Annotated in this window: 32 protein-coding genes and 2 pseudogenes (2 of these 34 running past the window's edge); 15 read left to right on the top strand and 19 right to left on the bottom strand. The window is 69.4% G+C overall.

Annotated elements, in window-relative coordinates:
- Window positions 1-1,113, top strand: partial view of a hypothetical protein gene (locus GTY96_RS05660; RefSeq protein WP_235685348.1) — the 3' portion only. 162 nt of this gene lie to the left of the window's left edge; only the last 1,113 of its 1,275 coding nucleotides appear in the window; the start codon falls outside the window, past its left edge; the stop codon is at window positions 1,111-1,113.
- 113 nt (window positions 1,114-1,226) lie between these two features.
- Here GTY96_RS05660 and GTY96_RS05655 read toward each other — a convergent pair whose 3' ends face one another.
- Complete coding sequence (locus GTY96_RS05655) at window positions 1,227-2,012, bottom strand: alpha/beta fold hydrolase (RefSeq protein WP_255441933.1); 786 nt, start codon at window positions 2,010-2,012, stop codon at window positions 1,227-1,229.
- A gap of 106 nt (window positions 2,013-2,118) precedes the next feature.
- The gene (locus GTY96_RS05650) at window positions 2,119-2,619 is read right to left on the bottom strand and encodes a hypothetical protein (protein WP_143898966.1); all 501 of its coding nucleotides are present in this window, start codon (window positions 2,617-2,619) and stop codon (window positions 2,119-2,121) included.
- Window positions 2,620-3,026: 407 nt separating this feature from the next.
- Here GTY96_RS05650 and GTY96_RS05645 point away from each other — a divergent pair, with 407 nt between their 5' ends.
- The gene (locus GTY96_RS05645; protein WP_161664068.1) at window positions 3,027-4,157 is read left to right on the top strand and encodes a helix-turn-helix transcriptional regulator; all 1,131 of its coding nucleotides are present in this window, start codon (window positions 3,027-3,029) and stop codon (window positions 4,155-4,157) included.
- Window positions 4,158-4,262: 105 nt separating this feature from the next.
- Here GTY96_RS05645 and GTY96_RS05640 read toward each other — a convergent pair whose 3' ends face one another.
- Complete coding sequence (locus GTY96_RS05640) at window positions 4,263-5,186, bottom strand: hypothetical protein (protein WP_161664067.1); 924 nt, start codon at window positions 5,184-5,186, stop codon at window positions 4,263-4,265.
- Window positions 5,187-5,370: 184 nt separating this feature from the next.
- Window positions 5,371-8,673: a hypothetical protein gene (locus GTY96_RS05635; RefSeq protein WP_161664066.1), complete on the bottom strand. Its 3,303-nt coding sequence runs from the start codon at window positions 8,671-8,673 to the stop codon at window positions 5,371-5,373.
- A 361-nt stretch (window positions 8,674-9,034) separates the two neighbouring features.
- Here GTY96_RS05635 and GTY96_RS05630 point away from each other — a divergent pair, with 361 nt between their 5' ends.
- Together GTY96_RS05630 and GTY96_RS05625 are read left to right on the top strand one after the other, a co-directional pair.
- Window positions 9,035-9,661 (top strand): NAD(P)-dependent oxidoreductase, encoded by a 627-nt coding sequence (locus GTY96_RS05630; RefSeq protein ID WP_161664065.1) that lies wholly within the window; start codon window positions 9,035-9,037, stop codon window positions 9,659-9,661.
- Between the two features lie 58 nt (window positions 9,662-9,719).
- Window positions 9,720-10,664, top strand: coding sequence for a sigma-70 family RNA polymerase sigma factor (locus GTY96_RS05625; protein WP_161664064.1), 945 nt, complete (start codon window positions 9,720-9,722; stop codon window positions 10,662-10,664).
- A 66-nt stretch (window positions 10,665-10,730) separates the two neighbouring features.
- Here the strand turns inward: GTY96_RS05625 and GTY96_RS05620 are convergent, their stop codons facing one another.
- Window positions 10,731-11,372: a TetR/AcrR family transcriptional regulator gene (locus GTY96_RS05620; protein WP_143898960.1), complete on the bottom strand. Its 642-nt coding sequence runs from the start codon at window positions 11,370-11,372 to the stop codon at window positions 10,731-10,733.
- 75 nt (window positions 11,373-11,447) lie between these two features.
- On the opposite strand from GTY96_RS05620, the gene GTY96_RS05615 reads away from it, so the two are divergent.
- Together GTY96_RS05615 and GTY96_RS05610 are read left to right on the top strand one after the other, a co-directional pair.
- On the top strand, window positions 11,448-13,439 hold the full coding sequence (locus tag GTY96_RS05615; protein WP_161664063.1) for a serine hydrolase: 1,992 nt from the start codon (window positions 11,448-11,450) through the stop codon (window positions 13,437-13,439).
- Window positions 13,440-13,540: 101 nt separating this feature from the next.
- On the top strand, window positions 13,541-14,317 hold the full coding sequence (locus tag GTY96_RS05610) for a polymer-forming cytoskeletal protein (RefSeq protein ID WP_143898958.1): 777 nt from the start codon (window positions 13,541-13,543) through the stop codon (window positions 14,315-14,317).
- A 227-nt stretch (window positions 14,318-14,544) separates the two neighbouring features.
- Here GTY96_RS05610 and GTY96_RS38685 read toward each other — a convergent pair whose 3' ends face one another.
- Window positions 14,545-14,694 carry a transposase domain-containing protein gene (locus GTY96_RS38685; protein WP_161664062.1) on the bottom strand — a complete coding sequence of 50 codons (150 nt, stop codon included), beginning with the start codon at window positions 14,692-14,694 and terminating at the stop codon, window positions 14,545-14,547.
- A 73-nt stretch (window positions 14,695-14,767) separates the two neighbouring features.
- On the opposite strand from GTY96_RS38685, the pseudogene GTY96_RS05600 reads away from it, so the two are divergent.
- From GTY96_RS05600 to GTY96_RS05590, 3 genes and pseudogenes are all read left to right on the top strand, one after another.
- A pseudogene (locus GTY96_RS05600) lies at window positions 14,768-14,956 on the top strand (transposase domain-containing protein); the annotation flags it as partial.
- Window positions 14,957-15,488: 532 nt separating this feature from the next.
- Window positions 15,489-18,104 carry a carboxypeptidase-like regulatory domain-containing protein gene (locus GTY96_RS05595; RefSeq protein ID WP_328700769.1) on the top strand — a complete coding sequence of 872 codons (2,616 nt, stop codon included), beginning with the start codon at window positions 15,489-15,491 and terminating at the stop codon, window positions 18,102-18,104.
- Between the two features lie 36 nt (window positions 18,105-18,140).
- Window positions 18,141-20,849, top strand: a complete 2,709-nt coding sequence (locus tag GTY96_RS05590) for a carboxypeptidase-like regulatory domain-containing protein (protein WP_143898955.1) — start codon at window positions 18,141-18,143, stop codon at window positions 20,847-20,849.
- 97 nt (window positions 20,850-20,946) lie between these two features.
- Here the strand turns inward: GTY96_RS05590 and GTY96_RS05585 are convergent, their stop codons facing one another.
- On the bottom strand, window positions 20,947-22,764 hold the full coding sequence (locus GTY96_RS05585; protein ID WP_143898954.1) for a hypothetical protein: 1,818 nt from the start codon (window positions 22,762-22,764) through the stop codon (window positions 20,947-20,949).
- A gap of 17 nt (window positions 22,765-22,781) precedes the next feature.
- A complete protein-coding gene (locus tag GTY96_RS05580; RefSeq protein ID WP_161664060.1) occupies window positions 22,782-26,864 on the bottom strand; it encodes a M4 family metallopeptidase in 4,083 nt (1,360 codons plus the stop codon).
- Between the two features lie 562 nt (window positions 26,865-27,426).
- On the opposite strand from GTY96_RS05580, the gene GTY96_RS05575 reads away from it, so the two are divergent.
- Window positions 27,427-28,056 (top strand): glutathione S-transferase family protein, encoded by a 630-nt coding sequence (locus GTY96_RS05575; RefSeq protein WP_161664059.1) that lies wholly within the window; start codon window positions 27,427-27,429, stop codon window positions 28,054-28,056.
- A gap of 51 nt (window positions 28,057-28,107) precedes the next feature.
- Here GTY96_RS05575 and GTY96_RS05570 read toward each other — a convergent pair whose 3' ends face one another.
- The 5 genes from GTY96_RS05570 to GTY96_RS05555 all read right to left on the bottom strand — a co-directional run bounded on the left by GTY96_RS05570 (window position 28,108) and on the right by GTY96_RS05555 (window position 35,209).
- Window positions 28,108-29,493: a hypothetical protein gene (locus tag GTY96_RS05570; RefSeq protein ID WP_201755890.1), complete on the bottom strand. Its 1,386-nt coding sequence runs from the start codon at window positions 29,491-29,493 to the stop codon at window positions 28,108-28,110.
- Window positions 29,460-30,116, bottom strand: a complete 657-nt coding sequence (locus GTY96_RS37135) for a hypothetical protein (protein ID WP_201755788.1) — start codon at window positions 30,114-30,116, stop codon at window positions 29,460-29,462. The genes GTY96_RS05570 and GTY96_RS37135 overlap by 34 nt, the downstream gene beginning before the upstream one ends.
- A 153-nt stretch (window positions 30,117-30,269) precedes the next feature.
- Entirely contained in the window at window positions 30,270-32,516 is a 2,247-nt protein-coding gene (locus tag GTY96_RS05565) for a hypothetical protein (RefSeq protein ID WP_161664058.1), read from the bottom strand.
- Window positions 32,517-33,150: 634 nt separating this feature from the next.
- Window positions 33,151-34,245, bottom strand: coding sequence for an ankyrin repeat domain-containing protein (locus GTY96_RS05560; RefSeq protein WP_161664057.1), 1,095 nt, complete (start codon window positions 34,243-34,245; stop codon window positions 33,151-33,153).
- Window positions 34,246-34,669: 424 nt separating this feature from the next.
- On the bottom strand, window positions 34,670-35,209 hold the full coding sequence (locus GTY96_RS05555) for a hypothetical protein (protein WP_143898949.1): 540 nt from the start codon (window positions 35,207-35,209) through the stop codon (window positions 34,670-34,672).
- A 481-nt stretch (window positions 35,210-35,690) separates the two neighbouring features.
- Here GTY96_RS05555 and GTY96_RS05550 point away from each other — a divergent pair, with 481 nt between their 5' ends.
- The gene (locus GTY96_RS05550) at window positions 35,691-36,119 is read left to right on the top strand and encodes a YciI family protein (protein ID WP_161664056.1); all 429 of its coding nucleotides are present in this window, start codon (window positions 35,691-35,693) and stop codon (window positions 36,117-36,119) included.
- Between the two features lie 285 nt (window positions 36,120-36,404).
- On the opposite strand, the gene GTY96_RS05545 is transcribed toward GTY96_RS05550, so the two are convergent.
- From GTY96_RS05545 to GTY96_RS05520, 6 genes are all read right to left on the bottom strand, one after another.
- A complete protein-coding gene (locus GTY96_RS05545; RefSeq protein WP_161664055.1) occupies window positions 36,405-37,610 on the bottom strand; it encodes an aminotransferase class V-fold PLP-dependent enzyme in 1,206 nt (401 codons plus the stop codon).
- Window positions 37,591-38,901 carry a phenylacetate--CoA ligase family protein gene (locus GTY96_RS05540; protein WP_143898946.1) on the bottom strand — a complete coding sequence of 437 codons (1,311 nt, stop codon included), beginning with the start codon at window positions 38,899-38,901 and terminating at the stop codon, window positions 37,591-37,593. Before GTY96_RS05540 ends, GTY96_RS05545 begins: the two co-directional genes overlap by 20 nt.
- Window positions 38,901-40,007, bottom strand: coding sequence for a TauD/TfdA family dioxygenase (locus tag GTY96_RS05535; protein WP_161664054.1), 1,107 nt, complete (start codon window positions 40,005-40,007; stop codon window positions 38,901-38,903). The genes GTY96_RS05540 and GTY96_RS05535 overlap by 1 nt, the downstream gene beginning before the upstream one ends.
- 25 nt (window positions 40,008-40,032) lie before the next feature.
- Window positions 40,033-44,538, bottom strand: coding sequence for a non-ribosomal peptide synthetase (locus tag GTY96_RS05530; RefSeq protein WP_161664053.1), 4,506 nt, complete (start codon window positions 44,536-44,538; stop codon window positions 40,033-40,035).
- Between the two features lie 121 nt (window positions 44,539-44,659).
- Window positions 44,660-45,277 carry a DUF6817 domain-containing protein gene (locus tag GTY96_RS05525; RefSeq protein ID WP_161664052.1) on the bottom strand — a complete coding sequence of 206 codons (618 nt, stop codon included), beginning with the start codon at window positions 45,275-45,277 and terminating at the stop codon, window positions 44,660-44,662.
- A 215-nt stretch (window positions 45,278-45,492) separates the two neighbouring features.
- Entirely contained in the window at window positions 45,493-46,185 is a 693-nt protein-coding gene (locus GTY96_RS05520) for an SDR family oxidoreductase (RefSeq protein WP_143898942.1), read from the bottom strand.
- A 216-nt stretch (window positions 46,186-46,401) separates the two neighbouring features.
- Between GTY96_RS05520 and GTY96_RS05515 the strand changes: the two genes are divergently transcribed.
- From GTY96_RS05515 to GTY96_RS38765, 4 genes and pseudogenes are all read left to right on the top strand, one after another.
- Entirely contained in the window at window positions 46,402-46,836 is a 435-nt protein-coding gene (locus tag GTY96_RS05515) for a nuclear transport factor 2 family protein (RefSeq protein ID WP_161664051.1), read from the top strand.
- A 219-nt stretch (window positions 46,837-47,055) separates the two neighbouring features.
- Window positions 47,056-54,762 (top strand): non-ribosomal peptide synthetase/type I polyketide synthase, encoded by a 7,707-nt coding sequence (locus tag GTY96_RS05510; protein ID WP_161664050.1) that lies wholly within the window; start codon window positions 47,056-47,058, stop codon window positions 54,760-54,762.
- A gap of 1 nt (window position 54,763) precedes the next feature.
- Window positions 54,764-56,125, top strand: coding sequence for an MFS transporter (locus GTY96_RS05505; RefSeq protein ID WP_143898939.1), 1,362 nt, complete (start codon window positions 54,764-54,766; stop codon window positions 56,123-56,125).
- Window positions 56,110-57,671, top strand: a pseudogene (locus GTY96_RS38765) (condensation domain-containing protein); its annotated part runs 1,927 nt beyond the window's last position; the annotation flags it as partial. The gene GTY96_RS05505 and the pseudogene GTY96_RS38765, both read left to right, overlap by 16 nt.

Genomic DNA, 57,671 nt, shown 5'->3' with positions numbered 1-57,671 from the left:
AAGGTCGACATCCAGACGGTCGAAGTCAAGATGAAGAGCATCACCAAGAAGTTCGAGAGGTCGGACTGGAAGAACTCCAATACGCTCGACGAGATCGCGAAGATGCTCGATGACGTCGAGACCCGCATCGCGCGCATCAAGGAGAAGGACAAGGACTGGGACACCTCCAGCTTCGAGACCTTCTTCTCTGAGTCCACGGCGAAGTGGAAGAAGGCGAGCGAGGAGGTGAACGCGGCCCACGGCGAGAGGGATCTCGATCTGGAGCGCCGCGCCCGTTTCACGACCATCGGTGACCGCCACGGCGCCGCCATCCAGGCCGGGCTCATGACCCTCGACGGACAGGTGCGAGGCGCGCTCGGGAATGTCCGGGAGGACATGGAGGCGATCCTCGCGCTCCCCGCCCTCGCCGAGGAGTGCGAAGACCGTCAGTACCTGACGATTCAGAAGTACTACGAGGACGAAGGGCGCGCGAAGCAGCCGAAGGTGGTCTGCGAGCTCGCCGGGAACCACCAGAAGATCGCCGAGACCTACGTGTCGCTCGCGGCGAAGGCGCGCCTTGAAGACCAGCTCAAGGTCGACCAGGAGGCGCTCACCGCGCTCGAGCGGGATGGCGCGCTCTCCAGCGTCTGGCTCGCGCGCTTCAAGGACCCCGCCGCGCACGCCAAGCAGGTCGCCAGCGAGTTCGCCGAGCTCACCGCCTCGGCGGGCGTGACCGTTGGCGCCGAGCACTTCAAGCCGCTCGAGGCCCAGGCGAAGAAGTTCAAGGAGATCCTGGCCGCCGCGGGCCGGGTTGATCGCTTCCCCAAGGCCTGGTCGACGAACGACGCGAAGCTCAATGGCCCGGTCTCCGGGCAGGTCAAGTCCTTCGGCGGTACGCTGGTGAAGCTCCGCACCTCCGGCACGACGATGATCGAGAAGAACGACCTCGGCATCCCGCTCGCGCAGTCCACCCATGGCGCGGCGCTCGTGCGCGTCGCGAGCGACGGCGGGTTCTGCCGGCTCTACGACGACGTGGGCTTCTCGGGGACCTACAAAGGCGCAGGTGCCTATGCCCCGCTCTCCTACTCCTCGGGGCTCGAGGATGAGTTCAAGGTGACGGCCTGCTCGAAGTAGCGAGCACACCGACGCCCGGCGATGCGGTCCGGCCCCATGAACCGGACCGCTCGCTGTCGTCTCGCCACGCCGAAGGAGCGGGCCGCTTCATTCCCACCCTCCCGGAACAGGCGCTAAGCCAGCTCACGCAGGAACGACGCGACCACCGCGCCCAGGCGCTCGGGTTGGTCGAACGGGAGGCCGTGGCCGGCGTCCTGTATCTGTTCAATTCGCACCCGTGAATTGAGGCTCCGCAGCTCCCTGGCCATCTCCAGCGTGACGACAGGGCCGCGGTCCCCAATGACGAGGAGGACGGGGACGTCCATGGCGCTCACCACGTCGCGATACCCGGGGTTGGGCGGCGTGAGAACATCGAGGGCGCCCATGTGGGTCTTCAGTCTCGCCTCGGCAAGAAGCTCGACGATTTCGGGCGAGCGATGCGGGCTGCGGGCTCGGCCCTGTGCAACGAGTTCGGACTTTTGCAAGCCGAGGGCCTGGCGGTGTTGTTCGGCGACGTCGCTGTCGTGCACCTCGCGTTGGCGCTCGGGGCTCAAGAACGTCGGGTCGACCAGGATGACTCCGCGCAGGCCCCCTGCCCGTCGACCCGCCACCACGGCGGCGGTCATTCCGCCCATCGAGTGGCCAAGCAGCACCGGACGCGAGAGCGCCAGACCGCGGATGAGGGCCTCGACGTCGCTCGCGTGAGCGTCGTACCCGTAGCCGTGGTGCGGCGCGCTCGAGCCACCGTGCCCTCTGGCGTCGGGCATGACGACGTCGAAGTCACCTTCGAGCACGCGCGCCACCGGAGTCCAACAGGCGCCACTCCCCATCAATCCATGGAGCAAGACGATGGGAGGGTTGGCGCCTCCGGTTCGGAGGTAGTGGAGGTTGATGCCGTTCGCTCCGCTGACTCCACGCATCCAGGTTGGCATGAAGCGGAAGGAATCAAGGGCACAGGCCCGGGTCAAGGGGCCTGTGCGGTGAGACCTGGAAGCAGGGAACCTGCGAGGACAACGCCGCGAGCAGCTAGCGACTGATCCAGAACGACTTGCTGCTGCAGGTGCCTGCCCGCCCGAAGAACACAACGTCGAGGGCCGCCCCCTTGTCGTCGACCGTGGCAAGCAGGTGCACGGCGTCGCCGAGTTTGTCCGCGGGAATCTTGACGATCGTCCCAGCCTCCACGCCGCCGCTGACTTCATAGACGACATCTTGCTTCGACGGGTCGATGACGACGATTCCTCCCACCCGCCTCGGGATCTCGGCCAAGACGTATCCCTCCGAGCTCTTGATGTCGCCCAGCGTTTCGCCCTGCTCCCTCCCGCTACCGCCCGCGGGCTTGTAGGTCGTCTCGTGCCAGATCCCCCAGACATCGAAGTAGCCGCGCCAGACGGGCTCGTTCTTTTGGTTGTACATGGTGATGGCATTGTTCAGCTCCACCGTGTACCAGCCATTGGGGATGGCCTCGGCCTTGGCGCCAACCAGGATGACACTCACAGCCAGAATACACGCAAACAGTTGATTTCGCATTGACTCTCTCCTTGATTTACAGCGGGGTCATCAACCGTGAGCACCAGCTCACGGGCAAGAGCAGCTCGGTTCTCGTAGACCTCCACCCTGTTCTGCGCGGAGGGGCACCCAGCCCTTCCCATTCCACACCGGGAGGGTGTACTGCTTGGGGGGCGACATGGATGCCACGCACTCCGTGGACGATGAGCGCGCCGGGCTTCGCGACTCCACCGTGACGCTTCCGCTCCATCCCTGTCATTCGAATGAGCTTCCCCCCAGACGCCTTGGCGCGTGGGACCCGGATGCAGCTCACGAACCGTACGGGAACCTGCCGGGGGCGGACATCACCCATAGGGGTGACCCCGCCACGCATGGTAAATTCATCTCAGACGTCGCGCCCATGCTTGGACCCAGACAAGGAGAAGGCCATGCGCGTGAAGAGCCCTTCAGATTCCACGCGGCGAGAGCAGGTGCTCCTGGATGTGATGACCGCGCTGACCAGCTCGCTCGACTTGAAGGAGGTCTTCGCGGAGTCCCACCGGATCCTGTCGCGCGTGCTGGCCGCGGACTTTGGAGCACTTTGCGTATCCAGGCCCGGTGAGCCCGGCCAATACGACTGGCCCATGGTCCAGGACATGCCCCAGGTCTTCTTTGACCGCTACCCGGAGATTTCAGACGAGTGCTTCGTGAGTGCCTCGGTGGTCCAGCATCCCAACACCGTGCTGCGGGACTCCGAGATGCTGTCACGCCAGGCGATGCGGAACAGCGCCATGTACGCGCACTGCCGGGAGATGCACATGCCGGTGGAACGCATCCTGTCTGTGTCACTGGACATGGGGCTTGGCTGGCACAGCGGCTTCACCCTGTACCGGGAGAACCGGAAGGCCTTCTCGGAGCAGGAGCAGTCCTTTCTTCAGCGCCTGACGCCCATCCTCGCCAGGACGGTTCGCAACTGCCTCATGCTGGGGGACCTGGCCCGTCAGGGAGACCTCCTGGACCAGCTCTTCCGTCATACGGGGCTTGAGAGCATCGTACTGAGCCCTCCCGCCACCGAGCTGATGCGCACGCCCCACTCCACCGCGCTGCTCCACCGCTGGTTCCCCGACGCGCCCTGTGGCCGTTTCGGTCTGCCCCAGGTCCTCCTGGATGCACTGGAGCAGCTCAGTCGCTCCGGACAGCGGCTGATCTCCGGGCAGGACGTCCTGACGTTCCGCCGGCCGGGGCGAAGCTTGAAGGTGACCTTCCTCCGGTTGCCAGTCCATCCCGGGAGAACACCCTGGGCGCTGTTGTTCCAGGAGGTGTCTCACAGCGTCCAGGTCCCCACCGAGTGGCGCAAGCGGCTCACCCCTCGTGAGTTGGACGTGGTGGAGCGTGTCTTGAACGGTTGGGACAACCGAACCATCGCGGAAGACATCGGCAGCTCGCTGAACACGTTGAAGACGCACCTGAAGCGAGTCTTCGTCAAGCTGGCCGTGCCCAGCCGGTCCAAGCTGATCCTCCTCGCGCAGGAGCGGAGCACCGAGGTGGCAGGTCAGGTGGTCGGCTCGGAGGCAGGCTGAGTGACCTCGCGCGGGCCCCCTCGTGGTCGAGCCAGACGGGGCCAATCTCGAAAGAGGGGCGCCCGTCCGGACCGCTGCGGCGAGGCGGCGGTCCGGAAGCCCGCCTCAATGACAGTAGTACGTCGGCGCCAGCTCCAGGACGCGCTGCTCGGCGATCGGGGAGAGCGCGCGCAGGCGTGAGAGGAAGAGGGGCGCCTTCATCCCCATCCCGATGAAACCCCAGACATACGAACGCTCCTGGGACTCGGCCAGGTGCTTGTGTTCCTCCGGGGTGAACGTGCGCCCCACCGCCTTCTCCAGTGTCTGGAGATCCAGCGCGAGCTGGGCGTTCAGCGTCCCCCGCAGCGCCTGGAGCAGCTCCCCGTACTCCGTGAGGGCCCCGTCCAACGCATCGGGTTCCCGGGCGAGGATCTTCTGCGCCTCCAGGAAGTCCAGCCGGGTGTGCTGCGCCTCTTCGAGCCAGTGGTGCTTGAGCAGGTTGCAGAACAGCGGATCCAGCGTCTCGGTCTTGTTTCCGCGGACCGTCTCCAGATAGTGCTGCTGCGTCATCAGCTCCAGGTGCAGGTTGAAGATGAGCACCCCCAGGTTCGACTTCGCCATGATGGCCCGTGCCACCTCGACGTGGTTGTCGAGCAGGCCGGGGACAACCTTGAACCCCCGAGCGAACGCGCCGGTGAAGCGCGCGAAGAGCTGCTGGTGCTTCAGCTCTTCCTCCGTGAAGCGCAGGAGCGCGCGCATGTGCGTCGCGTTCCCGTGCAGCTCCAGGCTGGCGCGCTGGGCGGCCAGGGCCACGGCGTACTCCTCCAGGAACAGGAACAGGTGCGCATAGCTGTTGGAGCGGATGTGATTCAGCATCAGCCGCTCCTCGGCGTTCAGGAAGGGAATGGCTTCCGCGCCCGTCAGCGCATCCGAGAGGAACCGGTGGCTGAAGTCCAGGACCGTGTCCCTGGGCAGCAGGTCATCAAGACGCCAGGAGACCTTCTCCGAGCTCTGGATACAGGATTGATACTCTGGAGTTTGATTCAACATTCGAATGAATCCCCCTGTGAAAGTCAAACACTGGCGGCACGGGTGGGCTTGCCCCGATGGGTCGGCCCTACCGAGTTCAAAGCGCCCTCCCCCCACCCGTCAAGGAGGAGGAGCCCATCAATATACCATACGAGACACGACGATTTGCTGGCACGGCTTCTGGACGGAGACCTACAGAGGGTACCTAGCGGCAACTCAGGTCGAGCATGTAGCCGACGTACGTGGAGGTGTTCGCGCTATCCACCACGAAGCCGCGGACCACGCCATTGCCGCCGCATTGGAGGGAGTATGTCTCCTTGCCCTTGGTGCAGGAACCGCTGCCGCCCACCGGGGTCAGCGTGTCGACGGCGCCTGTCTGGAGGTCCCTGCACGACACCTCGATCGTCGAGAGGTTGATTTCACTGCACCAGGACTGGTTCGGCGAGCCCACCGCCCAACCATTGATACCCGTGACCTTGTGGAGGACGGCGCCCGGCCCACAGTCCCGAATGAAGGCAGTGCCGCCCGAGCCGCCAATCGCGGTGGCGCTCGTCGCGGCACCGATGATGGCTCCAGAGTCGAAGCGGGCACAGCGCATCCCCAGCGCGTCCAGCCAGGCGCCCGCCCTTCCGTGGATGCCGACCGCCACCTCGTCCGCCGCGCACGTGAGCAACTGGGCCGTGCTGCTCTCCACGCACCTCGTGCCCGTGGAGTCGCGCCGGTAGCCGGCCTTGCACGTCCAGGGACAGTCGGCCTGGGTCGCCGTCGCGCTCGTATACTCCGCGTTCCCGGGGGCGTTCGTACAGGCATTGCGGGCGTTGGAGCTCGCGGGAGACCAGTAGCCGACTCCCACGTCGGAACAGACGTCATTGGCAAGGTACTTGCCCGCGTCGCAGGTGAACGCCACGCAGCGGTGGGGCGAGGTCGACGCGTCACACGTCAGGCCCACGCCACAGTCGCTCTGCCGGAGACACTTCTTGCCCTGGGCACAAGGCGCGCAAGGCCCCCCACAGTCCACGTCGGACTCGTCCCAGCTCTCCTTTCCGTCATCACACAGCGAGGGGATGCAGAGCGGCCCGAGCGGGGGGGCAAATGCCTGGGAGCAATACAGGTGGGAACCGCCCTTTTGCAGCATGCAGTCAGAGGTCTTCTCGCACTTCTTGCCGCTATCACAGCGCGCGCAGACGGGCCCACCGCAGTCCACGTCGGTCTCGCCCGCGGACTTCCGGCGGTCCTTGCAGGTGCTTGGGACACAGAAGACGCCATCGCTCACGCCCGAAGTGCAGTCGGCGTCCACCGAGCAGCGCGCCTTCAGCTCACACTTGGGGCAGTCCTTCCCACCACAGTCGACGCCGCTCTCGTCCGCGTCCATGACGCCAGTCTTGCAGTGGTTCTGCACGCACGTCCCGAAGTCGATGCCGGAGCTCGTGGACTTCTTGCAGAACCCGGAGACGCAATCCTCGGAGCGGATGCAGCCTTGCTTGTTCGCACAGGGCCCGCATCGCGCGCCGCCGCAGTCGACGCCTGTCTCGTCCCCATCCACGACACCGTTGCCGCAGTGGTTTGCGTCCGAGCATTTCCCCGCGTTGCAGTACCCGAACGCACAGTCCGAGTTGAGCGAACACACCTTGCCCTTGGCGCAGGCTCCGCAAGAGCCACCGCCGCAATCCACGTCCGTCTCGAAGCCATCCTTCTTCTTGTTGCCGCACGTGTCCGCGCAATAGCCCAGGCCATCGTTCAGGGTGAACTTCAGCGGATCCACGAGCGGGAACTGGACGTTGGCCAGCTCGATGGGGCCAATGTCCCATCCAAGCCCCACTCCGGAGGAGCCCGCATAGCTGGTCCCCGGCGGTTGGACCCGCCCACCCGCCTGGACGCCGAGATTGCCGTCGAGCCCCAGGGTGATGTCCGCCTTGGCCTTGTTCCCCACGCAGCGTGACGCATACTTCGCGCTGGCCACCAACGACGCCCGGACACCGGCATTCACCCCGAGCGCGTCGTACACATACACATTCAGGCGGGGGATGAGCCCGCAGACGACCACCAGGCTGCCTTCACCGGTCACGTTCGCCTTGGTGTTCTTCTTCTTCGTCAGCACAGGCTCTTCGGTCGTCAGCTTGCCATTCTTGTAGGTCGCCTTGAATTTGAAGGTCGCGTTCTGCTCATGACTCAAGGTGGCCTTGACGCCTGCCTTCGCCTCGAATCCGCACTCGAGGTCCACCTGGATGGTCTGGGTGAAGACGACTGGCACGGGCCCGACGAGGACGGTCTGCACCGCGGGCTTGGTGACGAGGATGTTGCGCTTCCAGCCCCCCGCGGGCCGCATGTCCGGATGGCCCAGGTACTTCAGCTTCGCCTGGGTGAGGACCTCCTCGGCGAACTTCGTTCGCTCCGCGAGCTTGTCCTGGAGCTCCTTGCCGCTCTTTCCTCCCGCGGACGAAATCGTGGCGTTCACGAGGGCCTCGACATCGAGCTTGAGGCGGGCCTTGCTGTCCACGTTCAGCGTCATGCTGGTCGACTCGGCTCCGCCCACCGCCAGGATGGCGGGCACCTTCACCTCCACCTGCGCGCCTGGGTTGAAGGAATAGGACACGGCCGCCTTGCCGCTCCCCTGGAGTGAGAGCTGGAGCGGCCTCTTTCCCGCCTCGTTGAAGTCCTTCTCGTACTTGAGCGTGAACAAGGTGCTGGAGTAGCTGTTCTTGATCTCGGGTTGGATGTTCACGCCCGTGGTGATTCCATCGACCGTCACGGCCTTCCAGACGTCCACCGCCGCGTGGGCCACCGCCAGCGCCGCGCCGCCCAGCGCCTCTCCCACCGCGGAGATGGCATTCCAGATGGCCCCCAGGAAGAGGGCGTTCACCTGGGCCGGCGCCCTCTCTTCCTCGACCCCGGGCAGGGGCTCATCGTCCGGATTGCCCTCGACGCTGGGGGACATCACGTTCGCGTCGACATACAAATGGCTGGCGGCCCATTCGAGGTCGAGCTTCGAGATGTCCACGGTCTCCATGTTCGCGTAGTCGAACGTGAGCCGCAGCTCCCCCGTGACGATGTCCTCGAGCGCGGCGGCCTCCGTCTCCACGACGAGGGATTCACCCAGCTCGGCGACGGAGACGACCCTGCGGGCGAAGCCCAAGGGATTGGCGCCCGGGCCATCGCTCGGAGCCGACACCACGACCCGCCCGGGCTCCCATTGCCGCACCTCGGGGTTCTCCGCCTTCGGGAAGACGAGCGAGTCGGGCCTCACGACGACGGTGCGAGCCTGCGTCTGCGTGACGACCTCGACCCAGGGCTGGGGCTGAAGGGTGTTGTAGTCGGGCTCGAACCGCGGCTCCCACACGAGGCTCTCGAGGTCCTCGTGCGGGCTCTCCACGGTGTACTCGTCCGGGGTATCGTCCTCGGGGAGCGTCCTCGCGCACGATCCCGTCAACAGGAGGCCGACGAGCATCGGCAGGAGCAGGGGCGGACGGCGATGCATCCAGCGGCCCCGCGGGTCACTTCTCTTGGACATGGGCTCTCAGGGAACAGCTTCATTCACGGTTCAGCAAGACTCGTTCCAAGAGAGGCCACGACGATATCCCTCGAGCTAGGGCGCGTGGATGGAGCCTTGACGCATCAATGACGGCCCCTGACGCGTCAATGACGTCCCCTGACACGGCGTGCCCCCAGTGCGGCTGTCGCTGCGTCAGCTCGCGGTTGTCACCGCCTGGCAGCGCCCCGCTCCGGCTGAGTCGTGGCGCCCGAGGAGGCGCCGGAGCGCTTCGGGCTGACGTCTCGAAGGTATTGCTCCGCGTCGGCGAGCCTCTGGGTCGAGCGAGGAGAAAAGCGGCGCCCCCACGTCACGTTCGAGCGCGCTGTCCGGTCTTCCCGGCATGACCCTTCGACTCCTCGTACTGGGTGCGACAGGCAAGACCGGCACTCACATCCTCGACCTCGCGCTCGCGCGCGGGCACCAGGTGACGGCGTTCGTTCGTTCACCCCAGAAAATCGTGCGGCGCCACCCGGCGCTCTCCATCGTCCAGGGCGACCCGATGCAGGTCGACCCGCTTGCTCAGGCGCTCACCGGTCATCACGCCGTCCTCTCCGCCCTGGGTCCATCAGGGCGCGAGGGCTTTCGACCGAGCACGCTGCTGGCCGAATGCGCGGCCAGCACGGTGGCGGCGATGGAACGGGCCTCCGTCAATCGACTCGCCCTGGTCTCCGCCGCGCTGCTGTTCCCCGGAGGAGGCCTGCGTTTCGCCTTCTTCCGTTGGTTGATCCGACATCACCTCCGAGATCTCACCGCCGCCGAAGCCGTGGTTCGGGCCACGCCCTTCGATTGGACGCTCGCTCGACCGCCGCAGTTGGTCGAGTCCCGGGAGGAGACCTACCGGAGCGAGCGCGAACGACTTCCCCTCGGTGCCTGGTCGATGTCGTTCCGAGCGGTGGGGGCGTTCCTGCTCGATAGCGTCGAGAAGGGAACTCACATGCGAGAGGTCGTCGGGCTCGCCCGGCGATAACATGGCGCGTGGATCCCATGATGCCCAACGGAGCACTCATGCTCGGCAGGCACTTCTGATGGCAGCCCGGCTGTCGTTGGCACGTCGTCTGGAGGCCTTTGAGTCGTGCCGGCACGAACTCGTCGCGCTGTCGTACCGCATGCTCGGTGACCTCGGGCGCGCCGAGGACATGGTCCAGGAGGCCTGGCTGCGGTGGCAGGCCCACGAGGGCGACGTGGAGTCGTCGAGGGCGTTCCTCGTCACGGTCGTCACCCGCCTCTGCTTGAGCGAGCTCGGCTCCGCGCGGGCGCGCCGGGAGGAGACGCGCCCCGACCGGCTGCCCGAGCCCGTTGATCTCGACGAGGGCGGCATCACGCGCGTTGAGCGCCTGGAGCAAGTCTCCATGGCCTTCCTCGTCGCGCTCCAACGCCTGACACCCGCCGAGCGGGCCGTCCTCCTGCTCCACGACGTCTTCGATTTCGAGCATCAGGAGATCGCCGAGCGCCTCGGCAACAGCGCGGTGGCGTGCCGCAAGCTGCTCGAGCGCGCGCGTCGGAGCCTGGCGACCGAGCGGCGAATGCTTTCGGCCTCGCAGGAGGAGCACCGTCGTCTGCTCGCGGCCTTCCTCCGAGCCGCGTCAGGCAATGACCTCCAGGGCGTCGTCGAACTGCTCGCGGAGGACGCGGTGCTGGTGACCGACGGCGGGGCCGAGGGGCGCCGTTTCGCCGGCCAGCGCAACCTCTCACGACCGCTGCAGGGCGCTGCACGCATCGCCGCCTTTGTCATCGCGACCGCGCGGCACACCGTGGGCGTGCTTCGGGTCGAAGAGCACCGGCTGAACGGGCAGCCGGCCGCCGTGTTCTGGGACGGCGCCAGGCCCTTCGCGGCGCTGGTGCTCGCGGTCGGGGATGGAAAGGTCCAGCGGGTCTATTTCCATGCCGACCTGCATCGCCTGAGCCGTCTCGGTCGTCAGGTGGACCTGGATTTGAACCTCTCGCGGTGGTGGTCGTCTTCGCGCGAGTGATGGCCGTCGGAAGCAGGGACGCCCAGGGCCTTCTCCAGGCCCGAGCGCACCTCGCCTCACCTACCGCTACCGCGCGCGGCGGCGTCCGCCCCCTTCGCCCCAGGCCCGCATCGCCAACTCGGCCAGGCCGAGGAGCTCCGCCTCGCTGGCGCCGTCCAGGGCCTGCACCGACATGCCCTGGAGGACGGCGCCGTAGTAGCGGGCCAGCACCCGCGCGTCCGTGTCGGAAGGCAGCTCCCCCTCCTCGATTCCCCGGGCGATGCGCTCGTGGAACCTCCCCACCGCGTTCTCACGGAGGGAGGTCACGAACTCAGCGATGGGCCGGAGCTCGTCCGCGCACCGCAGGACGGCGGTGGAAATCATGCACCCAGGGGGCTGCTTGCGGCGCTTGAAGCTCCTGGCCGAATCCTGGAGGACCCGCGCGATGGCCTCCCGCGCGGTCGGCTCCTCGGCGAGCGCGGCCCACGCCAAGGCTCCAGGCCCGGCCTGATAACGCTCCAATGTCCGTTGGTACAGCTCCGCCTTGGAGCCGAAGGCCGCGTACAGGCTGGGCGGCGTGATGCCCATGGCCTGGGTGAGGTCCGTCAGGGACGCGCCCTCGAAGCCCTGCCGCCAGAACACCTCCAGCGCCGCGTCGAGCGCCTTCGTCTCGTCGAACTCGCGGGGCCTCCCTCGAGGCCGAGGCTTGGGGGCAGGGTCGTTTTTCATAGCATTCACTATTGAATTGGCGCGAGGCGGGGCCTATTTGAATATCGCTCGCTAAATAAACAGGAGTTTCGCCCCATGCATTCCGCAGTCGCAACCTTCCTGGTAGCCGTAGGCATTGGTCTGTCCCCTGCAGCCCTCGCGAAGTCCGCGCCGGGAGGCCTCGCCGAGAGCGTGGACGCGGTCATCGACCGGTCGCTCGCGGACAAGCGCATCGTCGGCGCCGTGGTGGTGGTGGCGAAGGATGGGAAGGTCGTCTACCGGCGCGCAGCGGGCTTCGCGGACCGGGAGGCGCAGCGGCCGATGCGCGAGGATGCCATCTTCCGGCTGGCGTCGATGACCAAGCCGCTGGTCTCCGTCGCCGCCCTGGCGCTGGTGGACCAGGGCACGCTGTCGCTGGAGGACCCCGTCACGAAGTGGCTCCCGGCGTTCCGTCCGAAGCTCGCGGATGGGCGTGAGCCGGTCATCACCGTGAGGAATCTCCTGACGCACACGGCGGGCCTGACGTATGGCTTCAACGAGGCGGAGGGCCAGCGGCGCTATGCGCGGGCCGGCGTCTCGGATGGGCTGGACAATCCTCCCGGGCTCACGCTGGAGGAGAACCTGCGCCGGCTCGCCACGGTGCCGCTGTCGAATGCACCGGGAGAGGGGTGGCGCTACTCCGTGGCGACGGACGTGCTCGGTGCCGTGGTCGCCCGAGCGGGAGGCGCGCCGCTGCCGCAGGTCATCGAGCGGCTCGTCATCCGCCCCCTGGGCATGAAGGATACGGGCTTTCGCGTGACGGACGGCGCTCGGCTCGCGGTGGCCTACGCGGATGGAAGGCCCGAGCCGGTGCGCATGGCGGCGACGCAGGACGTCCCCTTTGGCGTCGGGGCGATCCACTACGCGCCGGGCCGGGCGTTGGATGACCAGGCCTTCCCGTCGGGTGGGGCGGGCATGGTGGGGACGGCGGAGGACTACGTGAAGTTCCTCGAGGCGCTGCGGCGCGGCGGCGCGCCGGTGCTCGCCAAGGCCACGGGAGAGCGGCTGGGTGAGCTCGAGGTGGGAGCGGAGGCACAGACCCAGGGGCCGGGCTGGGGCTGGGGGCTTCTCTCGGCGGTGCTGGTGGACCCGCAGAAGGCCCACAGTCCGCAGGGGGCGGGGACGCTGCAGTGGGGTGGCGCATACGGGCACACCTGGTTCGTGGACTCGCGCAATGGGCTCACGGTGGTGGCGCTGACCAACACCGCGCACGAGGGTATGTCGGGGGCCTTCCCCGGCGCCGTGCGCGAGGCGGTCTACGCGGGTGTCGCCACATCGAAGCCGGCGGTCCGGATCCACGTGCTCGACTGCGGGCGCATCGAGTTGGAGAACCTGGGGCTCTTCTCGGACAGCGGGGAGCACGACGGTGAGCCGGGGACCTTGGTGGCGCCGTGCTTCCTCATCCGTCACCCGCGGGGAGACCTGCTGTGGGACACCGGGGTCGGGGACAAGCATGCCTCGCGGGCCCACGGCGCCTCGGGCACGCCGGGCGTGCGCTTCCTCGTGTCCGTGACGCTCGCGTCCCAGTTGGCGAAGCTCGGGCTGAAGGCGTCCGACATCGACCTCGTGTCCTTTTCCCACCTGCACGCCGACCATGCGGGCAACGCGCCGGACTTCGCGGCGTCCACGTGGCTGGTCAACCGGGCCGATTGGGCCTGGGCGACCGGCGCTCCCACGCCGCTCGGAGTCGATGCGAGCCTCGTCCGAAACCATGCGAAGGAGAAGACGGTGCTGCTCGATGGGGACCACGACGTCTTCGGCGACGGCTCGGTCCGCATCTTGAAGACGCCGGGCCATACGCCGGGCCATCAGGTGTTGCTGGTGAAGCTGCCGAAGACGGGCCCGGTGCTCCTGTCAGGCGACCTCTTTCACTCGCGGGAGAACTTCGAGAAGTCGCTGGTGCCGGGCGCCAACACCAGCCGCGCGGACACGCTCGCGGCCTTCGACCGGGTGGCCAAGGTGATCCGCCACACGGGGGCCCGGCTCATCGTCCAGCACGACGCCGGAGACCTGGGGACGCTGCCGGCCTTCCCGCTCGCCCTGGAGTAGCGGGCGAGTTCCTGTCGCCGCGAAGCAGGTCGGAATCGCCAAGCTGGGCCCAATCCGCGGCTTCCCTGACGCAGGGGGGCCGCGCGCGGTAACGTGGAGCCATGCCCACCACGAAGCATCCCGGCCCGAAGGCCAAGCGCCTCAGCACGGGAACCCTCACGCCGGAGGAAGTCCCGTCACTCCTGAAGCGGACGGTTCGCGGGAGGTTCGCGAAGTCGAGCACGCTCCGCGAAGCCAAGCGCTTCGTCGCGCAACGCCTCGCCGGAGAGTGCGCGGACCGAGACATCATCCACCATGAGGGACGACTCGTCCTCGACGAGCTCTCGACCGGACGGAGACCTCGGATTGGCCTCCTGGTCGTCGAGGGGGACCTCCTCGTGAAGGGACGCTATGAAGACTCGCTCGACCCCGGCTCCGTCGTGGTCGTCACCGGCACCCTGCGCGCGGGAGATGTCATCACGAAGGGGTTTCTCGAGGTTCACGGGGACCTGGTCGCCGAGCGTTCAATCCTTTTCATCGACAACGATGCTTGCTGCGAGGTCTTCGGAGACGTCCGTGCCCCCTTCGTCTACACGAACTACCACGCGGTGAAGGTACATGGAGGCGTGAAGGCACGACTCGTCACGGGAGACGCGAAGCACATCCGGAGCCAGCAGAAGTACGCATTCATCGAGGAGACCACTCGCGAGGTCCGCGAACGCCTCTCGCCCAAGCTGCTGAAGGTCTTCGCGGACGAGATGTTCGAGGACGAGGAAGGCGACGAGGCGGACCCGGATGCGCCGTGGATCGACGCCATCGACCCGGAGAAGCTCGCCGCGTTCGTCCGGCGCGGCCAGTCCGTGCTGGCGCAGGTTCCGCCGAGCCGGCGGCGGAAGTGACGAAGGCAGGCACACGGACATCTTCTCACACGGGCCAATTGCTGTGCCTTGTGCCTCCCCAGATTCGGCCACCGGTGAGCGACAAGGGAGTTGTCGCGTGAGAGGCTTCAGCCGGCGTACCGAGCTTCCCTAACCGACCGACGGGCGACGTCCGATGGATGCACCCTTCCACTCGTGCCGCGTGGTAGCCGCGCACGGAGGTCCTGGTCGACGAGGCTTGCATGGCATCAGGATGAGTCAGGGGCGGAGGTGGAGGACGGTTGCCAGCGGTGCGGCAGCAACTCGTCCAGACGTGATGCGGGGTGGCTGCCAAAGCGCATGAGCACGCCGGCGAGGTACGCCTCGGGATTGACGCCGTTGGCCTCGCACGTGGCCACCAGGGAGCTCAGTCCCGCCAGATTCCGATCTGCCTCGGCATTGCCAACGAAGAGATAGTCCTTCCTGCCCAGGGCCCTGGGCCGCAAGAATTTCCTCTTCGTCCGCCATGCGTCCGCGGGGGAGAACCTCGCGGGCCTCTACGCCCTCGTCGCCACCTGCGAGGCCAACCAGGTCAATCCCGAGGACTACCTCGCGGATGTCCTGCTGCGCGTCCAGACGCATCCCCACTCGCGCATCCGTGAGCTGCTACCCCACGAGTGGAGGCGGCGACGCGCCGCCGATCCGCCCGACTCGCCCTTCCAGCCCAGTCCCTTAACAGCTCGCTCCTTGCGGCGCCCGCCGAGCACGGTCGTGGTCCGTCTTCAATCCTTCCGGCACGTCGTTGGCCGGACGGTTACCTTGTTCCGGACCCTCCGGGAGCCCGCGCAGAAATCCGCCGCGACGGGACCACGACGGCGCTGCGGCTCTGCTGAATCGGGGTTGCGCGGCCGCCCGCGAGCAAGTGCGGCACTTGAACGAGCACCGGCGGGATGGGTCGAAAGGCATAGGTCTCTGCCCAATTCTCGATCGAAGCATGGACTGCTCATTCGCCGTTTCGCAGCCTGCGAATGGGACATCACCTGGCAAAAGGCAGCCTGCTGACCCTCCGGTTGGCTTCGCCACGCCCGGACGCACGCTGCTATCCTGACCGCGCATGCGCTCCAGGATGACATGGTGGTGGGCAGTCTCGCTCCTCTTCGGATTGAGCGTGGCGTGTGTGTCCATTCAGGGCGCGACAGGCCTCGAAGCAAGCGTGCCCCCTGGGGGAACTCACTCCACGCGCCCCCTGCCCTCGCCTCCCCTGGGCTCGCTGCGCATCACCGGCGTGGTGCGCGACGCACGAGGCCCCATCGCAGGGGTGGAGCTGTCCGCGACGCGCGTGGACGCCGACAGCCTGTCGCAACGTCCATGTCCGCACCCGGACCGCGCCCTTCCATTGCAAACACCGCTCGAGCATTGCTTCCTGGAGCTGGCGGATTCCACCGCGCGCCTCGTGGAGGCCGGCGCGGGGGAAGCGCCCCTGTTCGCGCGGACGGTGTCGGCCGCGGATGGCTCCTTCGTGCTCGAGGGACTACCGCCAGGCGCCTTCACGCTCTGGGCGCTGGGCGACACAGGCGCGGCGATGCGGCCGGAGGTGCGGGCCGGCAGCGAGGGCGTGGCCGTCATGCTGGAGGAAGGCTTCTTCCTCTCCGGCGCGGTGGCGGCGGACGACGCGCGCACGCCCATTCCTGGGGCATGGGTGACGGTGGTGCACGAGTCCACGTCCCGCTTCTTCCGCGTGCTCGCGGACGACCAGGGACACTTCCGCATCGGTCCCCTGCCGGCAGGGCGCTACCTGAAGGTCGCGGGTGCGGAGGGCCGTGTCGCCCGCGCCTTCCGCGAGGACGTCTGGCTGAACTCGGCGGTGGAGGTGACGCTCGGTCTCAAGCGGCAGCACCGGCTCGATGGCGTGGTCCTCACACCCGAGGCAAGCCCCGCGAGCGGGCTGACCGTCCACTTGCGGCCCAACTCAGAGTCTGGCGAGACGGTGACCTCCCGGAGCGATGCCCAGGGACGGTTCGCCTTCGACGGTATCCCTGCCGCGGAATACGTGGTCTGGGCCTGGACCGACGGCCAGACCGCGTACGGCGACAGCCGGGTGACACCGCACCGGAGCGCTGTCATCCGGATGCAGCCCTGCACGTTCATCGAGGGCACCGTGAAGAGCACGCAGGGGCGTCCCCTGCGCGATGTGCGCGTGCAGGCCCTCACGGGTGGCACGGGTGACTCGCTTCCGCCGGAGACCGTCACCGACGAAGCCGGCCACTACCGGCTGGGCCCACTGTGCGAGACCTCCCTCGAACTCTCTCTGAAAGGTGACCACTACCGCGTTCGACGCGAGCAACTGCTCCTGGATGGAGCACGGACCCGTCCGTGGGACTTCACCCTCACGCCAGGGCTGTCGGTCGAGGGCTTCTTGGTCGATACCGAAGGCAAGCCTGTCCCCAGCGTGTCTCTGGCGCTAGGAACAGCTCACGCTTCCGGTGGATTCACCCTCGCGGCAACGAACTTCGAGGATGCGCTCGGCAAGTCCGACGAGGCGGGGCGCTTCGTCGCGGGTTCGCTCGACGCAGACAGGAGGGACCTCAACATCGAGCCTCAGGGCTTCATCCCCGTGACGCTCCCCGTACAGGTACCCTCCGCAGCGGTCCGCCTGGTGCTGGACCGGGGGGCCTCCGTTTCTGGCACGGTCACGGATGCGACGGGCCAGCCGCTGCCCGAGGTGCGGATCGGTCTCTGGGATTCAGCGGCTCCGAGCAGCCGTCCGCAACCCGACTTCCTCTTCACGGACAAACACGGGGCCTTCTCGCTGAGCGGACTGAAAGGGAGCCACTATGTGCTGGAGGCCTGGCATCGCACGCCGGGCGCCGTGCAATGGGTTTCCCAGACGCTTGTTCTGGAGGAGCGGGCCCACACGGACGTGGCCTTGCGGTTCGATGAGGGCCGGACGCTGCGCGGAATGACGACGGATGCCGCGGGCCTGCCCCTCCCAGGGGTCTGGGTCCAGGCCTGTCTCTCTCCCGACGACTCTTCCGCGGGGAAGGTGCGCGAGCTGAGTTGCGTCCTCACCGCGGACGACAGCGTGCGCTCCGGCCCGGATGGCCGCTTCACCCTCAGGCACCTGACCGCGCCGGTGTATCAGCTCGTCGCCACGAGAGAGGATCTCCGCCTCTCGCCCAGCCTCTCCCGGGGTGGGACGCCCGGCCCGCTCTCCCTGCGAGTTCCAGCGGGAGCCAACGACGTCCGGTTGGTCATGGAACCCGCCCCCCGGCTGAGGGCACGGGTCGTGGATCACGACGGCGCGCCCCTCCCCAGCAAGATCTGGGTGGAGGAGGCCAACACCGTCGTTGCGTGCCCGGGTCCGTCCCACGAACTCTGGATGGAGGAACACCGCCCGGATGGCCGCTTCGCCATCCCCCTACCGGAGGACCGGACCTGGCATGTGACCGTGAGCGCGAAGGGCTTCCTTGGGCTCGAGCGGTACATCGAAATGAGCCCCGGTCAGGACATCGACCTGGGGACCGTGAAATTGCTCAGGGGCCGGAACGTCCGGTTCGTCGTCCTCGATGAAGCAACCCGCGCGCCCCTCGCTGGAACACGCGTCTCCATTGAGCTGAGCTACGGCCTGGATGTCTGGCCGTACGTGGTTGCCATACCGCCATCCTTGCGCGGGAGCCTCGACACGGCGGGTAGCATCGAGTTCGAGGACCTGCCCATCTTCCCCATCCACTTCAAGGTCATGACGGAGCCGGGGCTTCCCTATCGGGAAGGCATCGTGGATTCACGGCAGGAGGTCATCACGGTGACGCTGCCAGCTCCGGGCCGCTGAGCCGGACGGGCACATCGACCAGAGGGAGAGACACGCATGAAGAGGGGGCATCGCCGGGCAGCGTTCCTCGTCGTGGGCATCGTCGCGGCGCTGCTCCTGGCCTGCTTTCTGCGCGCAGGGAAGGATGCTTCGCGCCATCCGGGCCGAAGCACCTCCGGCGGTCCTGCGCGCGTCCCTCTCTCCATGACGGGCTCCTTCGCCATGGCCCCCGAAGGGGAAGCTCTGCGCATCAGCGGCGTCGTGCGCGATGCGCAGGGTCCGGTCGCGGGCGTGCAGGTGTCCGCGTCTCGCGTGGACGCGGACACGCTGTCGGAGCGCCCCTGTCCGAAAACCCAACCCGACCATCGGCACTCCGCGCAGCGGATGCGGCAGGAGAACTGCTGCTTCCAGGAGGTGGCGTCGGAATACGCGCGCCGGGTGGATGCTCGCGAGGGTGAAGCCCCCGTGCTTGCCCAGACGGTGACCGCGGACGATGGCACCTTCGTGCTCGATGGCCTGTCCCCCGGAGCGGTCACCCTCTGGGCCTTGGGAGACAGCAGTGCGGCCGTGCAGCCGGACATCGCCGCAGGCAGCGACGCAGTGATGCTGACGCTGGAGGAGCGCGTGTTCTTCTCCGGAACGGTGGTCGAGGAACTCACGCGCATTCCCATTCCAGATGCGCGGGTGACGCTGATCCACGAAGCCGGGTCCCGCTACTTCGATGCGCTCGCGGACGACCAGGGGCGCTTCCGCGTCGGCCCCCTGCCCCCGGGTCGCTACCTGCGGGTCGCGAGCGCGCAGGGATGGCGGACGAAGGCTTTCCGCGAGGACGTCTGGCTCGACGCCGACGTGGACGTGACGCTCGAGCTTCAACGGAAGGCACGGCTGGAGGGTCGGGTGCTGACGCCCGAAGGGCTTCCCGCCAGTGGCATGAGCGTCCATCTGAGGCTCGCGGAGGAAGCGGACGACACCTCGACCGCCCAGAGCGATGCCCAGGGCCGGTTCGTCTTCGAGGAGGTCCCCGCGCTTCCGCACCTCCTCTGGGCCCGAACCGAGCAGGAGGCCGCCTATGGCGACGCCAAGGTGACGCCGCCCGAGTATGTGGTCCTCCAGATGAGGCCCTTCGGATTCATGGAGGGGACCGTCAGGGACGAGCAGCAAAGGCCGCTCGCCGGTGTGCGCCTGCGCGCGAATGGCCCGCGGTCGGATGGCCAGCCTCCACCCGAGGCGCTGACGGACGCGGCAGGCCACTACCGTCTGGGCCCCCTGCTGGACCCCTCCGTCAACCTCTTGTTGCGGCGAGAGCACTACCGCGACCAGCGACAAAGGGTCCGCCTGGGGGGTGCCCATGAAGGGCCGTGGGACTTCACGCTCGCGCGAGCCATGCCAGTCGAAGGCCAGGTGGTCGACACAGGAGGCATGCCGCTCGCCGGCGCCCAGGTGAAGCTGGTCATGAAGAAAGACGCCCCTGAATGGCGCTGGGGCCCGGCCATTCCCGCGGAACAGGCAGCCGAGTCGAACGAAGCGGGCCACTTCACCGTGGACGGCAGGGCCAGTGCCACCGGCCTTCTCTTCGTCACGGCCCGGGGGTTCCTCGACCTGGAGTTGCCGGTGGAGGTCCCGTCGACAGGCGTCCGGGTGGTGATGAACCGCGGCGCGTCCGTGTCTGGCACGGTCATGGATGCGACAGGACGGCCCCTGTCCGATGTGGACCTCCGGCTCTGGAACACCGCGCCCCAGAGCGGAGACGCCCGTACCACCGCCGTGAACACGCAGGGCGCCTTCACATTGGACGGCCTGGAGGCAGGGCACTACGTCCTGGAGGCCCGGCGAAGGACGCCCGGCATCGAGCACACGGCTTCGCGGCCCGTGGACCTGGAGGAACGGCAACAGGCCACCGTGTCCGTGCGTTTCGACGAAGGGCGCACGCTGCAGGGGACGGCGGTCGACACCGACGGATATCCGCTGCCCGGCGTGCGCATCCAGGCCTGCCTCCTGCTGGAGGACATCCCCGCCTGGCAGGGCCGCGCCCCCGACTGCACCGTCAGGGGAGAGGGCGGTGTCCTCTCCGGGCCGGATGGCCGCTTCACCTTCAAGCACCTGACCGCGCCGGCCTACCAGCTCATCGCCTGGAAGCAAGGCCATGCCTTCGCTCCCTCGCGCTCCCGAGGAGGAACGCCTGACGCCGCCGCCCTGCTTGTCGCGACGGGACAAGAAGACGTCAGGTTGGTCCTGGAGCGAAGACCCCATCTGCGAGGACGGGTCGTGAGCGACGACGGAGCGCCGCTGCCCTGCGACATCTGGGAATGGGATCTCGGGATGCTGCACGCCCCGGCCGGAGCTTTCGACCTCCCACTGCCAGAGGATGGCCCCAGAAGCATCACGGTGTGCGCGAAGGGTTTTTTCAATCTCCAGCGGGAGTTCGTCGTGAGCCCTGGACGTGACATCGACCTGGGAACGCTGCGGATGAGCCGGGGCCGCAAGGTGCGATTCACGGTCTTGAACAAGACGACACGCGCGCCCATGGCTGGCATCAGCGTCGACATCATCCCGACCGCGGACGCGCCTCTGCGCGGCCCCCTGCCGCATCCATTCCATTCCGGGCGCCTCGACGCGGAAGGTGGCGCGGAGATGGAAGGGCTGCCCTTCGAGGCCATCTCGTTCTTCGTCAGTCTGAACAGGGAGTCGAGCGACGAGGGAACGAACGTGCTCCTGGATGCGACCCAGGAGACCGTCACGGTGCTGCTGACCGACCCGGACGGCTGAGCCAGACGAGCGGCGCTCCTGGGCCCGCGCACTTCGGAAAAGAAAACGGCGGCCTTCCCTGGGGAAGGCCGCCGCTCTCACTGCTTCGGACTCCGGACTACTGCGCGGTGGTGATGGTGCCCACCGCCACGGTGATGGCCTGCAGCGAGCCGGAAGCCGGCAGCGCGTGCGCCTTGAGGACGTTCAGAGGCACCACGGAGCCAGCCGGCGTCTGGGCGCTGGTCTGCACCGACAGCGCCACGGACAGCAGCGCGCCGTCGTACGCGCGCGCCGGAGCGCCCTTCTGGTACACGCCCACGCTCAGCGTGCTGCCCTTCACGGCAGACTTGAGCAGCTGGGGCGCGGCGCCAAGCTCGTAGCCACGGTTGGCCACGAACTCGGAGCCGTCCACGGTGGCCCAGGACGCGGTGGCCGCATCCAGCCCCAGCTTCAGGTCCGCGCCACGGCCGGACTGGCCCGTGGGGCCCACCAGGTCCAGCACCAGCGTGTTGCCCGAGGACAGGGTGGCGTTGCGAACCAGGCGCCAGCCCGTCCCCACGGGGTCCACGTAGTTCACCGTGCCGGCGACGGGCACGGTGATGACGGCGGAGTCCTTCTTCGACGCATCCGCCACGCTGGTGGCCGTCACGGTGTACGTGCCCGGCTTGCTCGGCGCGGTGTACGCGCCGGCGCTGGTGATGGTGCCGTTGGCTGAACCGCCCTCGACGGACCAGGTCACCGCGACGATGGAGCTGCCCGTGACCGAGGCCGAGAGGTTGACGACGCCGCCCTGGACCACGGTGGCCGTCTTCGGCGTGACACTCACCTCCACCGTCGGAGCGACGACGGGGTCCACGGTCAGGGTGGCCGAGTCGGACTTCGTGGAGTCCGCCACGCTGGTGGCCGTCACGGTGAACGTGCCCGCGCGGCGCGGCGCCCGGTACACGCCCGTGCTGCTCACGGTGCCGTTGTCGTCACCGCCCACCACGGACCACAGCACCGCGACGTTGTTCGTCCCGGTGACCTGCGCGGACAGGGAGAAGGCCGCATCCTGCGCCACCGTGCCCGTCTTCGGAGAGACCGTCACCGCCACCGTTTCGACGACGACCGGGTCCACCCGGATGGTGGCGCTGGCCTTCTTCGTCGCGTCCGCCACGCTGGCGGCCGTCACGGTGAACGTGCCCGTCTTCTTGGGCGCGCGGTACACGCCCGTGCTGCTGACGAAGCCGTTCGCGTCGCCACCCTCCACGGACCACAGCACCGCGAGGTTGTTGGTGCCGGTGACCTCGGCCGTCAGCTGGACGGTGCCATCCCAGGTGGTGCTCCCCGACGTGGGGCTCACCGTGACCGCCACTTCTCCGACGACGACAGGCTCCACCGTGATGGTGGCGGAGGCCTTCTTCGTCGGGTCCGCCACGCTGGTGGCGGTCACGGTGAACGTGCCCGCCTTGTCCGGCGCCGTGTAGCGGCCCGTGCTGCTGACGGTGCCGTTCTCGTCTCCACCCTCCACGGCCCACTCCACCGCGGTGATGGAGGAACCGGAGACCTCCGCCGTGAGGTTCGTGGCGGTCCCCTGCCCGATGGTCACCACCTCCGGCGTCACCTTCACGATGACCGTCGGAGTCTGGACCGCCTCCACCTTGACGGTGGCGGAGTCCTTCTTTGAGGTGTCCACCGCGTTGGTGGCCACCACGGTGTACGTGCCGGCGGCGGCCGGCGCGATGTAGATGCCCGAGCTGCTGATGGTGCCGTGGGAGTCGCCTCCCTCCACCGACCAGAGGATGCGCGGGTCCTTCGAGTCCTTCACCGAAGCGCTGAAGGTCGTCTTCTCACCGGCCTTCACCGTGACGCTCTTCGGAGTCACCGTCACCGGCCCCGAATCGGGGTCGGAGCAGGCTGCCAGCGCTCCAATCAGGAGCGGAACAATGAGCTTCATCCACGTTTTCATGGGGATTACCGTCCGAACTGGCTGACGAAGAGGGTGATGTCGTTGTCGTTCACAGAGCCGACGCCGTCGAGGTTCGTCTCATCGGAGCCGTTGGTGCCGTAGTCCTGCGCGAGCAGGCCCATGTCCTCTCCGTCCACGACGTTGTCGCCATTGATGTCGCCCGTGTAGACCCGGAGGGCCGCCACGGCCTTCGCCGTCGGTGCCACGACGCTCGCCGCGGACACGTGGCACAGGCCACGGACCCCCGGCGCGGTGTAGACACCGTCCGCGCCGACGGTGCCGCAGACGCGGCCTTCCGTCACGGCCCAGGTCACCGCCGTGTTCACCGCGTTCGCCACGTTCGCCTGCAGGGCGACGGAGCCACCCACCGGCACCACGTGCTGCGCCACCGCGAACTCCACCGTGACGGGCAGGAGCGTGAAGGTGGTGGTCGCCTTGGACCAGTTGCCGTAGGCGTCATACGCCACCGCCTCGAGGACGTGCTCCCCCAGCGCCAGCGGAATCGTGAACAGCGGCAGCGTGTACGGCGCGGACGTGCTCCGGCCCTTCAGCGCGCCATCCACGTAGAACTCCACGTACGTCACGCCCGTGTCGTCGGTGGCCTCGGCCCGCATCGTGTAGGTCTCGAACATGCCCTCCACGCTGGCGGTGATGTGCGGCGCGCCCTGGTCCTGGATGGTGGAGTTGCGCACCTCGAAGTTCACCGTGCGCTCCGTGGTGTTGCCCGACCGGTCCGTCGCCGTCGCCTTGAACTGGTGCGGGCCGTTGGTCAGGGTCTTCGTGTCGAACGCCTTGGCGTAGACGCCCTCGACGTCCGTGAACGAGCCCACCGGGGAGCCGTCCACCTGGAACGCCAGGGTGGACGTCCAGACGTTGTCGCGCACGGTGGCCTTGAGCTGCACCGTCCCGTAGCTGCCCTCGACCGCCGCGGAGAGCGTGGGGGCCTGGATGTCCGCCTGGGTCGAGGTGACCAGGTTGACGTCGTCGAGGAAGAACTGGACGTCGCCGTCCGGCACCTGCATGGCCGCCGTCTGGTCCACGTCGAAGAACAGCTGCACCGTCTGGCCCTTGTACGCGGACAGGTCGAAGCGGTGCTGGACGTACTCCGCGTGGGTGTCATCGACGTTGGAGAGCGTCTTCAGCGTCGCCAGCTCGGTGCCGGCGGAGTCCCGCACCTTCGCGCTGAAGGTGTGGTGGGGCAGCGAGTCGGTGAACCCGCCGTTGAAGATGCGCAGCCAGAAGCTGAAGATGGCCGAGGTCGAGGTCGCCGGGATGGCCACGGACTGACGGACGGAGTGCCGCACCGGCCCCGAGGTCCAGAAGATGTAGAAGCGGCTGCCCGTGTGCGCGAAGGACGCGCTGCTGTAGATGCCCGTCGAGCCCGACACCGTCGTCGCGCTCGTCCAGCTCCCGGAGGTCTCGAAGCTGGGATTGAGCACGCGCTGGGCGGCGGTGCTGTCCACGTAGAACGTCACCGCGGGAGAGTCACCCACGTTGCCGCCCGCATCCGTGGCGCGGGCGACGAGCGTGTGCGCCCCGGCAGTCAGCGTGGAGAGGTTGACGACCCGGGTGAACGACTTGACCGAGTTGCCCAGGGACACGCCGTCGACGAGGAACTCCACCGCGTTGACGAAGCCGTTGTCGGACACCTCCGCGAAGTAGCCCGCGCGCGTGCCGGAGATGACCACGTTGGCCGCCACGCGGGGCGCCTCGACGTCCGCCGCGCGGGTGACGCGCAGCGAGAAGTCATCCAACTGGAAGTTGGTGGCGAGCGAGGCGTTCTCACTGCCCTCCGCGAAGATGCGCACCGTCTGGCCCGCGTAGGCCGTCAGGTCCAGGCTCTGCTGCGCATAGCCCAGCGTCGCGTCCAGGTTGGACCACGTCGACAACGTCCCCAGCACCGTGCCGGAGGTGCTGCGCACCTGCAGCGTCAGCGTGTCACGCACGGCGGTGGTCGTCGTCTCGGCGGTGGTGATGTTGAGGAAGAAGGTCAGCGCGGCCTTGGTGACGTCGGCGGGAATGGTGACGTCCTGCCACAGCCGGTCGACGTGCGTCGTGCCGTAGCCGTTGAGCCACGCGAAGCCCTGGCCGGTGCGCGGGCCGGAGGAGACCGGGAAGTTGATGTTCGACGGGTCGTCCGTCCAGCCCAGGGTGTTCTGTTCGAAGCCCGGGTTGATCAGGAGCTGATCGAAGCTGTTCGCGACGGTGAAGCTCACCGGAGCGGACGCGCCGGAGTTGCCGGCCGCGTCGAACGCGACCGCCACCAGCGTGTGCGCGCCGTTGGACAGCGAGGTCGCGTCCAGCGAGAACCGGTACGGCTGGGCGAGGACGTTCCCCGCCAGGCCGCCGTCGACGTAGAACTCCACGCGGGTCACGCCGACGTTGTCGTCGGCCTGCGCCTGCAGCTGGATGTCAGGCGCGCTGCCAGAGGTGCTCGCGCTGACGGTGGGGGCCGTGCGGTCGTCGTATGTCCCGGCGGTGTAGCCCACGTTGATGGCCGCGAAGGCGTTCTGCACCGCGCGGTACTCGTTGGACTGGGAGCCGAAGAGGTCCGCGGCGGCCTGGAGGCCGCTGGTGCGGGCCGACATGTAGTTGGACGACGGGAACAGGTAGGTGGTGAGCGCGCGGTACCAGATGGCCGCCGCCTTGTCGTTGCCGATGCCCCTCATGCCCGCGGGCAGGTAGGTGCTGGAGTAGTCGGTGCCGACGGACAGCGGCTGCGCGCCCTGGGACAGGAAGTAGAAGGCGCGGTTCATCGGGCCGCTGCTGTAGTGCACGTCGACGTTGCCGATGCTGGGGAACCAGGCGTCCGCGCTCGCGCCGTCCAGCGACGGGCGGAACATGACGCGCAGCGGGAAGTCGCTGAGCTGCTCGGCCATGAGCCAGTTGCCGCCGGTGTCACCAATGGTGCTGCCGCGGCCGTTGGCCACCCAGAACTCCGTCAGGGTGCCGAAGATGTCCGAGTTGGCCTCATTGAGGCCGCCGGACTCGCCTTCGTAGATGAGGCCGGCCGTGTGCGAGGTGACGCCGTGGGTCATCTCGTGACCCGTCACGTCGAGCACGCCCATGGACCGGAAGCCGCCCGCGGCCGGATACGAGCCGTCGCCGTAGCTCATGCAGAAGCAGCCGTCGCTCCAGAAGGCGTTGTCGTAGAGGTTGCTGGCGTGCACCCGGTTGTAGGTGGGCGAGCCGAGGCCGTCCACGCCGTTGCGGCCGAAGATCTTCTTGTAGAAGTCCCACGTCGCCAGCAGGCCGAAGTGCGCGTTGACGGCGGCCGTCTGCCCGTTGGTGCTCAGGGTGTTGTTGGCGCCGACGATGTAGTTCTGCCCGTCGCCCCAGACGTTATCGACGTCCGTGTAGAGGGTCAGCGTGGGGACGACGCCGTTCTGAACCGCGGCGTGGTTCACGTCGTAGGTGCGAATGCCCTCGCCACCGGCGCGCGTGACGTCGCGCAGCTCGAAGAGGCCCTGGTCATTCTGGAAGACGTCCAACGAGACGTCACCGCTGTACTGCGAGTGGCCGAGGCCCTTGGCGGCGGCCGTCTGGAGCGAGTTCCACTTCTTCAGCACGTCGCCCGAGTTCGCGTCGATGATGAAGTCCGTGTGCTTGACGCCGTCCTTCGCGTTCTCCAGCTCGGTGTGCACATGGTACGCGAGCCGGTAGCCGGTGACCTCCGTGTCGAAGTCCGCCGCGTTCTGCTCCGCGACCGGCTTGCCGGGGTAGCGGTTCACGAGCCGCGTCTGGGGATAGACGACGAGCTTGCTGCTCGGCGTGACGCCGAACTCACCCTTGGGCGCCAGTTCCTGGGTGGCCTTCGTCACCGCGGCCTTCGCGTCCAGCGAAGGCGTCACGCTCAGGCGGATGCCCTTGCGCAGGCCGTCGGCGGTGATGCGGATGTCCCCCGCGGACAGTCCCTGGTGCGTGATGGCCATGGCGCCCCATACGGGGACGCCCTGGTATGTCTGCGCAAAGCGCGCGTGCGTCTGGCCAAACGCGTCCGTGCTGGAGCTGGACAGCTGGAAGTCGTCCCGCGAGCTCAACCCGAGCTTGAGGCTCTGCGCCTTGAGGTTCGCCAGGGACTCCGCCACACGGGCTGACTCCCGAACCTGGAGCTGGGCCAGCGTGGGCGCGGAAACGGGGGTGAGTTTCTCAGCCGCGAGGGATGAGCTCGCCGAGAAAAGACCGGCTAGGAGCAGAGGCCACCGGGGCCACGGCTTGGACATGGAATTGACTCCACACACAGCGTTCAGGGGAACTCCCGCCGTCAGCACCCGTGGTGGCGTGCCGCCGCCGGAAGGATCACGCGCATGGCGGAGGGCCCGTACAGCCTCAGACCTATCCCCCCGTACGTTCCATGGTCAGCGTAATTGTCCGCCAGTATACAAGGTCGCTTCCCCAATGAAACGGGGGGGAGGCCTGATGGTCACGAAAGGGCCACGGGAGCCACACGGAGTTGCGGCGGCTTCACGTTGGGTCCTTGGAGAACGGGTGACGCGCCTCGACGTCGCACTGGCGGGCTGACTCCCGCAGCGCCTGCCGGAGTTCCTCCAGGGTTTCGAAGGTGGGTGCTTCGGAGGATTCCTGACATGCCCTTGTCACTCCAGATGGGTAGCTACGGCCCATCAACCCGTGTCGCCCAGGAGCCCTGTCATGAAGCTCTACTTCCACCCCCTGTCTGGAAACTCGCGCCGCGTGCTGCTCGTGGCGACCCACCTGGACATTCCCCTCGAGCGCATCCTGGTCGACCTGCCCCAGGGCGAGCAGCGCGGTGCGTCCCACTTGAGCCGCAACCCCAACGGGCGCGTCCCGGTCCTCGATGACGACGGCTTCCTGCTCTGGGAGTCGCGCGCCATCATCCAATACCTGGCCGAGAAGACGCCGGGGCAGACCCTGCTGCCGACGGACGCCCGCGGCCGCGCCGATGTGAGCCGCTGGCTCTTCTGGTGCTCGGCGCACATGGCCCAGGCCAACACCATCCTGGTGTTCGAGAACTTCGTGAAGGTGCGGACGGGCCGTGGGCCGGCGGATCCCTCCGAGGTCGCGCGGGGCGAGGCGCTCTTCGCGCAGCACGCGCAGGTCCTGGACACGCACCTCGCGGGCAAGGCGTGGGTCGCGCAGGAGCGGCTGACGCTCGCGGACTTCTCCCTGGCCGCGTCGTTCGCCCTCGCCGGTCCGGCCCGCCTGCCGCTCGGGGACTACGCGAACATCCGCGCCTGGCTCGGGCGCGTGCAGGAGCTCGATGCGTGGAAGCGCACCGCGCCGCCCATGCCGCAGGTGTGACGTGATGCGCGTGCGGCCCGGGCTCATGAGCCCGGGTCGCGGCCCGTGGTGTCAGTCGTCGTTCTCGGTCCTGACGTCGGGCTTCTTGCATCCCGGCGTCATGCACACCCCGCCCAGCATGAATGATCCGCCGTACGCGGGCTGGAGGTCCAGATGGCGCGTATGGATGCGAACGGTCACGGAGGGATGCTTGCAGCGCAGCGCCATGGCCGGCTCATGCCCCTCCTGGGAGACCGGCAGTCCCCCGAACTGAAGCGCGAGTCGCGGGCCCTGATGTTGACGGGTGACGAAGCGCTCGAAGCGCCACGGCACGAAGCCACGGGGATACGGCTTTCCGCTCGCTTGAGGGTCCTCGTATTCGATGAAGACGTTCGCGGGTGACTTCGTGGGGCGGGCCGGCGGCGCGGCGCGAGCGAACAGCATGGCCCGGTCACACCGCTCGCACTCGTAGAAGCGGAGGGTGCGTCCTTGCGTTCCCTTGTCGAGCGCGGGGACGTGAAACACCTGGCTCGGCTTCACCCGCCGGTTGCACTCAGGGCAAGCAGCGAGGGCCTTCACGTCCGCGGAGGAGGGCCGCGCCGGCTGGACATCCCAGCTTCGCGCACCCGTCAGCCCGAAAGGCGCGGGGTGGAGCCGCGCCTCCTCCGCGCGCTTGAGGATGACCTTCGGAAACGCCTTCGCGCGCTGGACGGCCTTGAACTGCCCTGCGAGCCAGTCCCCATCCACGTCCTCCAGTTCGGGCCGGTGTCCGTCCACCAGCCATTCGACGGCCGCGCGGGAGAGCTCGTTGAGCACGTCCGGCGTGGAGAAGGCCTCCGCGTCCGGGTCACCCGCCTCCTTGAGCACCGCCACGAGCCCGTGGACGGGGGACTTCGCCGCCGCCGCCCGCCGCTTCAAGTACTCGCCAAAACCCTCTCCGGAACTCAAGGCCCTCTTGTCGACCTCCTGCTCGCGGAGCTTTCGCTCCTTCGCGCTGAGCAGGTCCGGAGCGATTGCCTGGAGCGCCTCCAGGAACTTCGGGGCCAGCCCCCCACGCGCCTCCCCGAAGCGCTGGATGAAGGTCAGGACGCCGCCGATGAACTCGGGATGCTCTGTCTCTGGCAGTGAGCTTCCGGTGACCTCCGCCGCCGCCAACCACCCGTGCTTCAGGCGAATCACGGAGGCCAGCTTCTGAAACCGGGGCCCCTGCTCCTTGGCCAGTCGCTCCAGACTCCTGCGCGCCGAAGGCCGAGGCTCCTTCAGCATGAACGAGCACCACGTGGCGAAGTCCGCCTCCGCCTCCAGTCCCGGGAGCGGGTAGCGCTTCGGCCACGTCTCGAGTTCCAACATCAGCGAGATGATGCGCGACAGCGCACCGCCCTTCATGAGCGTGAGCCCCGCCTTGGGCAGCAGCTCGTCGAAAGTCAGCGCCTCGAACGCGTTGCGCGGCCGGAACACGTTCGCCAGGAAGACGTCGTGTTCCGGCAGCGGAATCTCAGCTCCATCAAGCGGGCGCGCAGAGTCCGCAAGCGCTTGTCGTCCTCGGGCCTCTCTTCGACGCCGATGGGCGCGGTGAAGTCTCGCGCGCAGTGGGCACAAGCCACGTCAGCCGGAGCGGCGGCCGTACCACACGAACAGCGCAGCGTATCGAGGCGGGGAGGCACGTACTTCAGGACCTCCTCCCGGCAGTTCCTCTGCAACAAGAGGAAGTCGGTCTTCACCCGCGCGTCCTCTGGACGAACCGGGCGCGCGCGCGTCTTCCCTTCCCAGAGAAAACACCGCACCTCCCCATCCAAGGCGAACTCCGCCAGCTCCCCACGTCCCCCCAGTTGCACGGTCAGGTCGAGGAGCGACACCATCAGCGCGCGCTGCGCAGGAAAGTCAGCCTCTGGCACGGCACCACGGATTTCGCTGGGAGGGAGGCCCGCGCTCAGATCGAACAGAGGACGCTGCCGCAGCTCTTCGATAAACGCCTCGGCCGTACCGGCCCACCCCTCCAACTGGCCCCGGGACCACTTCTTCTGAGCGCTGTAGGCGACGTCGAGTCGAACCGCCAGCCCCATCAACCCCTTGATTCTCACGTGTACGCCCCCAACTTGAACTCCAGGAACAACATCCCGCGGATCTCAAGCACGCCTACCTATCAGCAGGGGTCCTCGCACGGAAAGTCCTAGCCCGGGCACGGGCTCAACCCCTGCGTGCGCACGGAGAACGTGGGCACGCAGGAGAGACGGCTACCCGCGCGCGACCTGCTTCGCCAGGTGACGCACGAGCGGCACGGAGAAGCCGACGAACGGGTTCGCCCGCTCACGCCCCAGCTCGGGGTGACGCCGCAGCGCCAGCAGCGTCCAGGCCAGCAGGGCGTACCCTTCGTAACCGCGCCACTGCGCGTCCTGCCTCGACGCCCAGCCCTCCAGGACTCCCGTGACGAGCTCCCGCATGTTGGCCAGCGACTCCTCTCGCACGGCCCCCTCGGTGAGCCCTGTCAGCGCGTCCTCCAGCATCAACTGAGCGGCCGTCGTCCGCGTCTGTCCGCCCACTTCGCTGAACAGGGAGGCCCGCGTCCGCTGCCGGGTCTGTTCGTCCACCCCGGTGTACGTGAACCGGGTGATGCGGTTCGCATCCAGCATCGACACCACCTTCTCCCGGGTCTCCGCGTCCGCGCCCTCCGCCAGCCGGCCAAGCGCGAAGCAAAGCGCGGGGGAGTCCGAGGGCGCCCACTGGTTCGCCTCCACCTTCGCCACCAATGGCGCGAGGGCCCGCGTCTCACCCAACGCACCCAACGCGAAGAGGACCGCGTCGTGCAAGGGGATGGGCGCCTCCGACCCCACGTCCGTCACCTGGGTGTCCAGGTATGGCAAAAGCACGTCGCCCGCCGCGGGGTCGCCCAGCTCACCGAGCGCGACCGTCAGCGCGGCGAGCATCTTGTTGCGCGCGGAGTCTCCCTTCTGGGGAGGATGCCCCTGCACGATGGACAGCAAGGCCTTCGCGTTCGCCGGGTCCCCCACGCCTTGCACCAGACGGATGAATGCGTGGCGCTTGAGATGGAAGCGGTCGACGACCTTCGCCGCGTCCCTCACCCACTCCACGCTGCGAGGCTCGGCCCACTCCGCGAGCACATCCAACGCGATGATGCTCGAGCGGTCCTCCTCGTTCCGGGCACGAGCCGCCAGCAGCGGGACCAGCCGGCGGTCCCCCTCCGCGATGAGCCGGGCGATGACCGCCTCGTCGCGATACCCCTCCTCGTTCGTCCACGTCGAAAGGAGGGAGAGCGAGGGCGCCATCGAGGCATCCTCCGCGTAGGCCCTCTCCACGGCGGCGAGGACCGCGGCGTCCTTCGCCGACGCCCAGGCGAACGCGTCCAGCGTGCCCTCCTTGGCGGCGCGCGCGACCGGCTCCTGGGCCGCGGCGACGGCCTTCTCGAAGGCCCGCGCCCCTGCCTCCGGGTCCCACAGCTCCAGCGCCATCACCCGCGCACGCAGGGCATGCACGTCCGGGATGATGCCCAATTGCTTGCGCCCCGCGCGCAGCTCCTCCATCAACGTGACGAGGTCCTTGATGAGCGGCGCCTCGCTCAGCCGGCTCAACTCCAGGGCCTGGGTGAGCCGCGCGTCGTCGCCGGAGAAGAAGCTGGCCAGGCAGAAGTAGAACGCGGCCGGGGGGAAGTGCTTGAAGCGCTCCACGCTCGAGGCCAGCAGCTCCTCGGTGAGCGGCTTGTTCATCTCCAGGTTGAAGGCGCCGCGCAGCTCCCTGTCGGAGGCATCCACCTCCGTGAGCAGCGTCGCGAGCCAGCCTCCGCGCAGGTCGTTGTTGTAGGCCGGCGCCACCTTGGCCCTGTACGACGCCACCTCCGGGAACACGTCCGCGAAGAAGAGGTCTCCGACGCAGCCATCGAGCGACTTGCCCGCGGCCGCGAACGTCTCCGCGTCCACCTCCCCTCGTCGGTGGGCCCGTACGAGCGCCGCGCGGAACACGAGGGCGTCGAGGTCGGTGGCCTGCGGCGTCTCGAGCACCTCCGTCTCGTGGCTGTAGAGGTAGATCTGCGCACGCGCCGTGCCGCGTTGAGGCTCACGGCCATACATCCAGATATCACCCGCCGAGGTGGATCCGATTTCGACGACGCCGGTGAGGAGCTCCTTCCACAGGGGCCGGTATTGCTGGGCGGCCACGATGCGCTGTTCGGCCAGGTTCCCCGTCTTCGCCAGCCGGGGCGCGTACGAGCCGGGTGTGAACTGCGCGAGCGCTGGCGGCGAGCGCGCGGCGAGAGGCTCGAAGAGCCAGGCCAGGTCCGAGGGAAGCGGCGCGCCCCAGAGCTGGAATGCCTCCGTCACCGCCCCATCCAGGGCCTCCGCCTGCGGCGAGCCGTCCGAATGCGTCTCCACGAACGAGGGCCAGCCCTCCTTCAGGAAGTTGCCGACGTCATTCCAGGGACGAGGCAGGTCCTGCGCACCCTCGGTGGACTTCGTCTCCGTCGTTGCCATCCGCGCAGGCTAGCAACACCCCGCCAAAGGGGGGATGTTCGCGGCTCCATGCCGCGCCCATCCCCCTGCCGCACGAGAACGGTGGATTACGCAGAGCTCTTGTCGGAGCAACACAATGCGCTGTCGCCGGCGATTTTGGCGGGTGATGGGCCATTACAGGGAATGTGGTTCACCCTGAACGGGCAAGCCACCTCGGACCACTGCGGCGGCCCTTGATGGTCGTAATACCCGCCGCCGAGGATACCCCCGGGCGGGCGCGCCTCTGCCGGCATGCTCCAGGTGACGGCGCTCAGGGTGGCCAGGGGCGCGAGCAGGGGAATCCTCGACATGAAACGAGCCAGACGCGATTACATAGACATCCGCAACCTCCATCAATGATTCACATAAAAAAGACAACCCACGACTGACCACGGGACGCGTCCCTCGCGACGAGCGCGCCGCTGGCGCTCGGAGGTGATGCCCGGTAGCGAAGAGGGCGCCAAGCCGAGCGCGACCCCGCCCTGCCCCACCAGGGCCCCGGCAAGAGCTCCAATCCGCCCATGCGGCGGCCGCGGCCTCATGCATCCCATCGCGGCCTGGGGCACCGAACGTCTCGGACAGGAGCGCCCGATTCATCCGGACGCTCCGAGAGGGCTCACTTCCGGAAGACGGGGAGGCCCTTACTGATGCGCTCGAAGAGCTTGCGCCTGTCGAGCCGGGGCTCTTCCTCGTCGTCCATCTCGAAGGCCTCGTCGACGAAGAGCGCCTGCAGCTCTTCGTGCACGCCCGCTCCGTCGCGATAGCGCTCGAGGTCGAAGTGGTGGGGAGATTCGACGGTGGAGAGGAAGGCGTGGTCATCCTCGATGACGACAGCGGCCCGGATGCGCGCCGCTTTCAGCATGTGGTCGTTGTAGTAGCCGAGCACCACGTCGCGCGCCTCGAGGATGCCTCCGATGGAGAGCTCACCACTCGTATGGAGCGCGTGGCACTTCACGTCGCCCAGGACGTTCACGAGCGAGTCGCTGCCGCGGTCCCACACCACGCCGTGCACGAGGACGCTGCCCGTCACCGCGAATGGCCCGTGGATCCGCAGGTGTCCATCCACCTCCAGGTCGCCATGGTGGAAGAAGGCTCGGTCCAGCGTGAGGTCCCCCTTCAGGTGCGCCTTTCGCGGCGCCATCCCGAGCGTGTCCCGCAGCACCTTCAACATCGCCAGCGCCTTGCTGGGCTCGCCAAGGCTGTGCAGCCCCCCGGCGACCTCCTGCGCCGAGCTGGGCGTGTGGCGGAACGAGAGCGCTCTTCCCTGTGCCTCCAGCGCCTGAAGCAGCGCGTCGCCATCCACGGGGAAGGGCGCGAAGGGGTCGGCGCTTCGCTCAAAGGGGATGCGCGGCTTGCCTCCAGCGGCCTCCAGGGCCTGGAGGACGGCGTCGAAGTCGGCGGTGCGCCCGCTATACACGACCCAGCGGTCCTCCTGCTTGAGCCGCGCCGCGGCGAGCGGCGTGCGTCCGAGCCCATCGATGGCGTTCACGTCCGCGCCTCGTTCGAGCAGGACCTGGGCCACGGGAGCCGTCCCGAACTCCGCGGCGGCATGAAGGGGCGTCATCCCGGACGCGTCGCGCGCGTTCACGTCCGCGCCCCGCGCCACCAGGTCCTTCACCGTCTCCGCATGGAGCTCTTCGTTCCAGCGGCTCCTGTCCGCGCACAGCGCGAGCAGGGCCTGGGTCGCATCACCGTTCGACGTCGCCGACATCCATGTCCTCAGGGGGAAGGTGGAACTCAGGAGCAAGTATCCATGGCTCCCCTGGGTGCGCCCATCCGAAGTGCGTTCGCTGCGACGCAGCAGGTCGAAGCCCCACCCGCTGGGCACCGAGGGACCGGGTCCGCGGCTTCAGGAAGGGCGCCGCGCTCGGTGCGCTTCGTGATGAAGGACGGACAGGGAGTGCTGGACGCCCGCGCGCGGGATGCCGATGCGCAGGCAACGGGGGCACTCGCCGCGCCGTGAAGAGCACAAGCCGCGAGCCCGCATCCGGCACCGGGGCCTGACCGATGGCGTGACGCCGGAGCCTCTCACGATGCCCATGGATGGAGCAGGCCGTGAGCCTTGGGGCGGGAGTCCTCGAACGAGGTTTCTCCCGCCCCCAAACCTCATGTGGACCGAGGTGCGAGGCGAAGCCTCACGGGAACGCCGCGACGGTCGGCGGCGTGGTGCTGGTGAAGAAGTCCACGAAGGTCGCGGTGTAGTGGCTCCCGCTGCCGCTCTCTCCATAGATGACGCCGGTCTTCGAGCCCGAGACGGTCACCGTGGTGCCGTCCGCGGCGATCGCCACGTTCTCCGACACGATGTTGCCCGCCCCCAGGTAGACGCCCAGGCTGTTGCTCCGGATGACGGTCAGCGTGGCCGGGTCCACCTGGTGCACGCTGAGGGTGATGGGCGAGCTGCCACTGACGCTCGACTTCTTCGTGTAGCTCGCGGCGAGTCCCAGCGCGTTCACCGCCACGGACCGCGTCGGCTCATAGATGACGGACGTGCCCAGGGTCACGGTGCCGTAACCATACCCACACGAAGGGATGGGCTGGCGGAAGAGCTTGATATCATAGACAGTCGGCGTCACGCCCGACTGTGGATAGGCGGAGATGCTGTAGATGCATCCGTCAAGCGACGCGGAGGACACCGCGGACTCTTGCTGCGCCAGCGCGTCGTCCTGCCCGGTCATCCCATCTCCCCCGCCGCAGGCAGTGAGGAGAGCGGCGGCACAAAGATAGACAGCCCGTTCGAAGAATCGCATCGTGCAATAACTCCTTGGCTCGCGAAGAAGCGCGGGGAAAGTAACAGCAATGCGATTCTCTTCGTGGACAATCTGCGTTCATCCACTCGTTCATTGATGACACCACGGGGGCCGTGATGACCCGGCGAAGGAGCACCGCCGCGCAGCGAGCCGCGTCAAGGGTGCGTGGCTATCTCTTCGAAGGCACCGCCCAACGATGCATGTTCGGGAACCCGAAGCCTCGCATCCAGAGTGAAGGCCCTCGCCCCCTGGTTTGCCCGCGTGGAAGTCCGGTGGGCCTTGGCGCCCGGAGGAGCGACCTGGGTGTGACGCACCGTCCCTCGCCCACGAAAAGAATCCGCATCGCGGCTGTCGATCCGGCGGCGCGCTGTTCGTCGTCGCATCGGATACGCCAACAAGGAGACTCGCGATGAAGGTCATGATGATGGTGAAGGCGACGCAGCAAGCCGAAGCGGCCCAGAAGCCCACCCAAGAGGCGCTGGTCGCGATGCATCACTTCAATGAGGAGCTGCGGAAGGCCGGCGTGCTGCTCGACCTCGCCGGCCTCACGCCGATGAGCCGCGGCGCGCGCGTGCGGTACAGCAGGACCACATGCAGGGTCATCGATGGCCCGTTCGTCGAAGCCAAGGAGCTGATCGCCGGCTACAGCCTGATCGAGGTCAAGACGTTCGCCGAGGCACTCGAGTGGGCCAGGCGCGCGCCGTTCCACCTCCTCGTGCCAGAGGGCGAAGAGGTGGAGGTCGAGCTCCGGCCGCTGTTCGACCCGACGGAGTTCGACGTGCCGGGCGAGGCCGAGGAGCGAGCGAAGCGGCTCGGCGAAACGCACAGCAAGGCGTAGACCTCTGTCTGACACGTCAAAACACGAATCGTGGCGTTCTCGCTCCTCTTCTTGTCCGGAGCCGCCATGGCCCAAGACACGGCGGACCCGGAATGGACAGAGGCCGCGGACGCGGCCTGCACCCAGGCGGCTGGTGCTCCCGCGAAGGCCGTCCGCCTCCCCAATGGCTCCCCCTGTATCAGGTCTATGATTGTGACTCCCCCGCCGAGCCACATGCGAGGGGTGTGTAGCAATCATGTCCGCGGGACGTAGGCGGTGAATCGCGGGTCGGCGCCGCGCCGGCCCCTACCGCGCCAGGAACACCACCAGCTCGTCGAGGGCCTGGAACAACCGCTCCAGCTCCTCCGGCGTGTTGTAGACGTAGGCCGAGGCTCGCAGGACCTCTCCGCTCGCGGCGGCATCCACCATGGGCTGGGCGCACAGGTGCCCGCTCCTGCACATGATGCCGTATGAGTCACTGAGTGACCGCGCGACGTCCGACAGGTCCTCGCACCCGCGGATCCGGAACGTCGCGATGGCGCAGCGCTCCTCGGCGGTGCGCGGCCCCAACAGCTCCACGTAGTCCCGGGACAGCGCGCACCTGAGCAGGGCCTCCGTCAACGCTCGTTCATGCGAGCGCTGGCGCTGCTCGCCCAGCTGCTCCAGATAGCCGAGCGCCGCCCCCAGCCCCAGCACGGAGGCGATGGCCGGCGTGCCTGCCTCGAAGCGATGCGGGATCTTCCGCTCACGGGAGCCTTGCGTGTCCACCCAGTCCACCATCCCGCCCCCCACCATGAGCGGCCGCAGCCCCTCGAGCGCCTCGCGCCTCCCGAACAGGCACCCCACCCCCGTGGGTCCCAGCAGCTTGTGCCCCGAGAACGCCACGAAATCCACCGCGCTCCGGGACACGTCGAGCCGGACGTGAGGCAGTGACTGCGCGGCGTCCACCACCACCACGGCGCCGCAGGCCTCCTTCGCCGCGGCGGCCATCGCCTCGATGGGCGCCATGGCGCCCGTGACGTTGGAGCAGTGCGTGAGCGCGACGACCTTCGGCCGCGACCGCAGCAGCTCCTGGTAGTGCTCCAGGTCGACGCGCCCCTCCCGGTCCACCTGGACGAGCTTCAGGTTCGCGACGCGGCGCCAGGGCAGCAGCTGCGCGTGGTGCGAGTCCAAGCTGCCCACCACCACGTCGTCCCGCGAGAGGCCCAGCCCCCCCGCGACCAGGTTCAGGGCCTCGGTCGTGTTCTTGACGAACACAACCTCGTTTCCATACGCCCCCAGGAACTGGGCGACCCTGGAGCGCACCCCCTCGTACTGGTCCGAAGCCTCCTCGGAGAGGTAGTGCTTGCCGCGGTGAATGTTGGAGCCGTTCTCCGTGTAGAAGCGCGTGATGGCCTCGATGACCGCGCGAGGTTTGAGCGTCGTCGCCGCGTTGTCGAGGTAGGTGATCCGCTGGCCGTCGATCCGGCGGGTGAGCGCGGGAAAGTCTTCTCTACAAGCAGGCGCTTCCACTGGGGCCTCGCTGGACGTGGTTCATGGCGACCGCTGACACGCACGAGATGAACTTCCCTCCGCGGTCCGACGGCAGGTATTGGGTCGCGGCGAACTTCAGGTGAGGGGTCTTCAGCGCGTCCCTCAGCCGCTCGGCCAACCCGGCCTCGAGCCCGGCGTCCGCGCGCTCGTTGCGCAGGAACTGGAAGGAGAACGCGTCCTCGTGCGTCTGCTCCATGCGATACAGGTCCATCCACGGCGCGTCCCCGACCAGCGCGTCCAGCTCCCGCGGCGTGAGCACGGTGCCCTCCTTGCGCCAGAGCATGTTCTTCGCCCGCCCCTCCGCGAGGACCACGGGCAGCGGGTTGCCGCAGGGGCAGCGCTCCGCGCTGAAGCGGTAGAGGTCGCCCGTGGCGTACCGGATGTGCGGCGACAGCTTGTCCTCGAGCGTGGTGAGCACCAGCTCGGCCAGCTCGCCGGGCTCCGCCGGGCGCCCATCGCGAATGAACTCGACGTGGTAGTCCCTCGCGTTGAGGTGCAGCTTGCCCTCCGGGCACTCGAAGCCCAGGTAGCCGAGCTCCGACATGCCGAGCATGTCCGCGACCGGCACCTCAGGCCCGAAGCACTCCTGGATCTGCCGGCGCGCCACCCGGGTGCAGAGCGTGTACCCGGAGTTGATACAGAACCCGCGCGTCTTGTGTGGCGCCCTGCCCGCCTTGCGCAGCTGCCGGATGAGGAACGCGAAGTGCGTCGGGTCCACGAACAGGAAGTGGGGGTCGTACTCGGCGATCTCGTCGAGCGCCCTCGACGCCAGCTCCGGCGGGGTCGTCAGCAGGTCGTGGTACACGGGCAGCACGAGCGTGCCGTCGGCCAGGAGGCGGTCGCGCATCACGCTGTTCGGGTTGGAGCACTCGACGTCCGAGCAGTTCGGCGCCGCGTAGCGGCACGTGCGCAGGCGCAGCCCGGGCTTCCAGAGGGCCTCGAACCGCGGGTTGATCTCCAGGCACGTCGCCTGGCGGCGCGCGAGGTCGTAGGAGAACACGACGCTGACCAGCCGCTCCCCCTCCGTGCCGGAGCTCTGGAAGCGCAGGACGTGACGGCTCCGGAGGTTGTACCCGGCCGCGATGACGCCCACGGGAAAGCTCCGGCGGTAGTCCACCTTCTGCGTCGGCGGCAGCCGCAGCAGGTCCGCGGGCTCCCGGATGTCCGCCGGGACGAGCCCGGCCCCGTCCATGTGCTTGCGGAAGAAGGCGACCTTCTCGTACGCGTACTGAATCTCGCGCCGAGCGCGCTCGAATGTCGAAGCCGCCATCAGTCCCTCGTGGGCGGGCACGCGGCGGTGCCCTGGAAAGAAGGAGACTCGGGCCCCGGACCCGCGCCGCCGGGAGAGGACATGCCCACGACGATCCTGCGGGGTCCCGTGAACGGGCGGCGCCCGTGCGCCACCAGGAGGTTGTCCACCATCAGCACGTCCCCCTCCTGCCAGGGGAAGACCACCTCCTCCGCGCGGTAGGCCTCGCGGATCTCCTCGAGCACCGGCGGCTCGATGGGCGTCCCGTCGCCATAGCAGGCGTTCCGGGGAAGCTCCTCGGGCTCGAACACGGCCAGCAGCGCGTCTCGCACCGCCGGCTCCAGGCTGGAGAAGTGGAACAGGTGCGCCTGGTTGAACCAGACGTCCTCCCCCGTCACCGGGTGGGTCAGCGTGGCCTGCGCCACCTGGGAGGTCCGCAGCCGGCCGCCGTCCCTCCACTCCACCGAGATGCCCATGGCACGGCAGTAGGCCTCGACCTCACGCCGGTCGTGCGTCTGGAACACCTCCTGCCATGGGAGATCCAGCTGCTCCCCATAGTTCCGCACGTACATCACCCCGGTCCGACGGAACCGCTCCCGCACCGCGGGGCTGATGCGCGCGAGCACGCGGCGGCTGTCGGCGAGCGGGGTCTCACCTGCCTGGGCCGGCGCCTGCATGCAGCAGAAGTAGATGCGCTGCGGCCAGCCGCGGGCGTAGGCCTGCTCGTTGTGCAGCGGGATGGTCTGCTCCGGCGGGTACTCCGTCGAGGTGAAGATCCGCCCGCTGACCCGGGTGCGCGGAGTCGAACGGTGCGTGTACTCGAGCAGCGCTCCCGAGAGCTCCCCGATGAGCTGCTCGAACCCGGCGGGGGTCAGGCCGCTGAACCCCCGGAAGAGCACCGCGCCGTGCCGGGCCAGCGCCGGGTCCAGCAGCTCGCGGTGGCCGGTGGCATAGGTCAGCAGGCGCATCCCCGGGAGGGTGGGCTGCACGGCGAAGGGCAGCGACCGGTCCGGCAGCAGGAGGCCGCCGCGGACCAGCGACTCCTCCGAGAGCTTCACCGGCTTGCGGCGCGGCCCCGGCCCAGGGAAGGGCGGCGCCTTGGGATGGTCTGAACCCGACTCACTCATGCTGGACTCTCCCAGGCCGCGCCGTTCACGACGCCAGTGCGGACAGCCGCTGCTGGACATCCTCGCCAATCCGCTCGAGCAGGCGCAGCCAGCGCCGGGCCAGCTCCTCCATCGCCGCGGGCTCGAAGAGCGCCGTGTTGTACTCGAGCCCTGCCTCCAGGACGCCGGTGGTGACCCCCACCCGTAGGGCGAGCTCGTGGCTGGCGGCCTCGCTCCGGTCCTCGCCCAGCCGCTGCACCCGCTCCAGCACCAGCGGCCCGAACCTCGGCTGCTCCCGCAGCGCGTTCTCCACCACGAGCAGCACCTGCGCGCTGGGCCAGGAGCCCGGCGCGGCGCCCGGCTCCAGGTCTCCAGCCAGCGTCGCGAGCGGCAGGTCCTGGTGCGCGCCTGCCCCCAGCACCCCCTCGCGGACCCGCACGAGGAGCTCCTGGAACGGCGGGTCCCCGGACAGGTCCGTGCGCATCAGCTGCGTGTGCACGAAGAGCCCGGCGAGCGCCTGGGTCTCGCTCCGGCTCCGCCCCGCCATCGGCGAGGCGACCACGATGTCCTCCTGCCCCGTGAGCCGCGAGAGCAGCGTCTGCCACGCGGCGAGCAGCACCATGTAGAGGGTCACCCCCTGCCGCCGGCTCAGCTCCCGGAGCCTGGCGGCGGCCTCCTCCGGCACCGTGAAGGGGTGGACCGCCATGCGGCGGGGCCCTCCGCTCCGGGACGTGGAGGCCGTTGGGAGCGCGAGCCGCGCGGGCGCTCCCGCCAGCTGCTTCGTCCAGTAGTCCCGGTGCCGCTCCCAGGACGCTCCTCGCAGGAGGCCCCGCTGCCAGACGGCGAAGTCCGTGTACTGGATCGCCAGCGGCTCCAGCGGGGAGGGCCGCCCGGCGCTGAAGGTGTCATACAGCGCGGCGAGTTCGCGGATGAGCACGCCCCGGGTGAAGCCATCCGAGACGAGGTGGTGCATGCTCAGCAGCACCCCGTGCTCCTCGGGGCGTACCCGGAACAGCCGGGCCCGGAACAGCGGGCCCTCCCGGACGTCGAAGGCGCCTTGCGCCAGCTGCGCCACCCGCCGCCCTGCCTCTTCCCACGCGCCCGCTGGCGCTCCCAGGTCCTCGGCCGTCACGCACACCGGCCCGGCCCCGGAGATCTCCTGCACCGGCTGCTCCCCCCTCCGCGTGAACGTGGTCCGCAGGGCCTCGTGCCGCCGGACGATCTCCTCGAGCGCCCGGGAGAGCACGCCGGCGTCGAGGGGCCCCGTCAGCCACAGCAGCACGTCGACGGTGGTGTTGGGGCTGTTGGGCGCCACCCGGTCCTGGTGCCACATCCGCTCCTGGGCGAACGAGAGCGGCAGCCCGCCCTCGCGCGGCGCCACGGGGATGGGCTCGAACGTGGGCTCCGGTTCGCCACGCAAGAGCGACTCGACGATGCCCGCGAGGCCCGCCACCGTGGGTGACTCGAAGACGTCTCGCAGGGACAGGTCCGCCTGGAACACGTCGCGCATGCGCGCCAGCAGCCGCGTCGCCAGGAGCGAGTGGCCGCCGATGTCGAAGAAGTCGTCGTGGATGCCGACCCGGTCGAGCCCCAGCAGCTCCATGAAGATTCCGGCCAGGAGCTCCTCGGTCCCCGTGCGCGGCGCCAGGGAGGCGGTGCCCGCCTCCGTCAGCAGGTGCTCTGGCGCGGGCAGCGCGCGCGAGTCGATCTTCCCATTGGGGGTCAGGGGAATCCTGTCGAGCACGATGATGTGGGCGGGCACCATGTAGTCGGGGAGCCGGGCCTTCACGTACTCGTGCAGCTCGTCCTCCGACGGAGGCCGGAGGGCGTCGCCCACCACGTAGGCATCCAGCCGCTGGTAGCCCGCCTCACCTCCCACGACCACCACGCTCTGCTTGACGGTGGCATGTCCGCGGAGCACCGCCTCGACCTCGCCCAGCTCCACCCGGAACCCGCGCAGCTTCACCTGCCGGTCCACCCGTCCCAGGAACTCGATGGCGCCATCGGGCAGGGCCCGAGCGCGGTCCCCCGTCCGGTAGAGGCGCGCACCAGGAGTCCCGGAGAACGGATCCGGGACGAACCGCTCGGCGGTGAGCCCGGGACGATGGATGTACCCACGCGCCACCGTGGCGCCGCCGATGTACACCTCGCCCGGCACCCCGCCGGGCACGGGCTGGCCCCCCGGGTCCAGCAGGTAGAGCCCCGCCTGCGCGAGCGGCGTGCCGAGCGGAACCGTCGCGGCAGGGCCCGGCTGGGCATGCGCCTGCGTCTCCCCGGCGACGACGCCCACGGTGGTCTCCGTGGGGCCGTAGTGGTTGAAGATGCGGCAGCCAGGAGCGTGCGACTGGAACACCCGCAGCGTGCCCCAGGTCAGCGCCTCGCCGCCGAGCACCAGCCGCTCGCGCGGCATGATGCGCTCCGGCTGCGCGGTGGACGCGACCAGGGCCGCCAGATGGGACGGGACGATCTTCAGCAGCTCGCACGGGTGGCGCGCGAAGTAGTCGGCCAGCGCGTCCGCGTCCGAGGCACGCTCCTGGGAAATCACATGCAGGTGCCCCCCCGTGCACAGCGCCGGGAAGATGGCGGTATGCCCCAGGTCGGCACCGAACGTGGAGACGGTGGCGAAGCGGGTGAGCTCCGCCAGCGCGAGCCTCTCGATGGCCGATTGCACGTAGCCCGCCAGCTGCCGGTGCTCCACGGCGACGCCCTTGGGCAGCCCCGTGGACCCCGACGTGAAGATGACATACGCGAGGTTGCTCGCGCCGGCTCCGCCGCCCACGTTCTCCACGCCCTGGCGCGAGAGGACCTCCTCGTCGGAGTCCAGGCACACGACGGCGGCCTTCGCCCCCGCCGCGCCCGCCAGGTCCCGCTCCGTCACCAGCACGCGCGCCGCGGCCTCCTGGAGCAGGTGGCCGAGCCGCGCCTCCGGGAGCGAGGGTTCGATGGGCAGCCACGCGCCACCGGCCTTGAGGATGCCGAGCAGCGCGACAATCATCCGCTCCGAGCGCTCCACCCGGACACCCACCACGGCATCCGGCCCCACCCCCAGGCCCCGCAGGTGCCGGGCCAGCTGGTTGGCGCGCGCGTTCAGCTGCCGGTACGTGAGCTGGACCTGCTCGTACGTCACCGCGGGGGCCTCGGGCGTGCGCTCCGCCTGGGCCTCGAACAGCGCATGGATGCACCGGGACGGCGGCCCGCCACTGGCGGGCGCCTTCCACTGCTCGAGCATGAGCTGGCGCGCCTTCGCGCCCTGGATGGGCAGCGCCCCGACCGGGTCGCGCGACTCCCGCGCCACGGCTCCAACGAGGGCCTCCAGCGCGTCCTGCAATTGGTCGATGCTCCGCGCGGAGTAGACCGTGGGGTCATGGCGCAGTTCGAGCCGAGGCCCGTCTCCCCGCCGGACGCAGACCAGCTCCAGCTTCAGCCGCTCGCTGCGACTGTCGAGCCGGCCGACCTCGAAGGTGACGCCCTCCGCCCGCCATGCCGCCGGCCAGTCCTGGTGGGAGAAGCCGATCCGCCGCGCGCCAAGCCCTTCGTCCTGCTTCGCCCGGAGCGTCGCGGGAAGAAACTCCTGCCAGCGGTGTGCCTCGCGGAGCGCGGCGCCGGCCTGCCTCGCCACGTCCGCCAACGCGGCCCCTGCGTCGAGCCCCATCCGGAGGGGGGCGTACTGGCAGAAGGCCCCCAGCGCGGAGTGCAGGTGCTCGTACTTCCGTCCATCCGAGCGCACCTCGATGACGAGCGGATCCGGCTGTCCCGCCATGCGCCAGAGCACGACCTGCCAGCAGGCCAGCACGACCGACGACGTGGGGATGTCCTCGCGCCGGGACAGCGCCTCGAGCCCCGCGAGCGTCTCTCCATCGAGCGTCAGCGCCCGGACCGCCAGGGGGTGGGCCTTCGAGTCGAGCTCGAAGGCGAGCCGCGGCACCGCCTCGGCCCGCCCCACCTGCGCGTCCCAGTACGCCTTCCCCTCCCGGCCCGCGTCCGTCTCCTCCAGGTCGTTCTGCCACTGGGCGAAGTCGGCGTACTGCACCACCTCGTCCTGGGCCGGAGCCGGGCCCCGCCGCAGCGCTGCGTAGACCCGCGCCAGCTCCTCCAGGAGCCGCTCCATGGACCCGGCATCCAGGCACACCGCCGGCGCGCCGAGCACGAGCACATGCCGCCCGGCCGCCAGCCGCAGCAGCGTGGCGCGCAGCTTCACGCCCTGCTCCAGTTCGAAGGGCCGCCCCCACTCCTCCTGGTAGCACCGCTCGACCTGCGCCTCCTGCCGCGCAGGGTCCAGCGCGCCCAGGTCCTGCTCCTGGAGACAGGGGGTGGCGCTGGGGGAAATCACCTGCAGCACGACGTCTCCCCCGGCGAGCGAGCGGAAGGACGTCCTGAGGATCTCATGCTGGTCCACCAGGTGCTGAAGCGCCGCGAGCAGGGTGTCCCGGTGCAGCTCCCCGTCGATGACGGCCGCGCACTGCGTCCGATAGGCGGTGCCGTCCCGCTGCAGCCCCCAGAGGCGTTCCTGCTGCGGAGACAGCCTAAAACCTTCGAGAGCCGGGTCTTGCATCGGAGAGTCCACGGGAAGTCGCGACAGGGCAGAGACGCAAGGTGGAAGGCTCTCCACCAGACTCACCGCCGCACCGCTCGGTGCGTAGCGGATGGGAAGTGGCGAGGTCCTCGCCGTCCGGTCAGTGCGGACCGGCTCCGGACGCCAGACGCCTTCGCGGCTGGATTCTCAGGACATCTCCGAGGACGTCGTTCCAGCCGCTGACCGCCGCGGGTCCGAGGTACTCGGCGACGAGCTGCCAGAAGGGGCCGTAGTCCGCGACCACCATGTCGAGGGTCTCGGGCGGGAGCTGCGGGATGTGCGCCAGCAGGTCGGCGAGCTTCACCCAGAGCAGCTCACGGAAGTCCTCCAGGGTGACGTCCGCCAGCGCGCCCGTGCACCGGTCCTGGAGCTCGGGCCGGCCGCCCTTCCGCAGCACGTTGCGCATGCTCCTGCCGAGCGACTCGTAGGTCATCACGCAGAAGTTGTAGACAAGCCGCTCCGCGGGGGCGCCGACGAGCGCACGCACATGCTCACGCTGGCCCGCCTGGAGCTCGAACACACCGGTGGCCTGCAAGGCATGCGTGCCGTAGACGCCGTGAAACAGCCCCGCCAGCATCACGTGCTCCGGGCACCCGAAACGCTCCAGGCCCCTGTAGACATTCACCATGTGCGCCAGCAGCGTCCCGTCCAGATGGGCGACCTTGGTGGTTCCCAGCCCGACCAGGGACTCCTTCAGCACTTCGAGGTCATGTGGCATGGGTCCCTTCCTTCACATGGCGCGATGCATCAGCCACCGGCCCCCCTCGCCTCCTCTTGAAGCAAGCGTGAAGTCGAGGGAGCTGGACAGCCTGCTTAGTCGGGAAGTTGACTGATGAGGCCGCGCGCGTCAAGGACACCACCCCCGCCCAAACCTTCTCCTCCCGCAGTGAATAAATACATACGTCTTCAGCGCCGTGGGCAGGAGGCGGGGTTTCACCAGCCGATGCGCTCACCGCGGAAGTCCATGAAGCTCCCGCTGTCCCCCGGGGCGAGCCGGTCGATGATGCCGATGAGCCCCGCGACCGACTCCGCCACCGGCGTCGGCGCGCTCGCGCCGCCCATGTCGGTCCGCACCCAACCCGGGCTGAGCACCACGGAGATGATTCCGTCGCCCTTCAGGTCATGGGCCATCGAGCGCGCGGCCATGTTCAACGCGGCCTTGGACATGCGGTAGCCATAGGCGCCGCCCGACGTGTTGTCGCCAATGGAGCTCAGCCCCGAGCTGACGCTGACCACCCTGGCGCCCTGGCCTCGGCGCAGCAGCGGCAGCAGCGCGCCGGTCACCCGGAGCGCTCCGAGCGCGTTCACCTGGAAGACCCGGGCCGCGTCATCCAGGTCCAGCTCCTCGATGCCATCCGCCCGCACCCTGTTGCGGATGCCCGCGTTGTTGATGAGCAGGTCCACGGGCTCGGCCACCGCGGACGCGAACGCGCGGACGCTGGCGTCCAGCGCCACGTCACAAGGGTGAATCCGCAGCCGGCCGCCGGACGACTCCGCGAGGGCCGCGAGCTCGGCGGCGCGCTCCGGCTCCCGGACTCCCGCGTGAACGGAGTCGCCCCGGGCGAGATACTGGCGCGCGAGCTCAAGCCCCATGCCACGGTTGGCCCCAGTGATGACGATCCTCATGGGTCGGGCAGCATGCACGGCTTCTGGAGGTGAAGCACCCTTCCTGGCCGCATGGCGGCCCCGCCACGACACCAGGCCCCGGGTCCGCACACGCACTCCCAGTGTTGCGGTGCGTTAGCCTGCAGATGTGAGGCCAAAACCCGTAAAGACCTTGTCTCATGGAAAAACAAGGTGAATACTCAACTTTCCACCTGTTCCAAAAGGAGGTCCAAACTGATGCGAAAGGGAATCATTGCCCTTGCCATGCTGTCCCTGAGCCTGACGGCGAGCGCTCATGAGGTCGTGCTGTCGGAGGCCGATGTCCTGAAGGCGCAGACCCGCTCGACCGAGGCCCTGGTGAAGGGCGACGTGGATGCGGTGGCGCAGGAGTTCTCCGCTGATTTCAGCTCCGCTGGCGGTGACTTCCAGTTCAAGTCGCGCGACGAGCTCATCCGGGGCCTGAAGGAAGGCAACCTCTATTACGAGGCCATCCGCAGCGAGGTGGAGAGCGTGAAGTTCACGACCAACACTTCGGCCGTCGTCACGGGCAAGCGGACCGTGAAGGCCTTCATCAGCGGCAAGCCTTTCGAGAGCACCTTCTCGTACAAGGCGGTCTATGCCCTGAACCAGGATCGCTGGACGCTGGTGCTGTGGGCCGTCAACCCCTGCTGATCACCCCGGTCGTCGTTGGGCTTCGTGGCATGCCTTCGCGATGCACCAACACCCCTCGCGCGCAGGAGCCTGGCTCCGAGGCGCGAGGGGGCGGCGCCCCCGGAGCAGGTGCGTGGAGACCTGAAGGTCCCCCGCCTGCCTCTCTCTGCGGAAGGGGGCCCGTGCGGTCCGCCCTTTCCCTGAAGGCCGATGCCGGGTCTTGAAGGACAGGATGTACGAATGGGTCACGCGAAGGATTCGCAGCCATGGACTGGCTTTGAGGTCGCGGTCGTGGGGATGGCGGGCCGGTTTCCAGGCGCGCAGGACCCCGAGACGTTCTGGCGAAACCTTCAGGACGGGCTCGAGTCCATCTCCCGCTTCACCGATGAGGAGCTCGAGTCCTCGGCCCTGGAGCCCATCGCGCCCGGGGACCCGCGCCACGTCAAGGCGGGCGGGGTGCTCGCGGGCGTGGAGTCCTTCGACGCGGCCTTCTTCGGCATGCCCCCCAAGGAGGCCCAGGTCACCGACCCGCAGCACCGCATCCTGCTGGAGTGCGCCCACGAGGCCCTGGAGAGCAGCGGCCACAGCCCGGAGTCCTTCGCAGGGGACGTGGGCGTCTACGTCAGCGCCGGTGCCAACACCTACCTGCTGAACAACGTCTCCGCGAACTGGGAGTTCCTGAGGTCCGTCGGCGCCATGCAGGTGGTGCTCGGCAACGACAAGGACTACCTGGCGAGCCGGATCTCCTACAAGCTCAACCTCAAGGGCCCGAGCGTGACGGTCCAGTCGGCCTGCTCCTCGTCGCTCGTCGCCGTGCATACGGCGTGTCGCGCGCTGCTCAATGGCGAGTGTGACCTGGCCCTGGCTGGCGGCGTGTCGGTCAGCGTTCCCCAGAAGGCGGGCTACCTGTATCAGGAGGGCGGCGTGGCCTCGCCCGACGGCCACTGCAGGCCGTTCGACGCGCAGGCGCGCGGGACGGTCAAGGGCAACGGCGCCGGCGTGGTGGTGCTCAAGAGGCTCGGGGATGCGCTGGAGGACCGGGACACCGTCCTGGCCATCATCAAGGGCTCGGCCATCAACAACGATGGCGCCTCGAAGCTCGGCTTCACGGCCCCCAGCGTGGAGGGGCAGGCCCGGGTCATCCGCGCCGCCCATGTCGCGGCGGAGGTCGACGCGGAGACCCTCACCTACGTCGAGGCCCATGGGACGGCCACGGCGCTGGGCGACCCCATCGAGCTGGCCGCGCTCACCCGGGCCTTCCGCACGCAGACCCAGGCCCGGAACTTCTGCGCCCTCGGCTCCGTGAAGGCCAACGTCGGCCACCTGGACGCGGCGGCCGGCGTCACCGGGCTCATCAAGGTGGTGCTCGCGCTGCGGCACCGCCAGCTGCCGCCGAGCCTGCACTTCACGCGCGCCAACCCCGCCATCGACTTCGACAGCAGCCCCTTCCGGGTCAACACCGCCCTGTCGCCCTGGGAGACGGGGGCCACGCCGCGGCGGGCCGGGGTGAGCTCCTTCGGCATCGGGGGCACGAACGCGCACGTGGTGCTCGAGGAGGCGCCCGCCGCCCCGGCGACGGAGGCCTCGCGGCGCCCCCAGCTCCTGCGGCTGTCGGCCCGGACGGGCTCCGCGCTCCAGGCCGCCGCGGCGAACCTGGCGCGGCACCTGAGGCGGCACCCGGAGGACTCGCTCGCGGATGTCGCGTACACGCTCCAGGTGGGGCGCAGGCCGTTCCATCACCGCATGGCCCTGCCCTGCGCCAGCGTGGACGAGGCGCTCCAGGCGCTGGAGTCAGGCGACGCGGTCCGGGTCGCCACCGGCGAGTGCGAGCCCGAGCCCCCCTCCGTTGCCTTCCTGTTCCCGGGTCAAGGCACGCAGTCCGTCCAGATGATGGCGGGCCTCTACCGGGACGAGCCCGTCTTCCACAAGCACGTGCGCCACTGCGCGGAGCTGCTCGGGCCGCACCTCGGCCTGGACCTGCGCGAGGTGCTGTATCCCCGCGAGGGACAGGCCGTCGGCGCGCCGCTGGACCAGACGTGGCTCTCTCAGCCCGCGCTGTTCGTGGTCGAGCACGCGCTGGCCCGCCTCTGGATGGCGTGGGGAGTCCGGCCCCAGGCCATGCTCGGCCACAGCATCGGCGAGTACGTGGCGGCCTGTCTCGCGGAGGTCCTGTCCCTCGAGGACGCCCTGGCGCTCGTCGCGGCCCGGGGGCGGCTGATGCAGCAGCTGCCGCGCGGGGCGATGCTGGCGGTGCCCCTGCCCGAGGAGCGGACACGGGAGCTGCTGGGAGACGACCTGTCGCTCGCGGCGGTGAACCGGAGCGCCCTGTGCGTGGTCTCCGGCCCCACGGAGGCGGTGGAGCGGCTGGAGCGGCAGCTCGGCGCGCAAGGCCTCTGCTGCCAGCGGCTCCAGACGTCGCATGCCTTCCATTCGCACCTGGTGGAGCCGGCGCTGGAGGCCTTCACCGCGCGGGTGAAGCAGGTGCCCCTGCGGCCGCCGCGCATCCCCTACCTCTCGAACGTCACCGGCACCTGGATCACCCCGGCCGAGGCCACGAGCCCGGACTACTGGGCGGCCCATCTGCGGCGGACGGTGCGGTTCTCCGACGGGGTCGCCGAGCTGCTGAAGGACGGGGGCCGGGTCCTGCTGGAGGTGGGCCCGGGACAGACGCTGACGTCCTCGGTCCGGCGGCAGGTGGAGGCCCGGGAGCGGTGCGTGGCGCTCGCCTCGCTGCCGCACCCCAAGGCCGCCCAGGACGAGCTCCAGCACATGCTGCACACCGCCGGGCGGCTGTGGTGCCTGGGCGCCGGACTCGAGCTGCCCGTCCCCCCGCGGGGCCGGCGCATCCCGCTGCCGACCTACCCGTTCGAGCGCCAGCGCTACTGGGTCGAGCCTCGGCCGCCACCGCGCGCCGCCGGGGCCCGCGAGCCGGCGCCGGGGCATGAAGCAGCGCCCGTGCGCGCGGACCCGCCCGGGAGTGAAGGGCCGTCCCGGGGCCGCGCCTCCGTCCCCGCCGACCCGCCCAGGACTCCCCTGGAGCAGCGGCTCGCCTCGCTCTGGCAGGAGGCGCTCGGGGTCGAGGGCATTGGCATCCATGAGAGCTTCTTCGCGCTGGGGGGGGACTCGCTGGTCAGCCTCCAGCTCTGCGCCCTCGCGAACCGGAGCGGGTTGCGGCTGCATCCCCAGCAACTGCTGCGGCACCCGACCCTCGCCCAACTCGCGGAGGCCGTCAGCGCCGCGCCCGCGGGGCAGGAGCCCGGCGCGCCGGCCGACCTGGAGCCGCTGTCAGGGCTGCCCTCCGTGCTCCCGGCACCGGAGAGCTGCCACGAGCCCTTCCCGCTGACGGACATCCAGCAGGCGTATTGGATTGGCCGTGGCGGCGTCCTCGACCTCGGCGAGGTCGCGTCCCACGTCTACCAGGAGCTGGAGGGGGACCGCCTCGAGGTGCCGCGGCTCGAGGCCGCGCTGCGGCGGTTGATTGACCGCCACCCCATGCTGCGGGCGGTGACCACCTCCGAGGGGCAGCAGCGCGTCCTGGAGCGCGTGCCGCCCTACCCGGTCGAGGTCCTGGACCTGCGCGGGCAGGCGCCGCGGACCGTGGAGGCGCGGCTGGAGGAGCTCCGCCAGCGGATGTCCCACCAGGTGCTGCCCTCGGACCGCTGGCCGCTGTTCGAGGTGCGCGCGACGCTCCTGGACGGGGGCCGGGTCCGCCTCCACATCAGCGTGGACATCCTCTTCGCGGATGCCTGGAGCCTGGTCCTCTACTCCCGGGACCTGCTGCGGCTGTACCGCGAGCCCGAGGCCGCGCTCCCGCCGCTCGAGCTCACGTTCCGCGACCATGTCCTGGCCGAGGCCGCGTTCCGCGACTCCGACAGCTACCGGCGCTCGCGCGAGTACTGGCTGAAGCGCCTGCCGACCCTGCCGGCCGCGCCCGCCCTGCCCCTGGCCCGGCCCCCCGGCGCCATCGCGCGCCCCCGGTTCACCCGGCGGAGCGGCGCGCTGGCCCCGGCGGTGTGGACGCGGCTGAAGTCCCGCGCGGCCCAGGCGGGGCTGACGCCCTCCATGGTGCTGTGCGCCGCCTACGCCGAGGTCCTGGCCCTGTGGAGCAAGAGCCCCCACTTCTGCATCAACCTGCCGGTGTTCAACCGGCCCCCCGTCCACCCCCAGGTGAATGACATCTCCGGGGACTTCACCTCGGTCATCCTGCTGGAGGTGCCCCCCCCGGGCCGTGAGCCCTTCGAGGCGCTGGCGCGGCGACTCCAGCAGCAGCTCTGGAGCGACCTGGAGCACCGGCACTTCAGCGGCGTGAGCGTCATGCGGGAGCTGGCCCGGAGCGAGCCCTCCCGCGCGGTCATGCCCGTGGTCTTCACGAGCCTCATCATGCCGGGCGCGCAGGACGTCTCCGCGGAGGCCCGCGCGACCTTCGGCGAGGAGGTCTTCGGCATCTCGCAGACGCCGCAGGTGTGGCTCGACCATCAGGTCGCGGAGAGGGCCGGAGGCCTGACCTTCAACTGGGACGCGGTCGAGGAGCTGTTCCCGGCGGACCTCCTCCAGGAGATGTTCGACGCGTACCGCCGGCTCCTCGATGCCCTGGCGAATGACGAGGAGTCCTGGCGCGAGACGCGCCGCGCCCCCCGGCTGCTCCCCACGGCCCAGGGCTCGACGCGGGAGGCCGCCAACGCGACCGCCGCGCCCATACCGGCCGGGCTGCTGCATTCCGCGTTCTTCGAGCAGGCGGAACGGCGGCCGTCGCACCCGGCGGTGCTGACCGCATCCCGGACGCTGACGTACGGGGAGCTCGCCCTGCATGCCGGACGGGTCGCCCACCAGCTCCGGCGCACGGCGCCGTGCCGTGGCGCCCTCGTCGCCATCGTGATGGAGAAGGGCTGGGAGCAGGTGGCCGCGGCGCTGGGCGTCCTGCGGGCGGGCGCCGCGTACGTGCCCATCGACCCGTCGCTCCCCCGCGAGCGGCTGGAGGCCCTGCTGGAGCATGCGCGGGCCTGCGTCGTGCTGACCCAGCCCTGGGTGGACGAGCGGCTGTCCTGGCCCGGCTTCGTGACGCGCCTCCACGTGAGCGACGCGGAGCCTGGAGCCTCCGATGACGGGCCCCTGGAGCCGCTCCAGGAGCCCGGGGAGCTGGCGTACGTCATCTACACGTCGGGCACGACCGGGCTGCCCAAGGGCGTCATGATCGACCACCGCGGCGCCCTCAACACCGTCACCGACATCAACCACCGCTTCGGCGTGGGGCCGGCGGATCGGGTGCTGGCGCTGTCGTCGCTGAGCTTCGACCTCTCGGTCTACGACCTCTTCGGCGCGCTGGGCGCCGGCGCGACGCTCGTCATGCCCGACGCCGAGGCCGCCCGCGACCCGGCGCACTGGGCCGGGCTGATGACGGCCCACCACGTCACCGTCTGGAACTCGGTGCCGGCGCTCCTGGAGCTGCTGGTGCAGCACGCGGAGGGCGGAGGCCCGTCGCCCTTCGGCGCGCTGCGGCTCGCGATGCTGAGCGGAGACTGGATTCCCGTCGGCCTGCCCGCGCGGGTCCGGGCGCAAGCCGCGCGCGTCAGGCTGATCAGCCTGGGGGGCGCCACCGAGGCGTCGATCTGGTCCATCGGGTACCCCATCGACGCCGTGGACCCTTCCTGGACGAGCATTCCGTACGGAAAGCCCCTGGCGAACCAGCGCTTCCACGTGCTGGACGCGAACCTCGCGCCCCGCCCCGTGTGGGTCCCGGGCGAGCTGTTCATCGGCGGCGTCGGCCTCGCGCTGGGCTACTGGCGCAACGAGGCGGACACCCAGGCCCGGTTCATCCACCATCCGGACACCGGGGAGCGGCTGTACCGGACCGGAGACCTGGGGAGGCTCCTGCCGGACGGCAACATCGAGTTCCTCGGGCGCGAGGACTTCCAGGTCAAGGTGCAGGGCCACCGCATCGAGCTGGGAGAGGTTGAAGGAGCCCTGGCGCGGCACGAGGCGGTGGCCTCGGCCGTCGTGGTGGCCGCGGGAGCCCGCCATGGCAACAAGCGGCTGGTGGCCTACGTGGTGCCCCACCCGGGGGCGGCGGTGCCCTCCGCCGAGGAGCTGCGGCGGTTCCTGGCGGCGAAGCTGGCCGAGTACATGGTGCCGCCGGTGTTCGTCCTGCTGGACGCGCTGCCGCTGACGTCCAACGGGAAGGTCGACCGGCGCGCCCTGCCCGCGCCGGACCTGTCCGCCAGGGCGGCCCTCTCCACCGCCCCCCGCACGCCCGTGGAGGTCCGGCTGGCGAAGCTCTGGACGGAGGTGCTGGGCGTCGAGCGGGCGGCCCTCGAGGACCACTTCTTCGAACAGGGCGGCGACTCGCTGCTGGCGACGAAGCTGCTGTCCCGGCTGCGCGCGGGCTTCCAGGTGGAGCTGCCGCTGCGCACCGTCTTCGAGACGCCGACGCTCGGGGGGCTGGCCCGGCACCTCGAGCAGGCCCACCCGGAAGCGCGAGGGGCGCTGGCGCGGCCCATCCGCCCCGCGCCGCGCACCGGGCGCGTCCCCCTGTCCTCCGGGCAGCAGCGCCTGTGGTTCCATGACCGGCTCGAGCCCGGCGGCTGCACCTACAACGTCCAGGAGGCCGTGCGCCTCACCGGGGCGGTCGATGCCGCGGCGCTCGAGCGGGGCTTCAACGAGCTCGTCCGCCGCCATGAGGTGCTGCGGACGACGTTCACGGAGGCGGACGGGGAGCCGGCGCAGGTCATCGCGCCCCACCAGACGCTGGAGCTGGCGCGGACCGACCTGCGCCAGTCCCCGCGGGAGGCACGGCAGGAAGAGCTGCGGCGGCTCCTCGCGGACGAGGCGGCCACCCCCTTCGACCTGGCCCGGGGACCGCTGCTGCGGGCGAGGCTCCTGCGCCTTGACGAGGCGGAGCAGGTGCTGGTGGTCACGCTGCACCACATCGTCAGCGATGCCTGGTCCATCGCGCTGCTCATCCACGAGCTGACCGTGCTGTACGGGGCGTTCACCCGAGGCGCGCCTTCCCCCCTGGAGCCGCTGCCGCTGCGGTACGCGGACTTCGCGGAGTGGGAGCGGGAGGGGCTGCGGGACGGCTCGTTCCAGGAGCACCTCGTCTACTGGAAGGACCAGCTCCAGGGTCCCCTGCCCGTGCTTCAACTGCCCGTGGACACGCCGCACGCCGTGGCGCGGAGCGACAACGGTGCCCGGCATCCCTTCAAGGTGCCCGCCGCGCTCCTGGTGGCGCTCAAGGCGCTGTGCCAGCGCCAGGGAGTGACGCTCTTCATGGGCCTGCTCGCGGCATGGCAGACGCTGCTGTGCCGCTCCTCCGGTCAGGAGGACATCCTCGTCGGGACGCCCATCGCCAACCGCGAGCGGCCCGAGGTCTCGGGGGTGATGGGGTTCTTCGTGAACACGCTGGTCATGCGCACGCGCTTCTCGGGAGACCCCTCGTTCCGGGAGGTGCTCGGGCGCGTGCGGGAGGCGGTATTGGGCGCCCATGAGCACCAGGCCCTGCCGTATGACAAGCTCGTCGAGGAGCTTCGGGCGACGGGCAGGAACCCGGGCGGCGCGCCGCTGTTCCGGGTCTGGTTCGTCCTCCAGAACGTCCCGATGCCCGAGCTGGCGCTGGGCGAGGCCGTCATCACCCCGCTGGAGACGCACTACCTCACGGCGGTCCATGACCTGAAGCTGGGCATCCTGGAGGGCGAGGACGGCCTCCACTGCGCCATCGACTACCGGACGCACCTGTTCAAGCCCGTCACCATCGCCCGGATGGTGGCGCTCTTCGAGCACCTCCTGCGCCGCGTGGCCGAGGCGCCCGAGACACCCCTGCGCACGCTGGTGGACGCGCTCGACGAACAGGAGCGGCGACTGAAGGACGCCGAGGAGCAGGAGCAGCGCAAGCTGCTCGTCCAGGGACTCAAGTCCGTTCGCCGCCAGGCCACCCGCATCCCCCCCACGAGCTGACATGACCGAGCGCTCCGATTCGAGCCGGATGTGGACCTTCCTCGTCGTCTGGCTCGGCCAGTTCGTCTCCCTCGTCGGCTCGGGCATGACGACCTTCGCGCTCGGGTTCTGGGTGCTCGAGCAGACCGGCTCGAACACCCGGTTCACGCTGGTGGCGTTCTTCGGCGTCCTGCCGGGAGTCGTGGCGCTGCCGCTGGCCGGGGCGCTGGTGGACCGGTGGGGGGGACGCCGGGCGATGCTGCTCGCCGACCTCGGCGAGGGCCTGTGCGTGCTGACGGCGATGCTCCTGGCCTGGACGGGGCAGCTGTCGTTCGCGACCGTCTGCGTGCTGGCCCTGGTCAACTCCCTGTTCGGCGCGATGCGCTGGCCGGCGTACTCCACGCTGCCACCGCTGCTGCTCCCCGCCCGGCACCTGGGCCGCGCCAATGGGATGATCCACGCGGCGGAGGCGGGAGCGGCCATCGTCGCCCCACTCGCGGCGGGCTTCCTGGTCACCTCGCTCCGCCTCCCCGGGGTCCTCCTGATGGACCTCTCCACCTTCGTCATCAGCATGGTCACCCTGCTGGCCGTCCGGGCCGCGCTGCCGCGCCCGGCCCCGGGCCCCCAGCCCCACGACCGGGCTGGGACAGGAAGGCCCTCGCTGGGCGCGGAGGTCGCGTACGGCTGGAGCTACATCCGGGCGCGGCCGGGCCTGTGGGCGCTGTTGATCTTCTTCGCCGTCACGAACTTCACGGTGATCGGGCTGGCGCGCACGCTGTACACGCCACTCATCCTGGGCTTCACCTCTCCGAAGGCGCTGGGCACCCTGCTGTCCATCGGCGGCGCCGGCCTGCTCCTGGGAGCCGCGGCGATGACCGCCTGGGGCGGCCCCCGGCGGCGCATCCATGGCGTGCTCGGCTTCACGCTCATCCAGGGCGTCGTCATCATCCTGGGAGGACTGCTTCCGAACGCCTTCCTCGTGGGGCTTTCGGTGTTCATGCTGTCGTTCTGCTTCCCCATCGTCACCGGCAGCAGCCAGGCCCTCTGGCAGAGCAAGGTGGCGCTGGACGTCCAGGGACGGGTCTTCTCCGTCCGCCGCATGCTGGGCTGGTCCTCGCTCCCGCTGGCCTACCTGGTGGGAGGACCGCTCGCGGACCACGTCTTCGAGCCGCTGCTGGCGCCCGGCGGAGCGCTGGCGGACAGCGTCGGGCGGTTCATCGGCGTGGGCACGGGCCGGGGCATCGCCCTGCTCTACATCGTCATCGGCAGCCTCACGGTGCTCACCGTCATCGTCAGCTACCAGTTCGCGCGCCTCCGGCACGTCGAGGATGAGCTGCCGGATGCCCTGCCTTCCCCGGCGCACCCTTCATGGAGCGGCACTTGATCCCCCCAGCGGCGACCCTCGTCGAGCTCTTGCGAGGACGGGCGGAGCACCAGCCCGACACGCTGGCCTATGCCTTCTGGGACGAGGACGGGACCGAGTCGCGGCTCACCTACGCCCAGCTCGACCGCCGCGCCCGGGCCATCGCCGCGCGGCTGCTCGCATCGACGCCGCAGGGTGAGCGTGCGCTGCTGCTCTACCCCGCGGGCCTCGACTACGTCGCCGCGTTCTTCGGCTGTCTCTACGCGAAGGTGGTCGCCGTTCCGGCATACCCCCCGAACCCCGCCCGGCTCCAGCGCACGCTGCCGCGGCTGCAGGCGATCGTCCGTGATGCGCGGAGCGCGGTGGCGCTCACGCTCGACGCCATCCTGCCGCTGGCCAGCGCCATGGCCGCCGAGGCGCCGGACCTCGGCGGCATGGACTGGATCGCCACGGACGTGCTGCCCGAGGACTCCTCAGAGACCTGGAGACCGCCCGGCATCCGCCCCGGGGATGTGGCCTTCCTCCAGTACACGTCGGGGTCCACGTCCCATCCGAAGGGCGTCGTCCTCTCCCACCAGAACCTCCTCGCCAACTCCGAGTGCATCCGCCTCGCCTTCGAGCAGTCACCGGGGACGCGAGGCGTCTTCTGGCTGCCGCCCTTCCACGACATGGGGCTCATCGGCGGCATCCTCCAGCCGCTCTACTCGGGCTACCCCTCGCTGTTGATGGCGCCCGAGACCTTCCTCCGGCGCCCGCTGCTCTGGCTGCAGGCCATCTCCCGGTTTCGCGGCACCACGAGTGGAGGCCCCAACTTCGCCTTCGACCTGTGCGTCCGGAAGAGCACCGAGGAGCAACGCGCCGCCCTGGACCTGTCGTCGTGGCGGGTGGCCTTCAACGGCGCCGAGCCGATCCGCCCGGAGACGCTGGCGCGCTTCGCGGAGGCCTTCGCCGTGTCGGGCTTCCGGCCCGAGGCCTTCATGGCCTGCTATGGCCTGGCGGAGGCCTCGCTCATCGTCTCGTCGGGCGCCGTCAGCGACGCGCCTCCCGTCAGGCGGCTCGACGACGCGGCGCTGGGCCAGCACGTGGCCCGGGCCGCGGAAGGGACGGGGCCATCCAGGACGCTGGTCTCATGCGGGCGGGTCGTCCGCGGCCACGAGGTGTTGATCGTCGACCCCGTCCACCACACCCCCCTGCCGGGCGGGCACGTCGGGGAGCTCTGGGTCCGCGGTCCGAGCATCGCCCGCGGCTACTGGGAGAACCCCGCCGGGACGGAGGCCGCGTTCCACGCCCGGCTGGCGGACGGCCAGGGGCCGTTCCTTCGCACCGGAGACCTCGGCTTCCTCGAGGGGGTGGAGCTCTTCGTCACCGGCCGCGCCAAGGACCTCCTCATCATCCGGGGCCGCAATCACGCCCCGCAGGACCTGGAGCGAACGGCGGAGGCCGCCTCCGCGGCGCTGCGCCCCGGGAGCGCGGCCGCGTTCTCGGTCGAGCAGGCGGGCGAAGAGCGCGCGGTGCTCGCGATTGAAGCCGAGCCCGCCACCGAGGCGGAGGCTGGCGCCATCGCGCG

Source organism: Corallococcus silvisoli (assembly GCF_009909145.1).
Lineage (GTDB): Bacteria > Myxococcota > Myxococcia > Myxococcales > Myxococcaceae > Corallococcus > Corallococcus silvisoli.
This window is presented reverse-complemented; position numbering and strand designations above follow the sequence as displayed.

Bases quoted from the DNA above. Each gene is read 5' to 3' on its own strand.
- GTY96_RS05585 (WP_143898954.1), bottom strand. From the start codon at position 22,764: ATGAAGCTCATTGTTCCGCTCCTGATTGGAGCGCTGGCAGCCTGCTCC.
- GTY96_RS05525 (WP_161664052.1), bottom strand. From the start codon at position 45,277: ATGCCACATGACCTCGAAGTGCTGAAGGAGTCCCTGGTCGGGCTGGGA.
- GTY96_RS05625 (WP_161664064.1), top strand. From the start codon at position 9,720: ATGGCAGCCCGGCTGTCGTTGGCACGTCGTCTGGAGGCCTTTGAGTCG.
- GTY96_RS05530 (WP_161664053.1), bottom strand. From the start codon at position 44,538: ATGCAAGACCCGGCTCTCGAAGGTTTTAGGCTGTCTCCGCAGCAGGAA.
- GTY96_RS05610 (WP_143898958.1), top strand. From the start codon at position 13,541: ATGCCCACCACGAAGCATCCCGGCCCGAAGGCCAAGCGCCTCAGCACG.
- GTY96_RS05645 (WP_161664068.1), top strand. From the start codon at position 3,027: ATGCGCGTGAAGAGCCCTTCAGATTCCACGCGGCGAGAGCAGGTGCTC.
- GTY96_RS05590 (WP_143898955.1), top strand. From the start codon at position 18,141: ATGAAGAGGGGGCATCGCCGGGCAGCGTTCCTCGTCGTGGGCATCGTC.
- GTY96_RS05560 (WP_161664057.1), bottom strand. From the start codon at position 34,245: ATGTCGGCGACGTCGAACGGTGATGCGACCCAGGCCCTGCTCGCGCTG.
- GTY96_RS05535 (WP_161664054.1), bottom strand. From the start codon at position 40,007: ATGAGTGAGTCGGGTTCAGACCATCCCAAGGCGCCGCCCTTCCCTGGG.
- GTY96_RS05640 (WP_161664067.1), bottom strand. From the start codon at position 5,186: ATGTTGAATCAAACTCCAGAGTATCAATCCTGTATCCAGAGCTCGGAG.
- GTY96_RS05655 (WP_255441933.1), bottom strand. From the start codon at position 2,012: ATGCGTGGAGTCAGCGGAGCGAACGGCATCAACCTCCACTACCTCCGA.
- GTY96_RS05615 (WP_161664063.1), top strand. From the start codon at position 11,448: ATGCATTCCGCAGTCGCAACCTTCCTGGTAGCCGTAGGCATTGGTCTG.
- GTY96_RS05520 (WP_143898942.1), bottom strand. From the start codon at position 46,185: ATGAGGATCGTCATCACTGGGGCCAACCGTGGCATGGGGCTTGAGCTC.
- GTY96_RS05620 (WP_143898960.1), bottom strand. From the start codon at position 11,372: ATGAAAAACGACCCTGCCCCCAAGCCTCGGCCTCGAGGGAGGCCCCGC.
- GTY96_RS05630 (WP_161664065.1), top strand. From the start codon at position 9,035: ATGACCCTTCGACTCCTCGTACTGGGTGCGACAGGCAAGACCGGCACT.
- GTY96_RS05505 (WP_143898939.1), top strand. From the start codon at position 54,764: ATGACCGAGCGCTCCGATTCGAGCCGGATGTGGACCTTCCTCGTCGTC.
- GTY96_RS05575 (WP_161664059.1), top strand. From the start codon at position 27,427: ATGAAGCTCTACTTCCACCCCCTGTCTGGAAACTCGCGCCGCGTGCTG.
- GTY96_RS05510 (WP_161664050.1), top strand. From the start codon at position 47,056: ATGGGTCACGCGAAGGATTCGCAGCCATGGACTGGCTTTGAGGTCGCG.
- GTY96_RS05565 (WP_161664058.1), bottom strand. From the start codon at position 32,516: ATGGCAACGACGGAGACGAAGTCCACCGAGGGTGCGCAGGACCTGCCT.
- GTY96_RS05550 (WP_161664056.1), top strand. From the start codon at position 35,691: ATGAAGGTCATGATGATGGTGAAGGCGACGCAGCAAGCCGAAGCGGCC.
- GTY96_RS05555 (WP_143898949.1), bottom strand. From the start codon at position 35,209: ATGACCGGGCAGGACGACGCGCTGGCGCAGCAAGAGTCCGCGGTGTCC.
- GTY96_RS05635 (WP_161664066.1), bottom strand. From the start codon at position 8,673: ATGTCCAAGAGAAGTGACCCGCGGGGCCGCTGGATGCATCGCCGTCCG.
- GTY96_RS05540 (WP_143898946.1), bottom strand. From the start codon at position 38,901: ATGGCGGCTTCGACATTCGAGCGCGCTCGGCGCGAGATTCAGTACGCG.
- GTY96_RS05515 (WP_161664051.1), top strand. From the start codon at position 46,402: ATGCGAAAGGGAATCATTGCCCTTGCCATGCTGTCCCTGAGCCTGACG.
- GTY96_RS05650 (WP_143898966.1), bottom strand. From the start codon at position 2,619: ATGCGAAATCAACTGTTTGCGTGTATTCTGGCTGTGAGTGTCATCCTG.